This is a genomic window from Streptomyces sp. NPDC037273, from assembly GCF_055603625.1.
This window is the reverse complement of sequence record NZ_JBVJVO010000002.1, coordinates 772,290-828,831: the sequence shown is the minus strand read 5'-3', so window position 1 is coordinate 828,831 and position 56,542 is coordinate 772,290. Positions and strand designations below refer to the sequence as shown.

The 56,542-nt window shown below is 72.6% G+C and carries 53 protein-coding genes (2 of these 53 only partly in view); 42 read left to right on the top strand and 11 right to left on the bottom strand.

The features are described from left to right. Positions 1–208: the end of an ABC transporter ATP-binding protein gene (locus tag ACZ7G1_RS08965; protein ID WP_470880729.1), read on the top strand. 473 nt of this gene lie to the left of the window's left edge; the window shows 208 of its 681 coding nt (coding positions 474–681); its start codon lies off the left edge, out of view; its stop codon occupies positions 206–208. Between the two features lie 69 nt (positions 209–277). Here ACZ7G1_RS08965 and ACZ7G1_RS08960 read toward each other — a convergent pair whose 3' ends face one another. Continuing rightward, entirely contained in the window at positions 278–1,087 is an 810-nt protein-coding gene (locus ACZ7G1_RS08960; RefSeq protein WP_470873375.1) for an IclR family transcriptional regulator, read from the bottom strand. Positions 1,088–1,416: 329 nt separating this feature from the next. On the opposite strand from ACZ7G1_RS08960, the gene allB reads away from it, so the two are divergent. Continuing rightward, positions 1,417–2,751, top strand: coding sequence for an allantoinase AllB (gene allB, locus ACZ7G1_RS08955; protein ID WP_470873377.1), 1,335 nt, complete (start codon positions 1,417–1,419; stop codon positions 2,749–2,751). 1 nt (position 2,752) lies between these two features. Then, positions 2,753–3,883 carry an allantoicase gene (gene alc, locus ACZ7G1_RS08950; RefSeq protein WP_470873379.1) on the top strand — a complete coding sequence of 377 codons (1,131 nt, stop codon included), beginning with the start codon at positions 2,753–2,755 and terminating at the stop codon, positions 3,881–3,883. 149 nt (positions 3,884–4,032) lie between these two features. Here the strand turns inward: alc and ACZ7G1_RS08945 are convergent, their stop codons facing one another. Then, positions 4,033–4,773, bottom strand: coding sequence for an SDR family oxidoreductase (locus ACZ7G1_RS08945; protein ID WP_470873380.1), 741 nt, complete (start codon positions 4,771–4,773; stop codon positions 4,033–4,035). Positions 4,774–4,956: 183 nt separating this feature from the next. On the opposite strand from ACZ7G1_RS08945, the gene ACZ7G1_RS08940 reads away from it, so the two are divergent. Further along, positions 4,957–5,565 (top strand): dihydrofolate reductase family protein, encoded by a 609-nt coding sequence (locus tag ACZ7G1_RS08940; RefSeq protein WP_470873382.1) that lies wholly within the window; start codon positions 4,957–4,959, stop codon positions 5,563–5,565. Between the two features lie 111 nt (positions 5,566–5,676). Then, positions 5,677–6,615: a DMT family transporter gene (locus tag ACZ7G1_RS08935; RefSeq protein ID WP_470873383.1), complete on the top strand. Its 939-nt coding sequence runs from the start codon at positions 5,677–5,679 to the stop codon at positions 6,613–6,615. Positions 6,616–6,681: 66 nt separating this feature from the next. On the opposite strand, the gene ACZ7G1_RS08930 is transcribed toward ACZ7G1_RS08935, so the two are convergent. Further along, a complete protein-coding gene (locus ACZ7G1_RS08930) occupies positions 6,682–6,903 on the bottom strand; it encodes a hypothetical protein (protein ID WP_470873385.1) in 222 nt (73 codons plus the stop codon). 146 nt (positions 6,904–7,049) lie between these two features. Between ACZ7G1_RS08930 and ACZ7G1_RS08925 the strand changes: the two genes are divergently transcribed. The 3 genes from ACZ7G1_RS08925 to ACZ7G1_RS08915 are packed head-to-tail and all read left to right on the top strand — an operon-like array spanning position 7,050 to position 10,122. Further along, entirely contained in the window at positions 7,050–8,261 is a 1,212-nt protein-coding gene (locus tag ACZ7G1_RS08925) for a sensor histidine kinase (RefSeq protein WP_470873386.1), read from the top strand. Further along, complete coding sequence (locus tag ACZ7G1_RS08920) at positions 8,258–8,944, top strand: response regulator transcription factor (protein WP_470873387.1); 687 nt, start codon at positions 8,258–8,260, stop codon at positions 8,942–8,944. Before ACZ7G1_RS08925 ends, ACZ7G1_RS08920 begins: the two co-directional genes overlap by 4 nt. Next, entirely contained in the window at positions 8,944–10,122 is a 1,179-nt protein-coding gene (locus tag ACZ7G1_RS08915) for a cytochrome P450 family protein (RefSeq protein ID WP_470873388.1), read from the top strand. Before ACZ7G1_RS08920 ends, ACZ7G1_RS08915 begins: the two co-directional genes overlap by 1 nt. Positions 10,123–10,138: 16 nt before the next feature. Here the strand turns inward: ACZ7G1_RS08915 and ACZ7G1_RS08910 are convergent, their stop codons facing one another. Then, the gene (locus ACZ7G1_RS08910; RefSeq protein WP_470873390.1) at positions 10,139–11,134 is read right to left on the bottom strand and encodes a Gfo/Idh/MocA family protein; all 996 of its coding nucleotides are present in this window, start codon (positions 11,132–11,134) and stop codon (positions 10,139–10,141) included. 154 nt (positions 11,135–11,288) lie between these two features. On the opposite strand from ACZ7G1_RS08910, the gene ACZ7G1_RS08905 reads away from it, so the two are divergent. The 6 genes from ACZ7G1_RS08905 (at position 11,289) to ACZ7G1_RS08880 (ending at position 16,761) form a co-directional block, all read left to right on the top strand. Then, on the top strand, positions 11,289–12,008 hold the full coding sequence (locus tag ACZ7G1_RS08905) for a GntR family transcriptional regulator (protein ID WP_470873895.1): 720 nt from the start codon (positions 11,289–11,291) through the stop codon (positions 12,006–12,008). 88 nt (positions 12,009–12,096) lie between these two features. Continuing rightward, positions 12,097–13,119 (top strand): sugar ABC transporter substrate-binding protein, encoded by a 1,023-nt coding sequence (locus ACZ7G1_RS08900; RefSeq protein WP_470873392.1) that lies wholly within the window; start codon positions 12,097–12,099, stop codon positions 13,117–13,119. Next, complete coding sequence (locus ACZ7G1_RS08895; protein WP_470873393.1) at positions 13,116–14,171, top strand: ABC transporter permease; 1,056 nt, start codon at positions 13,116–13,118, stop codon at positions 14,169–14,171. The genes ACZ7G1_RS08900 and ACZ7G1_RS08895 overlap by 4 nt, the downstream gene beginning before the upstream one ends. After that, positions 14,168–14,965 carry an ATP-binding cassette domain-containing protein gene (locus tag ACZ7G1_RS08890; RefSeq protein ID WP_470873394.1) on the top strand — a complete coding sequence of 266 codons (798 nt, stop codon included), beginning with the start codon at positions 14,168–14,170 and terminating at the stop codon, positions 14,963–14,965. Before ACZ7G1_RS08895 ends, ACZ7G1_RS08890 begins: the two co-directional genes overlap by 4 nt. Positions 14,966–15,010: 45 nt before the next feature. Beyond that, the gene (locus ACZ7G1_RS08885; protein WP_470873395.1) at positions 15,011–16,186 is read left to right on the top strand and encodes an ROK family glucokinase; all 1,176 of its coding nucleotides are present in this window, start codon (positions 15,011–15,013) and stop codon (positions 16,184–16,186) included. After that, the gene (locus ACZ7G1_RS08880) at positions 16,183–16,761 is read left to right on the top strand and encodes a hypothetical protein (RefSeq protein WP_470873397.1); all 579 of its coding nucleotides are present in this window, start codon (positions 16,183–16,185) and stop codon (positions 16,759–16,761) included. Before ACZ7G1_RS08885 ends, ACZ7G1_RS08880 begins: the two co-directional genes overlap by 4 nt. 24 nt (positions 16,762–16,785) lie before the next feature. Here ACZ7G1_RS08880 and ACZ7G1_RS08875 read toward each other — a convergent pair whose 3' ends face one another. Together ACZ7G1_RS08875 and ACZ7G1_RS08870 are read right to left on the bottom strand one after the other, a co-directional pair. Beyond that, positions 16,786–18,342 (bottom strand): mucoidy inhibitor MuiA family protein, encoded by a 1,557-nt coding sequence (locus ACZ7G1_RS08875; RefSeq protein ID WP_470873398.1) that lies wholly within the window; start codon positions 18,340–18,342, stop codon positions 16,786–16,788. 5 nt (positions 18,343–18,347) lie between these two features. Beyond that, positions 18,348–20,432 (bottom strand): DUF4139 domain-containing protein, encoded by a 2,085-nt coding sequence (locus tag ACZ7G1_RS08870; RefSeq protein WP_470873400.1) that lies wholly within the window; start codon positions 20,430–20,432, stop codon positions 18,348–18,350. Positions 20,433–20,615: 183 nt separating this feature from the next. On the opposite strand from ACZ7G1_RS08870, the gene ACZ7G1_RS08865 reads away from it, so the two are divergent. From ACZ7G1_RS08865 to ACZ7G1_RS08810, 12 genes are all read left to right on the top strand, one after another. Further along, on the top strand, positions 20,616–20,933 hold the full coding sequence (locus ACZ7G1_RS08865) for a trypco2 family protein (protein ID WP_470873401.1): 318 nt from the start codon (positions 20,616–20,618) through the stop codon (positions 20,931–20,933). 1 nt (position 20,934) lies between these two features. Then, complete coding sequence (locus tag ACZ7G1_RS08860; protein ID WP_470873403.1) at positions 20,935–23,100, top strand: VMAP-C domain-containing protein; 2,166 nt, start codon at positions 20,935–20,937, stop codon at positions 23,098–23,100. Then, positions 23,097–24,101: an AAA family ATPase gene (locus ACZ7G1_RS08855; RefSeq protein ID WP_470873404.1), complete on the top strand. Its 1,005-nt coding sequence runs from the start codon at positions 23,097–23,099 to the stop codon at positions 24,099–24,101. The genes ACZ7G1_RS08860 and ACZ7G1_RS08855 overlap by 4 nt, the downstream gene beginning before the upstream one ends. A gap of 4 nt (positions 24,102–24,105) precedes the next feature. Beyond that, on the top strand, positions 24,106–27,273 hold the full coding sequence (locus ACZ7G1_RS08850) for an SAV_2336 N-terminal domain-related protein (RefSeq protein WP_470873406.1): 3,168 nt from the start codon (positions 24,106–24,108) through the stop codon (positions 27,271–27,273). A 63-nt stretch (positions 27,274–27,336) separates the two neighbouring features. Continuing rightward, complete coding sequence (gene pcaDC / locus ACZ7G1_RS08845) at positions 27,337–28,596, top strand: bifunctional 3-oxoadipate enol-lactonase/4-carboxymuconolactone decarboxylase PcaDC (RefSeq protein WP_470873407.1); 1,260 nt, start codon at positions 27,337–27,339, stop codon at positions 28,594–28,596. 9 nt (positions 28,597–28,605) lie between these two features. Further along, positions 28,606–29,238 (top strand): MBL fold metallo-hydrolase, encoded by a 633-nt coding sequence (locus ACZ7G1_RS08840; protein ID WP_470873409.1) that lies wholly within the window; start codon positions 28,606–28,608, stop codon positions 29,236–29,238. A gap of 39 nt (positions 29,239–29,277) precedes the next feature. After that, positions 29,278–30,057: an exodeoxyribonuclease III gene (locus ACZ7G1_RS08835; RefSeq protein WP_470873411.1), complete on the top strand. Its 780-nt coding sequence runs from the start codon at positions 29,278–29,280 to the stop codon at positions 30,055–30,057. Between the two features lie 92 nt (positions 30,058–30,149). Beyond that, on the top strand, positions 30,150–30,593 hold the full coding sequence (locus ACZ7G1_RS08830; protein ID WP_470873413.1) for a DUF6278 family protein: 444 nt from the start codon (positions 30,150–30,152) through the stop codon (positions 30,591–30,593). A gap of 182 nt (positions 30,594–30,775) precedes the next feature. Continuing rightward, the gene (locus tag ACZ7G1_RS08825; RefSeq protein ID WP_470873414.1) at positions 30,776–31,522 is read left to right on the top strand and encodes an amino acid ABC transporter ATP-binding protein; all 747 of its coding nucleotides are present in this window, start codon (positions 30,776–30,778) and stop codon (positions 31,520–31,522) included. Positions 31,523–31,536: 14 nt separating this feature from the next. Further along, entirely contained in the window at positions 31,537–32,451 is a 915-nt protein-coding gene (locus ACZ7G1_RS08820) for a glutamate ABC transporter substrate-binding protein (protein ID WP_470873416.1), read from the top strand. Between the two features lie 17 nt (positions 32,452–32,468). Further along, a complete protein-coding gene (locus ACZ7G1_RS08815) occupies positions 32,469–33,113 on the top strand; it encodes an amino acid ABC transporter permease (RefSeq protein WP_470873417.1) in 645 nt (214 codons plus the stop codon). Continuing rightward, a complete protein-coding gene (locus tag ACZ7G1_RS08810) occupies positions 33,110–33,967 on the top strand; it encodes an amino acid ABC transporter permease (RefSeq protein WP_470873419.1) in 858 nt (285 codons plus the stop codon). Before ACZ7G1_RS08815 ends, ACZ7G1_RS08810 begins: the two co-directional genes overlap by 4 nt. Positions 33,968–34,005: 38 nt before the next feature. Here ACZ7G1_RS08810 and ACZ7G1_RS08805 read toward each other — a convergent pair whose 3' ends face one another. Then, positions 34,006–35,556, bottom strand: a complete 1,551-nt coding sequence (locus ACZ7G1_RS08805; protein WP_470873420.1) for a CocE/NonD family hydrolase — start codon at positions 35,554–35,556, stop codon at positions 34,006–34,008. Between the two features lie 91 nt (positions 35,557–35,647). Further along, positions 35,648–36,880, bottom strand: a complete 1,233-nt coding sequence (locus ACZ7G1_RS08800) for a hypothetical protein (RefSeq protein ID WP_470873422.1) — start codon at positions 36,878–36,880, stop codon at positions 35,648–35,650. A gap of 133 nt (positions 36,881–37,013) precedes the next feature. Between ACZ7G1_RS08800 and ACZ7G1_RS08795 the strand changes: the two genes are divergently transcribed. Continuing rightward, positions 37,014–38,258, top strand: a complete 1,245-nt coding sequence (locus ACZ7G1_RS08795; protein WP_470873897.1) for a cytochrome P450 — start codon at positions 37,014–37,016, stop codon at positions 38,256–38,258. On the opposite strand, the gene ACZ7G1_RS08790 is transcribed toward ACZ7G1_RS08795, so the two are convergent. After that, a complete protein-coding gene (locus ACZ7G1_RS08790; protein WP_470873423.1) occupies positions 38,209–38,943 on the bottom strand; it encodes a hypothetical protein in 735 nt (244 codons plus the stop codon). The two genes, ACZ7G1_RS08795 and ACZ7G1_RS08790, sit on opposite strands and share 50 nt — an antisense overlap. Before the next feature lie 117 nt (positions 38,944–39,060). Here ACZ7G1_RS08790 and ggt point away from each other — a divergent pair, with 117 nt between their 5' ends. Beyond that, positions 39,061–40,869: a gamma-glutamyltransferase gene (gene ggt, locus ACZ7G1_RS08785; protein ID WP_470873425.1), complete on the top strand. Its 1,809-nt coding sequence runs from the start codon at positions 39,061–39,063 to the stop codon at positions 40,867–40,869. Positions 40,870–40,878: 9 nt separating this feature from the next. Here the strand turns inward: ggt and map are convergent, their stop codons facing one another. Beyond that, a complete protein-coding gene (gene map, locus ACZ7G1_RS08780; protein WP_470873427.1) occupies positions 40,879–41,646 on the bottom strand; it encodes a type I methionyl aminopeptidase in 768 nt (255 codons plus the stop codon). Between the two features lie 32 nt (positions 41,647–41,678). Between map and ACZ7G1_RS08775 the strand changes: the two genes are divergently transcribed. Further along, positions 41,679–41,930, top strand: a complete 252-nt coding sequence (locus tag ACZ7G1_RS08775) for a helix-turn-helix domain-containing protein (RefSeq protein WP_470873428.1) — start codon at positions 41,679–41,681, stop codon at positions 41,928–41,930. A 17-nt stretch (positions 41,931–41,947) separates the two neighbouring features. On the opposite strand, the gene ACZ7G1_RS08770 is transcribed toward ACZ7G1_RS08775, so the two are convergent. Beyond that, positions 41,948–42,646: an NAD(P)-dependent oxidoreductase gene (locus tag ACZ7G1_RS08770; RefSeq protein WP_470873430.1), complete on the bottom strand. Its 699-nt coding sequence runs from the start codon at positions 42,644–42,646 to the stop codon at positions 41,948–41,950. A gap of 61 nt (positions 42,647–42,707) precedes the next feature. Between ACZ7G1_RS08770 and ACZ7G1_RS08765 the strand changes: the two genes are divergently transcribed. The 13 genes from ACZ7G1_RS08765 to ACZ7G1_RS08705 all read left to right on the top strand — a co-directional run. Then, complete coding sequence (locus tag ACZ7G1_RS08765; protein WP_470873432.1) at positions 42,708–43,109, top strand: winged helix-turn-helix transcriptional regulator; 402 nt, start codon at positions 42,708–42,710, stop codon at positions 43,107–43,109. Between the two features lie 41 nt (positions 43,110–43,150). Then, the gene (locus tag ACZ7G1_RS08760; RefSeq protein WP_470873434.1) at positions 43,151–44,380 is read left to right on the top strand and encodes an alginate lyase family protein; all 1,230 of its coding nucleotides are present in this window, start codon (positions 43,151–43,153) and stop codon (positions 44,378–44,380) included. 28 nt (positions 44,381–44,408) lie between these two features. After that, positions 44,409–44,789: a PPOX class F420-dependent oxidoreductase gene (locus ACZ7G1_RS08755; RefSeq protein WP_470873435.1), complete on the top strand. Its 381-nt coding sequence runs from the start codon at positions 44,409–44,411 to the stop codon at positions 44,787–44,789. An 89-nt stretch (positions 44,790–44,878) separates the two neighbouring features. Then, positions 44,879–46,306, top strand: coding sequence for a UL36 very large tegument protein (locus ACZ7G1_RS08750; protein WP_470873437.1), 1,428 nt, complete (start codon positions 44,879–44,881; stop codon positions 46,304–46,306). Positions 46,307–46,568: 262 nt separating this feature from the next. Next, complete coding sequence (locus ACZ7G1_RS08745) at positions 46,569–47,411, top strand: nitrilase-related carbon-nitrogen hydrolase (protein WP_470873438.1); 843 nt, start codon at positions 46,569–46,571, stop codon at positions 47,409–47,411. Next, entirely contained in the window at positions 47,408–48,688 is a 1,281-nt protein-coding gene (locus ACZ7G1_RS08740; RefSeq protein ID WP_470873440.1) for an aspartate aminotransferase family protein, read from the top strand. Before ACZ7G1_RS08745 ends, ACZ7G1_RS08740 begins: the two co-directional genes overlap by 4 nt. A 19-nt stretch (positions 48,689–48,707) precedes the next feature. Then, positions 48,708–50,111 carry a dihydropyrimidinase gene (gene hydA / locus ACZ7G1_RS08735; RefSeq protein ID WP_470873441.1) on the top strand — a complete coding sequence of 468 codons (1,404 nt, stop codon included), beginning with the start codon at positions 48,708–48,710 and terminating at the stop codon, positions 50,109–50,111. Between the two features lie 10 nt (positions 50,112–50,121). Next, on the top strand, positions 50,122–51,135 hold the full coding sequence (locus ACZ7G1_RS08730) for a TIGR03842 family LLM class F420-dependent oxidoreductase (protein ID WP_470873443.1): 1,014 nt from the start codon (positions 50,122–50,124) through the stop codon (positions 51,133–51,135). A gap of 82 nt (positions 51,136–51,217) precedes the next feature. Beyond that, positions 51,218–52,105: a LysR family transcriptional regulator gene (locus ACZ7G1_RS08725; RefSeq protein WP_470873899.1), complete on the top strand. Its 888-nt coding sequence runs from the start codon at positions 51,218–51,220 to the stop codon at positions 52,103–52,105. Between the two features lie 268 nt (positions 52,106–52,373). Continuing rightward, positions 52,374–53,033: a hemerythrin domain-containing protein gene (locus ACZ7G1_RS08720; protein ID WP_470873445.1), complete on the top strand. Its 660-nt coding sequence runs from the start codon at positions 52,374–52,376 to the stop codon at positions 53,031–53,033. Positions 53,034–53,107: 74 nt separating this feature from the next. Next, entirely contained in the window at positions 53,108–54,511 is a 1,404-nt protein-coding gene (gene lpdA, locus ACZ7G1_RS08715) for a dihydrolipoyl dehydrogenase (RefSeq protein WP_470873446.1), read from the top strand. A 90-nt stretch (positions 54,512–54,601) separates the two neighbouring features. Next, a complete protein-coding gene (locus ACZ7G1_RS08710) occupies positions 54,602–55,912 on the top strand; it encodes an SgcJ/EcaC family oxidoreductase (protein WP_470873448.1) in 1,311 nt (436 codons plus the stop codon). 95 nt (positions 55,913–56,007) lie between these two features. Continuing rightward, on the top strand, positions 56,008–56,542 hold the start of the coding sequence (locus ACZ7G1_RS08705) for a helix-turn-helix transcriptional regulator (RefSeq protein ID WP_470873450.1). Its footprint extends 2,312 nt past the window's final position; only the first 535 of its 2,847 coding nucleotides appear in the window; its start codon is at positions 56,008–56,010; its stop codon lies beyond the right edge, outside the window.

Here is a 56,542-nt window from a genome sequence, read left to right as displayed (position 1 = left end):
GAACGAGCCGTCCGTGCTCCTCGTCGACGAGCCCACCAGCGCCCTGGACCACGAGCGGGGCGCTGCGGTCATGGACCTCCTCGCCACCCTGACCGCCGAGCGCGGTACGGCGACGGTCCTGGTCACCCACGACCGCACCCACCTGGCCCGCACGGACCACACGGTGACGGTGCGGGACGGGAGGGTGACGGAGGCCGTGACGACCTGACCTCCGGCGTACGCGAGGGCGCCCGGAACCGTGCGGTTCCGGGCGCCCTCGCGGCGTGTGCGGCGGGGTTCAGCCCTGGCCGTTGCCCGAGGTGTTGGCGAGGGCGGCGGAGAGTTCGCGGGCGACTTCCTGGAGGATCGGGACGATCTTCTCGGTCGCGGCCTCGGTGACGCGGCCCGCGGGGCCCGAGATGGAGATGGCCGCGGCGGTGGGGGAGTCCGGCACGGAGACCGCGAGGCAGCGGACTCCTATCTCCTGCTCGTTGTCGTCGACGGCGTAGCCGGTCTCGCGGACGGCGACGAGCGCGTCGAGGAAGCCCTCAGGGGTGGTGATGGTCTTCTCGGTGGCGGCCGGCATGCCGGTACGGGCGAGCAGCGCGCGCACCTCGTCCGCCGGGGTGTGCGCCAGGAGCGCCTTGCCGACGCCGGTCGAGTGCGGCAGCACGCGGCGGCCGACCTCGGTGAACATGCGCATGGAGTGCTTGGACGGCACCTGCGCCACGTACACGATCTCGTCGCCGTCGAGGAGGGCCATGTTCGCCGTCTCGCCGGTCTCCTCGACGAGCCGCGCCAGGTAGGGGCGGGCCCAGGTGCCGAGGAGGCGGGCGGAGGACTCGCCGAGCCGGATGAGGCGGGGGCCGAGCGCGTACCGTCGGTTGGGCTGCTGGCGGACGTAGCCGCAGGCGACCAGGGTGCGCATCAGGCGGTGGATGGTGGGCAGCGGGAGTCCGCTGCTGGCGGAGAGCTCGCTCAGCCCGACCTCGCCCCCGGCGTCGGCCATCCGCTCCAGGAGGTCGAAGGCACGCTCAAGGGACTGGACGCCACCGCTCGCGGCGGAGGGCTTGGCGGCGTCGGTGGTGCTGGCGCTGGACGTCGGCACGTCAACGGTCCTTTCGAGGCAGGCGGGCAAGGCAGCAGCCTACCGGGCCACCGGCCGGGGCACATGGTCACGGGCCGGGCGTACGGGCCGGTCAGGGGGTGTTTGTCCGGTGTCGTCGAGGGCCCGGCGGGTTCCGGGTCCGCCCCGCATGTGCGGAGCTACGTTCTACTGTACGGAATTTCCATTCCACTTCGTGGAAACGTCCAAGACGGGTTCGCCGACGGCCGATGCTGGAAGTGTGCCCTTGACGACATGTCGTCCGGAAGTGAAGACTCCTTCAACAGTTCGTTGAATTTTCTCAGCCCGAAGTGCTTGAAGAAGGGGTACGGGTGGACGTCAACCTGGTCCTGCGCTCGACACGCGTCATCACCCCCGAGGGGACGCGCCCGGCGTCGATCGCCGTCTCCGGAGGGACGATCGCGGCCGTGCTGCCCTACGACGCCGAGGTGCCCGCCGGGGCCCGGCTCGAGGACGTCGGCGACGACGTCGTCCTGCCCGGACTCGTCGACACCCACGTCCACGTGAACGACCCCGGCCGCACCGAGTGGGAAGGCTTCTGGACCGCCACCCGCGCGGCCGCCGCCGGCGGCATCACCACGCTGATCGACATGCCGCTCAACTCGCTGCCCCCGACCACCACCGTGGAGCACCTCCGCGTCAAGCAGGAGGTCGCCCGCAGCAAGGCCCACATCGACGTCGGCTTCTGGGGCGGCGCCCTGCCCGACAACGTCAAGGACCTGCGGCCCCTCCACGACGCCGGCGTCTTCGGCTTCAAGTGCTTCCTGTCGCCCTCCGGCGTCGACGAGTTCCCCCACCTCGACCAGGAGCAGCTGGCCACCTCGCTCGCCGAGATCTCCGGCTTCGACGGCCTGATGATCGTGCACGCCGAGGACCCCCACCACCTCGACGCCGCACCCCAGCGCTCCGGCGGCGCGTACGCCGACTTCCTCGCCTCCCGCCCCCGGGACGCCGAGAACACCGCCATCGAGAACCTGGTCAACCAGGCCCGCAGGCTCAACGCCCGCGTCCACGTCCTGCACCTGTCCTCCTCCGACGCGCTGCCGCTCATCGCCGCCGCCAAGGCCGAGGGCGTCAAGATCACCGTCGAGTCCTGCCCGCACTTCCTCACGCTCACCGCCGAGGAGATCCCGGACGGCGCCACCGAGTTCAAGTGCTGCCCGCCCATCCGCGAGGCCTCGAACCAGGACGCGCTGTGGCAGGGGCTCGCGGACGGCACGATCGACTGCATCGTCTCCGACCACTCCCCGTCCACCGCGGACCTCAAGACCCCCGACTTCGCCTCCTCCTGGGGCGGCATCTCCTCCCTCCAGCTCGGCCTGCCCGCCATCTGGACCGAAGCCCGCCGCCGCGGCTTCGACCTTACCGACGTCGTCCGCTGGATGTCCGAGGCCCCCGCCCGCCTCGCCGGACTGGGCCGCAAGGGCGCCATCGAGGCCGGCCGCGACGCCGACTTCGCCGTCCTCGACCCCGACGCCACCTTCACCGTCGACCCGGCCGAGCTCCACCACCGCAACCGCGTCACCGCCTACGCCGGCAGGACCCTCAGCGGCGTCGTGACCTCCACCTGGCTGCGCGGCGAGCGGATCGCCGACCACGGCACCCTCGCCGAACCCTCCGGCCGCCTCCTCGAAAGGAACAACTGACGTGTCGTCGCTGCGTATATCTCCTCTGGCCAGCTTCACCGGTGACGCCAGCCCCTACGGCGGCGGCGACCCGTACGCCGACTACCGGACGGCCGACTTCCCCTTCACCCAGTACGCCGACCTCGCCGACCGGCGCCTCGGCGCGGGCGTGATCGCCGCCAACGACGAGTTCTTCGCCGAGCGCGAGAACCTCCTCAAGCCCGAGGCCGCCGAGTTCGACCCCGAGCACTTCGGCCACAAGGGCAAGATCATGGACGGCTGGGAGACCCGCCGCCGCCGTGGCGTCTCCGCCCAGCAGCCGCACCCCACCGAGGACGACCACGACTGGGCCCTCGTACGCCTCGGCGCCCCCGGCGTCGTCCGCGGCATCGTCGTCGACACCGCCCACTTCCGCGGCAACTACCCGCAGGCCGTCTCCGTCGAGGCCGCCTCCGTCGCCGGCTCGCCCTCGCCCGACGAGCTCCTCGCCGACGACGTGAAGTGGACGACGCTCGTCCCGCGCACCGCCGTCGGCGGCCACGCCGCCAACGGCTTCGCCGTCGACGTCGAGCAGCGCTTCACGCACCTGCGCGTCAACCAGCACCCCGACGGCGGCATCGCCCGCCTCCGCGTGTACGGCGAGGTCGCCCCCGACCCTGCGTGGCTCGGTGTGCTCGGCACCTTCGACCTCGCGGCCCTGGAGAACGGCGGCCAGGTCGAGGACGCCTCCGACCGCTTCTACTCCCCCGCCACCAACACCATCCAGCCGGGCCGCTCCCGCAAGATGGATGACGGCTGGGAGACCCGCCGCCGCCGCGACAAGGGCAACGACTGGATCCGGTACGCGCTCGTCGCCGAGTCCGAGATCCGCGCCGTCGAGATCGACACCGCCTACCTCAAGGGCAACAGCGCCGGCTGGGCCGCGCTCTCCGTCGCCGCCGAGGGCTCCGAGGACTGGACCGAGATCCTGCCCCGCACCCGCCTCCAGCCCGACACCAACCACCGCTTCGTCCTCGACACCCCGGCCGTCGGCTCCCGCGTCCGCATCGACATCTACCCGGACGGCGGCATCTCCCGCCTCCGCCTCTTCGGCTCCCTCACGGAGGCCGGCACGGCGCGCCTCACCGCCCGCCACCAGGAGCTCGGCGGCTGAGCCACCGACCTCCCCGAGCCGGCGCACCCCCTGTGCCCCGGCTCCCCTGAACTGGGCGGGCACGACACCCCGCCCGGCCCGCGAGGGCGCCACCGGCAAGACAGCACCGGTGGCGCCCTCGCGCACCCTTTTCCGGGATCGTTCGAGCGTTACGCCGCGTGGCCGCCGTCCACCGAGAACTCGGCGCCCGTCACGTAGCGGCCTTCCGGGCCGGCGAGGAAGGCGACCATGGAGGCGACGTCCTCAGGGGTGCCGAAGTGGCCGAGGGCGGTCATGGCGGCCTGGTTCTGGGCGTACGGGCCGTCGGCCGGGTTCATGTCGGTGTCGGTGGGGCCCGGGTGGACGATGTTGGCCGTGATGCCGCGCCCGCCGAGCTCCCTGGCCAGTGCCTTCGTCAGGCCGGTGAGGGCCGCCTTGCTCATCGTGTAGAGCGTTCCGCCGGGGCCGGGGACCCGCTGGGTCATGCAGGTGCCGATCGTGATGATCCGGCCGCCGTCGGGGAGGCGGGTGGCGGCCGCCTGGGTGGCGAGGAAGGCCGAGCGGACGTTGACGGCGAGGACGCGGTCGACGTCGGCGAGGGTGAGGGCCTCCAAGGGGCCCAGGACGCCGACGCCGACGTTGTTGACCAGGACGTCGAGGCGGCCGAGGGCGTCCGCCGCCCAGGCCACCGCGCCCGCCGCGTCGCCGGCGTCGGCCGCGTCGGCGCGCAGCGGCAGGGCCTTGCGGCCGGTCGCCTCGATACGCGCGGCGACCTCCTTGGCGCGGGCCTCGTCCTGGACGTAGGTGAAGGCGACGTCGGCGCCTTCCCGGGCCAGCCGTACCGCCGTGGCGGCGCCGATCCCGCGGCTGCCGCCCGTCACCAGGACCGCCGTGCCGTTCATCGTGGACATCCCGAAACCTCCGTGAGAAGTGCCAATTGGTTGCGGGTTCAATGAAAGTCGGCGGGGCGCCGGGGCGCTGGCACGAATCGGACGCCGAGCCGGGTGATGCCGCGTGCACCGATGAGTTCCGTCGGGCGGTGGAGTCGGAAGGGGTGGGACACGATGGTCCGGAGAAGAGAAAGGGCATCCCTCATGGCCACCCTCAGCCTCACCCAGTTCCTCACCCTCGACGGCGTGATCCAGGCGCCCGGTGGTCCCGAGGAGGACCGCGACGGCGGGTTCGAGCACGGCGGCTGGTCCGTGCCGTACGGCGACGAGGACTTCATGCGGCGGATCACGGAGATCTTCGCCAGGCCGACGGCGTTCCTGTTCGGCCGCCGCACGTACGACATCTTCGCGGGCTACTGGCCCCGGCACACCGACCCGGACGACCCGGTCGCCACCAAGCTCAACGCCCTCCCGAAGTACGTCGCCACGACCACGCTGGACACCGCCGACTGGGCGGGGACCACGCTGCTCAAGGGCGATGTGGTGCGGGAGGTGGCCGCGCTGAAGGAGAGCGTGGACGGCGAGATCCAGATGCACGGGAGCGCCGGTCTCGCCAGGACGTTGCTCGACCACGACCTCATCGACACCCTCCACCTGCACGTCTTCCCCGTGGTCCTGGGGACGGGGCGCCGGCTGTTCGGCGACGGGGTCCGCCCCACCGCCTTCCGGCTCACCGAGGCGAGCGTGACGGGAGCGGGCGTCGCGCTCCACACGTACGAGCTGGCCGGACGCCCGGCCTATGGGAGCTACTGATCCCGGCCGGGGAAAGGTGTAGCCGCCACGGGCCCGTCCGGGTACGGTGATCGCTCCGAGTGTGAGCCGTCGAAGTCTCCACCCCACCCAGACAGTTGGAGACCGGCAGCAATGTCAGCTTCGTCGGCGATCGCCGCACCCGTGTCCCTCGACGGCCCGCGCCGGGCCTGGCTCACCGATCTGCCCGTGCTGCTCGTGGCCGTGGTCTGGGGTGCCAGCTACCTCGCGGCCAAGGGCATCACGACCACCCACACCGTCATCGCGGTGCTCGTGCTGCGGTTCGCCGTGGTCCTGCCGGTCCTCGTGGCCGCCGGGTGGCGCAGGCTGCGGGCGCTGAGCGCGGCCCAGTGGCGGGGCGCGGCGACGCTAGGACTGATCCTCAGCGGGATCTTCCTCCTGGAGACGTACGGGGTCGTCCACACCTCGGCCACCAACGCGGGCCTGATCATCAGCCTCACGATGATCTTCACGCCGCTGGCGGAGGCCGCCGTCACCAGCCGTCGGCCGCCCCGCGCCTTCCTCGCCGCCGCCGCGCTCTCTGTGGCGGGCGTGGTGCTGCTCACCCAGGGCGGTGGGTTCACCGCCCCCTCGCTCGGTGACCTGCTCATGCTGCTCGCCGCCCTCGCCCGTACGGTGCACGTCCTCGCGATGTCCCGGATCAAGGCCGTCGAGTCGGCGGACTCGTTGTCCCTCACGACCGTCCAGCTCGGCTCGGCCGTCGCCGTGTTCGCGGTCATCGCGGCCGTCCCCGGCACGGGGGCCTCGCCCTGGGCCGTGGCGCTCGACTTCGGGCCGCGCGAGTGGGCCGGGCTGCTGTTCCTCTCCGTCTTCTGCACGCTCTTCGCGTTCTTCGTGCAGATGTGGGCGGTCCGCCGCACCTCCCCGTCCCGGGTCAGCCTCCTCCTCGGCACGGAGCCGCTCTGGGCCGCCGCCGCCGGCATCGCCGTCGCGGGCGACCGCCCCGGCGTCCTCGGACTCGCGGGCGCGGTCCTCGTCCTGGCCGGCACCACCTGGGGCCGCCGCGCCGCCGACGCGACGACCGCGAACTGAGGCCGTACGGACGTGAGCCGGGGCCGTGCGGACGCGAGTCGATCCGTACGGCCCCGGCCGCGGCGTTCAGGACTTCGGGACGCGGTCCGACGCGATCATGATGACCAGGCCGAGGACCGCGATCACGATGTTGGCGAACACCTCCCGTCCCTCCAGGAACCACACGTGGTCGGTGAGGAAACGGGTGAGTCCCATCAGCCCGAACCAGCCGTCCGTCAGCTCGCGGATCACCCCGCAGACGCCGAAGACGGTGAGCAGGAAACCGGTGACCTCCAGAAATCGCTTCATGGAACGATCATGAGCGGGGCGGGGGACCGGCCGCGTCCGCCGAGGGTCCACGGCAACCCCTACCGAAGTATCGACCCGCGCGACTTCGGTAGCGTCCGGGCTCCTCGTACCGGCTGAGGGGCGCCAGGTCCGCATACATTGCGGATATGACTCGTACGGACCGGCAGCGCTGGCTGTTCCCCTCCCACCTGGTCGCATCGGGCGGGAGCGGGGCGGCGCGGCCCCGCCGAACCGCCCGCGACTGGGTCGTCGACACCTCGCTGTTCCTCCTCGCCGCGTTCGTCGGGCTGCTCGCCGCCGACGCGAGCGCGCAGTACACCAGCGAGACCGTCACGCTCCTCGACCAGCTCGCCGGCGCCGCCGCCTGCTGCGCCCTCTGGCTGCGCCGCCGGTGGCCCGTGGGGCTGGCCGTCGCGCTCGCCCTGGTGAGCGTCGTGGCCCCGGTCGCGGCCGGCGCCCTCCTGGCGAGCCTGTTCAGCGTCGCCGTACGCCGCCCGTTCCGCGAGGTCGCGTGGATCGGGGGGCTCGCCGTCGCCGCCTCCGTCGTCCAGGTGTTCATCCGCCCCGACCCGACCATCAACGTCGGCGTCGCGCTCGCCCTCGGCTTCGTCCTCATCCTCCTCGTCACCGCCTGGGGCATGCTCGTCCGCTCCCGGCGCCAGCTCGTCGAGGCCCTGCGCGAGCGGGCCCGGCGCGCCGAGGCCGAGGCCGAACTGCGGGCCGCGCAGGCCCAGCGGCTCGCCCGCGAGGCCATCGCCCGCGAGATGCACGACGTGCTCGCCCACCGGCTGACCCTGCTGAGCGTCCACGCGGGCGCCCTGGAGTTCCGGCCCGACGCCCCGCCCGAGCAGATCGCCCGCGCCGCCGGGGTCATCCGGGACAGCGCCCACGAGGCGCTCCAGGACCTCCGCGAGATCATCGGCGTCCTGCGGGCCCCCGGCGAGAACGGGGACGGCGACCGGCCCCAGCCGACCCTGGTCACCCTCGACGCGCTCGCCGCCGAGTCCCGCGAGGCCGGTGCGGACGTCGTCCTCGACATCGGCGTCGACGACCCCGCCGCCGTCCCCGCCTCCACCGGCCGCACGGCCTACCGCATCGCCCAGGAGGGCCTCACCAACGCCCGCAAGCACGCGCCGGGAACCAAGGTCACCGTCACCGTCCGGGGCCGCCGCGGCGAGGGCCTCACCATCGGTGTCCACAACCCGGCCCCCTCGGGCCCCGTCCCGCACGTCCCCGGCTCGGGCCAGGGGCTCATCGGCCTCACCGAACGCGCCACCCTCGCCGGCGGGCGGCTCGACCACGGACCGGACCCCGAGGGCGGGTTCGCCCTGCACGCCTGGCTACCGTGGCCCGCATGACCATCCGGCTGCTCATCGTCGACGACGACCCCCTGGTCCGCGCGGGCCTCACCCTGATGCTCGGCGGCGACGACCTGGAGATCGTCGGCGAGGGCGCCGACGGCGCCGACGTCCCCGAACTCGTCGCCCGGCACGCCCCGGACGTCGTCCTGATGGACATCCGGATGCCCCGGGTGGACGGGCTCACCGCCACCGAGCGCCTGCGCGCCCGGCCCGGCGCCCCCGAGGTCGTCGTCCTGACCACCTTCCACGCCGACGAACAGGTGCTGCGCGCCCTGCGGGCCGGCGCCGCCGGCTTCGTCCTCAAGGACACCGCGCCCGCCGAGATCGTCGCCGCCGTCCGCCGCGTCGCCGCCGGCGACCCGGTTCTCTCCCCGGCCGTCACCCGCCAGCTCATGAGTCACGTCGCCGGCGCCCCCGAACAGTCCAAGAACGTCCTCGCCGCCGAACGCCTCGCCCGGCTCGCCGACCGCGAACGGGAAGTGGCCGTCGCCGTCGGCCACGGCCGCTCCAACGCCGAGATCGCCGCCCAGCTCTACATGGGCGTCCCGACGGTCAAGGCCCACGTCTCCCGCATCCTCGCCAAACTCGACCTCAACAACCGTGTCCAGATCGCGCTCCTGGTCCACGACGCCGGTCTGCTGGACCAGGACGAGAACGGCCAGTCGGATAGTCTGACGTGATGTCCGTCATCGAACTGGGGGAGTACGGCGCGGACTTCACCGCGAACCCGTACCCCTACTACGCGAAGCTCCGTGAAGCCGGCCCCGTGCACGAGGTACGGATGCCGGACGGCTACCAGTTCTGGCTGGTCGTCGGCCACGAGGAGGGGCGCGCGGCCCTGGCCGACCCGCGCCTCGCCAAGTCCCCGTCCGTCATCGGCGTACGGCCGCCGGAGGAGGACATCATCGGCGTCCACCTCCTCGCGGCGGACGCCCCCGACCACACCCGGCTGCGCCGCCTGGTCACGGCCGAGTTCACCGGCCGCAGGGTCGAGAGCCTGCGGCCCCGCATCGAGCGGCTCACCCACGAACTCGCCGACGCGATGGAACCGGCGGGCCGCGCCGACCTCGTCGACGCCTACGCGTTCCCGCTGCCGATCACCGTCATCTGCGAACTCCTCGGGGTGCCCGCCGAGGACCGCGACACCTTCCGGCACTGGTCGCACGAGCTCGTCGTGCCGACCGGCGAGCGGGGCATCCAGGAGGCCCTCGAAGGCTTCGGCGGCTACCTCGACGAGCTCATCGAGGACAAGCGGGCGGCGGGACCCGCCGACGACCTGCTCTCCGGCCTCATCGCCGCCCGCGCCGAGGACGGCGACCGGCTCTCCGGACCCGAACTCCGGGCCATGGCCTATCTGTTGCTCATCGCGGGGCACGAGACCACCGTCAACCTGATCTCCAACACCGTCCGCAACCTGCTCACCCACCCCGAGCAGCTCGCCGCCCTGCGCGCCGACCCGGACCTCCTCGACGGCACCATCGAGGAGTCCCTGCGCTACGACGGACCGGTGGAGACCGGCACCTTCCGCTTCACCCGGGAGCCCGTCACCCTCGCCGGCACGACCATCCCGGCGGGCCAGAGCGTCCTCGTCGGCATCGGCGCCCTCGACCGCGACCCCGCCCGCTTCCCCGACCCCGACCGCTTCGACATCCGCCGCGACACCCGGGGCCACCTCGCCTTCGGCCACGGCATCCACTACTGCCTGGGCGCCCCGCTCGCCCGCCTGGAGGGCCGGATCGCCCTCCGCACCCTCCTCGACCGCTTCCCCCGCCTCGAACTCGACCCCGAGGGCGCGCCCTGGGAATGGCTCCCCGGCCTCCTCATGCGAGGCGTCCGCGGCCTCCCGGTCCGCTGGTGACCCGCCAGGGCCCGCCTCAGGGGACGTCCACCCGGACCGGCCGCCGTTCCCGGCGCGAGCGTTCGCAGGCCTCGGCGACGCGGAGGGCGGCGAGGGCCTCACGGCCGTCGCAGGGGTTGGCGGCCTCGCCGCGCACGAGGCGGAGGAAGGCGTCGAGTTCGGCCTCGTACGCGGGGCCGAACCGGTCGAGGAAACCCGGCCAGGGCTTGCCGGGCGGGGGAGGGCCCTGCGGTTCGAGCGAGGTGAGCGGGGCCCGCTCGTCCAGGCCCACCACGAGCTGCTCCCGGTCGCCGGCCAGCTCCATCCGCACGTCGTACCCGGCGCCGTTGCACCGGGTTCCCGTCACGGTCACGAGGGTGCCGTCGTCCAGGGTGAGGAGGGCGGCGGCGGTGTCCACGTCGTCCGCCTCGCGGAACATCGAGGGCCCGGCGTCCGAGCCCGTCGCGTACACCTCGACGACCTCGCGGCCGGTGACCCAGCGGACGATGTCGAAGTCGTGCACCAGACAGTCCCGGAACAGACCGCCGGAGAGCGGCAGGTACGCGGCGGGCGGCGGCTCCGGGTCGGAGGTCACCGCCCGCACGGTGTGCAGCCGGCCGAGCCGCCCCGACCGCACCGCCTCGCGCGCGGCCCGGTACCCGGCGTCGAAGCGGCGCATGAACCCGAGCTGGAGCTCCGTCCCCGCGGCCGACACCGCCGCCAGCGCCGCCGTCGTGCCCGGCACGTCCAGGGCGATCGGCTTCTCGCAGAACGCCGGGAGACCCGCACCGGCGGCGCGGGCGATCAGCTCCGCGTGCGCCGCCGTCGCCGAGGCGATCACCACCGCGTCCAGCGCGTGCCCGAGGAGCGCGTCCACGTCCGGTGCGGCCTCGGCGCCGAGCGCCCCCGCGACCCCGGCCGCCCGGGTGGCGTCCGCGTCCGCCACGACCAGCGATCCGACCTCGGGATGGCGGGCCAGCACACCCGCGTGAAAGCTCCCGATCCGTCCCGTACCGATGAGTCCGATGCGCATGCCCCCACCGTGGAGGCGGCCCGCACGGGTGTCAAGGATTTGTCAGGACAACAGGACGTCACGACTTCCCGTCATGCGCTTCCTGTCCCCCGCGCCCCGGGGCTACGCTCCCCCCGTGTCCAAGCAGTCCGGTTCCGCCCTGCCCCCGCTCTCCGTGGACCGCAGCAGCCCGGTCCCGCTCTACTTCCAGCTCGCCCGGCAGCTGGAGAGTGCCGTGGAGAACGGGACACTGGCCCCCGGCACCCTGCTCGGCAACGAGATCGACCTCGCCACCCGCCTCGGCCTCTCCCGCCCCACCGTCCGCCAGGCCATCCAGACCCTCGTCGACAAGGGCCTCCTGGTCCGCCGCCGGGGCGTCGGCACCCAGGTCCTGCCCAGCAGGGTCAGGCGCCCGCTCGAACTCAGCAGCCTCTACGACGACCTCGACGCGGCGGGACAGCGCCCCGCGACGCGCGTCCTCGTCAACCGGCTCGAACCCGCCACCGCGTCCGTCGCCGCCGCCCTCGGCGTACCCGAGGGGAGCGAGGTCCACTACCTGGAACGGCTCCGCACCGCGCACGGCGAACCCATGGCGTACCTGCGCAACCACCTGCCCGCCGGGCTCATCGCCCCCGACACCGCGCTCCTGGAGACCACCGGCCTCTACCGCGTGCTCCGCTCCGCCGCGCTCACCCTGCACAGCGCCCGGCAGTCGATCGGCGCCCGCGCCGCGACCGCCGCCGAGGCCGCGCTCCTCGACGAGCCGGTGGGCGCCCCGCTCCTCACCATGGAGCGCACCACGTACGACGACACCGGCCGGGCCGTCGAGTACGGATCCCACCTCTACCGGGCCGCCCGCTACTCCTTCGAGTTCCGTCTGATGGTCCGTCCGTAGCCACTCAAGGGGGCCCCTCACCAGCGCCAGGACCCGCATGACCGATACTGCAATGCACGCAGAAGGACACAAAGGAGGGCACGGCCTCGTGACCAGGTTCCGGACCGGAGGGGTACGCGCCGTCATCGGCGCCGTGCTCGCGCTCACACTCACAGGGGCGCTCGCGGGGTGCAGCAGCACCGGCGGAAAGCGCGCGGAGGACGCCCGCAAGGCCGCCGCCGAGGCGCGGGGCCGGGCGGCCGTCGACACCCCGAAGTGGACCTTCGCCATGGTCACCCACTCGGGAGACGGCGACACCTTCTGGGACATCGTCCAGAACGGCGCCAAGCAGGCCGCGGCCAAGGACAACATCAACTTCCTCTACGCCCACAGCGACGAGGCACAGCAGCAGGCGCAGCTGATCGACTCGTACGTCGCCAAGGGCGTCGACGGGCTCATCGTGACCCTCGCCAAGCCCGACGCCATGAAGGCCGCCGTCGAGAAGGCCGTCAAGGCCGGCATCCCGGTGATCACCGTGAACTCGGGCGCCGAACAGTCCAAGGCCTACGGCGCCCTCACCCACATCGGCCAGGACGAGACCGTCGCCGGCGAGGCCGTCGGCGAGGAACTGGACAAGCGCGGCAAGAAGAAGGCCCTCTGCGTCCTGCACGAACAGGGCAACGTCGGCCACGAGCAGCGCTGCGCCGGCGCCAAGAAGACCTTCGGCGGCGAGCTCGTCAACCTCTACGTCGACGGCACCAACATGCCCGACGTCAAGGCGTCCATCGAGGCCAAGCTCCAGTCCGACAAGGCCATCGACGCCGTCGTCACCCTCGGCGCCCCCTTCGCCGACGCCGCCGGACAGGCCGCGAAGAGCGCGGGCAGCAAGGCCGAGATCGACACCTTCGACCTGAACGCCAAGGTCGCCACCGCCCTCCAGGCCGGCACCCTCGGCTTCGCCGTCGACCAGCAGCCCTACCTCCAGGGCTACGAGGCCGTCGACCTGCTCTGGCTCTACCGCTACAACGCCGACGTCCTCGGCGGCGGCAAGCCGGTCCTCACCGGCCCCCAGATCATCACCAAGGACGACGCCGCCGCGCTCGTCGGCTACGCGGAGCGGGGCACCCGATGAGCTCCACCGCCCCGCCGTCGGACGGTGTCGACCACGTCGACGAGCGACTCCTGCGGACCACCCCGCTGAAGAAGCTGCTCGCCCGGCCCGAGCTCGGCTCGGTCGTCGGAGCCGTCGCCGTCTTCGTCTTCTTCTCCGTCGTCGCCGACAGCTTCCTGCGCGCCTCCAGCCTCGGGACCGTGCTCTACGCGGCCTCCACCATCGGCATCATGGCCGTGCCGGTCGCCCTGCTGATGATCGGCGGCGAGTTCGACCTCTCCGCCGGTGTGATGGTGACCAGCTCGGCGCTGATCTCCTCGATGTTCAGCTACCAGATGACCGCGAACGTCTGGGTCGGCGTCGGCGTCTCGCTGCTCGTCACCCTGGCCATCGGCGTCTTCAACGGCTTCATGCTGACCCGCACCAAACTGCCCAGCTTCATCATCACGCTCGGCACCTTCCTCATGCTGACCGGCCTGAACCTGGGCCTCACCAAGCTGATCAGCGGCACCGTCTCCACCAAGACCATCGCCGACATGGAGGGCTTCGACTCCGCGCGCAAGCTCTTCGCCTCGCAGCTGACCATCGGCGGCGTCGAGTTCAAGGTCACCATCCTCTGGTGGTTCGGCCTCGTCGCCCTCGCCACCTGGATCCTGCTCCGCACCCGCTTCGGCAACTGGATCTTCGCCGTCGGCGGCGGCGCCGACGCGGCCCGCGCGGTCGGCGTCCCCGTCTACCGCACGAAGATCGGCCTCTACATGGGCGTGGCCTTCTGCGCCTGGATCTCCGGCCAGCACCTGCTGTTCTCCTTCGACGTCGTCCAGTCGGGCGAAGGCGTCGGGAACGAACTCATCTACATCATCGCGGCCGTCATCGGCGGCTGTCTGATCACCGGCGGATACGGCTCCGCCATCGGCTCCGCGGTCGGCGCCCTCATCTTCGGCATGACCAGCAAGGGCATCGTGTACGCCGAGTGGAACCCGGACTGGTTCAAGTTCTTCCTCGGCGCGATGCTGCTGCTCGCGACGCTCCTGAACGCCTGGATCCGCAAGCGCGTGGAGGCCACCAAGTGACGACCGAGACCGCCGCCCCGCTGGTCGAGCTGACCGACGTCAGCAAGTACTACGGCAACATCCGCGCCCTCGAAGGGGTCTCCCTCGAGGTCCGCGCGGGCGAGATCACCTGTGTCCTCGGCGACAACGGCGCCGGCAAGTCCACCCTCATCAAGATCGTCGCCGGGCTGCACCGGCACGACGCCGGCACCTTCCGCATCGAGGGCGAGGAGGTCACCCTCGCCAACCCGCGCGACGCCCTCGACCGGGGCATCGCCACCGTCTACCAGGACCTCGCCGTGGTCCCCCTCATGCCGGTCTGGCGGAACTTCTTCCTCGGCTCCGAGCCCACCAAGGGCTCCGGCCCCTTCAAGCGGCTCGACGTCGGCCTGATGCGCACCACCACCCGCGAGGCGCTGCTCCGCATGGGCATCGACCTCCGCGATGTCGACCAGCCCATCGGCACCCTCTCCGGCGGCGAGCGCCAGTGCGTGGCCATCGCCCGCGCCGTCCACTTCGGCGCCAAGGTCCTCGTCCTCGACGAGCCGACCGCCGCGCTCGGCGTCAAGCAGTCCGGCGTCGTCCTGAAGTACGTGGCCGCCGCCCGTGACCAGGGCCTCGGCGTCGTGCTCATCACCCACAACCCGCACCACGCCTACCTCGTCGGCGACCGCTTCGTCCTCCTCAAGCGCGGTGTCATGGCCGGCAGCCACACCAAGGACTCCATCACGCTGGACGAGCTCACCCGCCAGATGGCCGGCGGCACCGAGCTGGAGGACCTCCGCCACGAACTGGAGCGGCCCTCGGCGACATAACGACAGCACGGCCCCCTCACCCCCCACCTGGCAGAATCGGAACCGATGAGTACCTACCGCGACCTCACCCACCGGGGATCGGCCAGAGGCACCGTCCTGCGGACCGTCGGCACCCGGGAGCGGCGCTCCCACCTGACCGCGCCCCGCGTGCCGACCGTCGGCATCGACATCGGCGGTACGAAGGTGATGGCCGGTGTCGTCGACGCCGACGGCAACATCCTGGAGAAGATCCGCACCGAGACCCCCGACAAGTCCAAGAGCCCCAAGGTCGTCGAGGACACCATCGTCGAACTGGTCCTCGACCTCTCCGACCGGCACGACGTGCACGCCGTCGGCATCGGCGCGGCCGGCTGGGTCGACGCCGACCGGGCCAGGGTCCTCTTCGCCCCGCACCTCGCCTGGCGCAACGAGCCCCTCCGCGACTCCCTCCAGGGCCGCCTCGCCGTCCCCGTCATGGTCGACAACGACGCCAACACCGCCGCCTGGGCCGAGTGGCGCTTCGGTGCCGGACGCGGCGAGGACCACCTCGTCATGATCACCCTCGGTACCGGCATCGGCGGCGCGATCCTGGAGGACGGCCAGGTCAAGCGCGGCAAGTACGGCGTCGCCGGCGAGTTCGGCCACATGCAGGTCGTCCCCGGCGGCCACCGCTGCCCCTGCGGCAACCGCGGCTGCTGGGAGCAGTACAGCTCGGGCAACGCGCTGGTCCGCGAGGCCCGCGAGCTGGCCGCCGCCGACTCCCCGGTCGCCTACGAGATCATCGAGCGGGTCAAGGGCAACGTCCCCGACATCACCGGACCCCTCATCACCGAGCTGGCCCGCGAGGGCGACGCCATGTGCGTCGAGCTGCTCCAGGACATCGGCCAGTGGCTCGGCGTCGGCATCGCCAACCTCGCCGCCGCGCTCGACCCCTCCTGCTTCGTCATCGGCGGTGGCGTCTCCGCCGCCGACGACCTCCTGATCGGCCCCGCCAGGGACGCTTTCCGCCGCCACCTCACCGGCCGCGGCTACCGCCCCGAGGCCCGCATCACCCGCGCCCAGCTCGGCCCCGAGGCCGGCATGGTCGGCGCCGCCGACCTCGCCCGGCTCGTCGCCCGCCGCTTCCGCCGCGCCAACCGGCGCCGGGTGGAGCGGTACGAACGGTACGAGCGCTACGCCCAGGCCCTGCGCAACGGGACCTCGGGCCGGGCCCCCCGTACCCCCGAGGACCCCCCTTCATGACCGTGCCCCACCAGTCCACCCCGCCGCGCGACCCCCGGGCGAAGCTGCCCGAGGACCGCCGGCACATGATCCGGCGCCGCTGGCTGACGGCCGTCATCATCGTGCTGCTCGTCGGCATCCCCGCCGGCTACCTGGTCATCTCGGCCGGCCAGAGCCGCGACAGCGGCCGCGACAAGGAACGCGAGTCGTCCGCGGCCGGCCTCCAGGCGAACTGGCCCTCGCAGATGAAGCGCCGGGTCTTCGAGGTCCCGATCCCCGCCGGCTCCTGGGACGTCGCCTACTACGAGACCAGCAACTGGAAGACGAGCCGGCTCTACGTCCAGTTCACCACCACCGCCACCGGCCTCGACACCTTCCTCGCCGAGTCCGGCACCAGCCGCGCCCGCCTCGTCCCCGGCGGCGTCACCGTCGGCGAACGCGACGCCGAGATCGCGGGCTGGACCTTCGACCCCACCGCGACCTGGGCCGGCACCACCGTCGACCGCGAGGAACCGCGCCCCGACACCGATATCACGGTCGACCTGACCGACCCGGCCTTCCCCCGGGTCTACGCGGTCTCGACGACCAGCCCCTGACCCCGGACGGGGCCGGTCGGGGGCTCAGATTCCGGTGACCTTGCCGCTCGCCGACAGCTCGTAGACCAGGGTGACCGTGCGGCGTCCGCCCGGCGCGAGCGGCAGGTCCCAGCGGACGATGCCCTCCGCGTCGACCGCGTCCGGCGCGGGGGAGCAGGCGTCCTTGTGGAGGCGTACCTCCACCGCCGAGACCTCGGAGACGGGGATGCGTTCCCGCAGGGTGACCGTCCGCTCGCCGAGCTCACCCGGGGCCGAGAACCGGGAGACGTGCAGACGTACCGTGCGGGTGACGACGGTCCGCTGGGTGAGGCCGGTCGTGTCGCGGGACTCCTCGGCGCGCCGGACCACCCGGAAGTCGTCCCGGCTGCCGAAGGCCAGCTCGGCGGGGGCGCCGGCGGCCGTGAAGTCCAGGGTGCCGCGGCCGGTGAAACCGCTGCCGTCGACCAGGTCCACCGGCCCGGCGAGAAGCACGTGGCCGGCCAGGTTGTCGAACCCCACCACCTGCGTGACCAGCGGCGAAAGCTCGGGCGACGAGGCGTGCTCGACCCGGGCGTCCGTGGTGAACGCGGACAGCGGCACCCGGTGGGCGCGGCCGTCCCCGGGCACCGAGACCGGCGAGGGGGCGCTCAGCACCCGTGCCTCGCCGCCGTCGTCCACGCCCGGCAGGCCGAGGACGGCGGTGGGGCCGAGGTCGCCGATCTCCTCCTCGCGCAGCTCGACGTCGACGGTACGGCGCTCCGCCGCCGAACGGTCCTTCAGCGTCAGCCGGTCCTCGGTGAGCCGGGGCGGATCGGTGGCCAGCGCCGACCGGGCCGTCGACAGCGTCAGCCGTACGCCCGACCAGTCCTCGCCGGTGCGCTGCCAGACCATCGCGTCGGTCTCGACGGTCAGCGCGCCGCCGTCCAGCACGGCCCGGTACGCCGGCCGCCACAGGGCGCACGGGGTGAGGTGGCTCAGGCGCAGCTCGGCCGGCCCGGCCGCGGTGGCCTCGACGGTCAGCTCGACATGGCCGACGAGTTCGGCGGGCTCGTCCTCGGAGACGTACAGGACCCGCTGGGTCTCCATGAGTTCGGAGTCGAGCGCGGCGAGGCGGGCCCGGACGGCGCGGAGCCGTTCGGCGTACGTGTCGCGCTCGCCGTCCACCCGGTCGAGCTCGGCCGCCCAGCGGGGCCGTTCGCTCTCCCCGGAACCGGCGCCCTCGCCGACCTCCCGCAGCAGATCGGCGGCGAGCCGGCCGAGCAGTGCCAGCCGCGCCCGCAGCCGGTCGCCCTGCCGCTCCAGGGACGACTGCTCCGCTTCGAGGGCGTCCACCCGGCGGCGCAGGGCGGAGTCCCCGGCACGCGCGGGCAGCGGTGCGCGGGGCGTCCAGGAGCGGACGATCCGCACGTCGAGCACGCTCACCGGATGCCCGGCGGTCACCTCGGCGTGGAGCGTGCGGTCGACGGCCAGCGCGCTGACGGGGCCGAGGCGCAGCCGCCGGACGCCGGACTCCAGGTCGAGCGCGGCGGTGCGCTCGACATGGGCGCGGTCCTCCAGGCACGTCACGGCCGTGACGGGGAGGGCGATCGGGGTCGTGGTCATGGCGGTCAGCTCCTGCGGTTTCCGCCGACCAGGGCCTTGCCGGTCGGGATGCGGATCTCGTAGCCGCCGTCGAGGGCGGCGGTGGTGCCTGCGGGCAGGTCGAGGCGCCAGAGACGGGTGCCCGGCGCGTGGCGGTCCGCGCCCTCGCCCTCCCCGGGCGTCGTCCAGTCCGCCCGTTCCTCGATCCGGACGTCGCTCTCGGTGGTGACGGGCACCCGCTCGCGGACCTCGACGGTGACGGGCCGGGCGAGCCGGTTGGCGAGCTCCACGTGGACGCGGTGGTCGAGCACGGTCACGTTGTTGCGCAGACCGGCGGTCGACTCCCGCAGGGTGGTGCGGCGGGTGACCCGGATGCCCTCGGCGGGCCCGAGCCCGACCCGGCGGACCCCGCCGGGGGCGAGCGTGGGCAGCGCGGCGGTCAGCAGGAAGTCGTCGTCGACGGTGACCTCCACCGGGCCCGCGAGCAGCGCCTGGTCGGTGGCGTTGGACAGGACAAGCGTCGCGTACACGGTCGGCTCGACGGACGGCACGCACAGGTACTCGGTGCGCAGACCGACCGCGACCTCGCCGACGGTGACGGTGTGCCAGGTGCCGTCCGACGGGATGTCGGCGCGGGCGGCGGCGTCGAAACGGTGGTCGAAGGAGCCCGCCGACTCGCGGGGCCGTACGGCCTGCCCGGGCAGCGGCAGCTCGCCCACCGCCTCGGCGCGGCGCCGGTACTCGGTCGCCACCGGATCGAACGGGGCCTCGGGGAACAGCCGGCCCCTGCGGTCCCCCCGCTCCTCGGGACCCCGGAGCACCAGCGCCGCGTAGTCGAGCTCGGCACCGCTCGGCTGCGGCGGACCCGGCACCGGCGGCGGGGGCGGCGCCTGGGGCACGGCCGCACCGGGCGCGGGCGGCGCGAAGGCCGCCGGGGGCGCGAGCGGCGCGGGGGCTCCCGCGAAGGCCGGGGGAGCGCCGTACGCACTGCCGGGCGCGGCGGGCGCCGGGGCTCCCGCGTACGGCGGCGGAGCACCGTACGCGCCGCCGGGCGCGGCGGGTGCCGGAGGCGGCGCCGACCGCCGGGCTCGGACCTTCGGCGCCGGCGCGGCCACCGGCACGTCGTCGTCGGCGGCGGCCGCACCGGCCGCGACGGCTCCCGGCCCGGAGGCCGTGAACGGGCGCGGGCCCGCCGCGTCGTAACCGGAGAACAGGTCCGCGAGCCCGGCCGGGGGCTCGCGCCAGCCGGACGGCGCGGGCGCGTCCTGGCGGCGGCCGAGCCGGATCGACCGGAGCTTCGGCAGATCGGCGCGGCGCCGCAGATCGGCGGTGGAGAAGGCGATACGGACGCCGGTCCAGTCCTCGTCGGTCCGCTGGGCGACCGAGGCGCGCAGCAGCAGCCGCCCGCTGCCGTCGCCCTGCCGGTACGAGAGCCGGTACGTCGGCACCCACACGGCGCCCGGCACCCCGTACTCCAGCTCCACCTCGACCTCGGTCTCCGTGTCACCGGTGCCGTCGAGGGTCAGGGCCGCGCAGACCAGGGTCCCCACGTGCGCCGACGGCGCGTCGGTGGACGCGCGGTCGAGACGGTCGGCGGCGACCGCGAAGGCGTGCTCGGCCTCGCGCAGCGCCTGCTCGAGATCGGCGAGGCGTGCGTGCAGTCCGGTCAGCCGCTCGTCCACGAAGTCGGCGAGTTCCAGCCACGTGTCGACCGGCGTACGGCGGTACGGCTCGTCCTTCCTCCGCCCCGGCGCCACCGGCTGAAGCGCCTCGATCTCCTTGATCAGCCCCAGCTGCCGGTCCCGCCGGGCCTCCGCCGCCTCGAACGCGTCCCGCAGCCGCTCGACCTCACGCCGCTCCCCTTCGGGCACCTCCGCCGCGGCCGGCTCCGCCTCGACCACCACCCGCGCCTCGGCCACCCGCACCCCGGGCGCGCCGAGCACCCGGGCCCGCAGCGATCCAGGATCGAGCGACCGCGGCAGGCCGGTCACCCGCACCCGGCCGCCCGGCGCCACCGTCCCCCGCGCCAGCCGGCGGCACACCGCGCCCCGCGCGTACACCACCACCGAATCCAGAGCCGAACCCCACCGCTGCTCCGACCCGTCCGTCATCTGCACCGCCCCACCGTCGCGTTCACGCCGGTCGCAGCCTACGCCGGGGGTACGGGGGCGGTGGCCGAATTCTTCCCTGGCCGATTCCCCGCGGGCGGGTCCGAGGCGTCCCGCGTTCGCTGTAACGTACCGCTGACCTACTGTTCTTCGGATTTTCCGAGGGTCGAACCGGGGGAGCCTGAGATGTCGACGATGGGACTGGCCGCGGCCATCGACGAACTGCGGCAGGAGCTGTACCTGGCCCAGCAGAACGGCGTCGACGAGCAGTTCGCCTTCGGCGTCGAGGAGGCCGAGCTCGAACTCCACCTCGAACTGCGCCAGTCCGCGAAGGGCGACGGCAAACTCTCCTTCGGCGTCGTCACCGTCGGCGGAGGCGGCGAGCGCGCCACCGTCCGCACCCACAAGCTGAAGATCAAGCTGTCCGTCTCCGACAAGGCCGCCGGCGGCACCCGCCCCGAGGTCAACGACGACACGACCGGCTCCTGGGACGACGAGGAGTGACGTGGATCCGGCCAGACTGGCACTGATCCGCGGCGGCACGAAGGACGAGACCCGCAGCACCGGATCCGGCTATCTGATCGGCCCCCGCCTGGTGCTGACCGCCCGCCACGTCCTGGTGGACGAGAAGACCGGCGCGCCCTGGCCGACGATCCGCGTGCGGATCGGCCACTTCGACTACGGGAAGACCCCCTTCGCCGCGGCCGAAGTCCTGTGGACCCCACCGGACGGCCTCGACGTCGCCCTGCTGCGCGTCGACACCGCCGCCGAACCTCCCGGCGGCGTGCGCTGGGGCCGGCCCGCCGGACGCGCGCCGCTCGCGTACGAAGGCCTCGGCTACCCGAAGGCCGCGGCCGCCGACACCCGCGAAGTCGAACCCCTGCGGGGGCTCCTCTCGCCCCTCGCCGGCTCCGGCCGGCACTACGTCCTCGACCAGAGACACGCGCCCGACGCCCGTACGGACGGCACGAACGCCTGGGGCGGGGCGTCCGGCGCCGCGGTCTTCTGCGACGACGCCCTCGTCGGCGTGGTCGTCAAGGAACCCGCCGCCTACGGCGCCAGGCGGCTGCACGCCGTACCCGCGCACGCCTTCGTCGACGACCCCGGCTTCCTGCGCCACCTCGACGCACACGCCTGCCCCTTCGCCGGGCTCACCGCCATCGGCGTACCGGCACCGAAGGCCCCGCCCGGAGCCGAACGCACCCTCGCCGAACGCGAACTGGAGAAACTCCTCCAGCCGCTCTTCGCCGACCCCGCGGGACGCACCGCCTACGCGCGGGAGCTCGCCGCCGGCCTCGGCTACGACACCGGCGACTACGCCCCCACCGCCGCCGACCTCGTCGCCCTCCTCCTCGCGCACCCCCGCGCGCACGCCGCGCTCGGCGAGGCGCTCGCCCCGCGCGCCACCGAACCGCTCTTCCGCACCCGGCTCACCGCCTTCCTCACCCGGGCCAGGGTCCTCGGCTGCGGCCCGCTGCTCTCGCCGGACGAGTTCGACGAACTCCTCCAGCAGCTGCGCGAGATCCGCGACGAGCATTCGGCACTCCTCCACCAGGCCGCCGGCGACGCCCTGCCGTACGCCGTCCTGCCCGACGGCCTCGCCCGCCCCCGCATCGAGGAAGCCGAACTCGCCGGGACGATCGAGGCCCTGGAGGAACTCCCCGACGGCGAGAGCGTCCCCGACGGCAGCCCGCCCGTCCCGGCCCTGCTCCGCCTCGTCGAGTACGTGGCGGCCGCGGCGGACGGCGAACGCGGCGACGGGCTCCGCGCCTGGTCGAAGCGGACCGCCGACCGGATCGGCATCCACGGCGACGCCCTCGCGGAACGGCGCATGGACGCCTCGCGGTGGGCCGAGCGCCGCCGGAACTCCCTCGTCTCCCGCGTCGTCATGGAACTGGAGCACGACCCGGCCGCCGACGGCGACCGGTACCGGTGCCGCATCCTGCTCGTCCGCACCGACGGCACCCACCGGATCCTCAAGGACCCCGCCTCCGAGCCGAGGACCCCGCAGGACGCGGCCCGCGCGCTCGCCGAGGCCGTCAGCGCCGCACGGCAGGAACCCGGCCAGTGCGACCACGTGCCCTGGGTGACCGTCGTCGTCGACCCGCACGGCCTCCACCTCGCCGTCGACGAGTGGGAGTCCGGAACACTCGACGACATCCTCCCGCCCTCGCCGATCGGCGCGGACTACCAGGTCTCCCTCAGCTGCCCGGAACTGGACCGGACCGTCCCCAACCGGGTCCGGGACCAGGAACGCCGCTGGAAGAAGGGCCGCACGGCCGTCGCCGTCACGGACCCGGCCTGCGGCGACTCCCGCAAACTCATGCACCTGCTCAAGACCGACCACCTCGACACCGCCCGGGTCGTCCTGCACGGCCCCGCCGACCAGCGCAAGGCCTGGCTCAAACTCTGCCTCGCCCTCGGCGTCCCCGTCGTCCTGTGGGACCGCGACGCCACCGGATACGAGGACGCCGACCGGCTCGGCGAACTCGCCCCCGCCGGCGAGCTGGACGGACTCGCCGAACGGGTCCGCGTCTTCCGCAGCCGCACCGCCGCCCACCCCGAGGAACGGCGCGCCCGCCCCTCACTCGTCTGGGAACCCGAGGGCTCCTACCCGAGGACCGACCAGCTCCATTTCAGGGACCCCCGGAGAGGAACCCACGCGTCATGACCAGCCACGAGCACCCCACCGGAGCGAGCTCGCCCGAGCGGGCCCCCGACGCGGACGCCTGGCGCCTCTTCCGCGGCACCGGCGAACGCCGCGACGTCGACTTCCCCGACGCACCCCCATGGCGCCGCTTCGACCGGCCGAAACCCGCCACGGGCGGCAAGGACCCGTACCCCCGTCCGTACCTCATCGGCCCCGACGAGGCCGACGTGGTCAACGCGGCGCTGCACCTGCGCCGCCCGCTCCTCGTCACCGGCCAGCCCGGCACCGGAAAGTCCTCGCTGGCCCACGCCATCGCCCACGAACTCGGCCTCGACCGCGTCCTCCAGTGGCCCGTGAACAGCCGCTCCACCCTCCAGGACGCCCTCTACCAGTACGACGCCGTCGGCCGGCTCCGCGAGGCCACCCTGCCGCGCGAGCCCGGCGACGCCGAGCCCGACATCGGCCAGTACATCCAGCTCGGCCCCCTCGGCAACGCCCTCGTCCACCGGGAACGCCCCCGCGTCCTCCTCATCGACGAACTCGACAAGGGCGACGTCGACCTCCCCAACGACCTCCTCACCGTCTTCGAGGAAGGCGAGTTCGTCATCCCCGAACTCGCCCGGCTCCCCAAGAACCACGCCGCCGTCCACGTCCAGACCGACGACCCCGACAAGCCCGCCCCCGTCGAACGGGGCCACGTCCGCTGCGCCGAGTTCCCCGTCGTCATCATCACCAGCAACGGCGAACGCGAATTCCCGCCCGCCTTCCTCCGCCGCTGCATCCGCCTCGACCTCCCCGAACCCGACGAACGACGGCTGCGCGAGATCGTCGCCGCCCACCTCGGCGACGACACCCTGACCCAGGTCGACGACCTCCTGGAGACCTTCCTCGAACGCCGCGCCGCCGGCGAACTCGCCACCGACCAGCTCCTCAACGCCGTCTTCCTCCGCAAGGGCGGCATCAACCTCGACGCGGGCCCCCTCCTCAAGGCCGTCCTGCACAAGCTCGGCGGAGCCGTCTGACACCGTGACCTCCCGCATCTCCCACGTCACCCGGCTCCTCGCCGAGAGCGGAGCCGAACTCTCCCGCGAGGAGCTCCTCGACGCCCTCTGGCTGGCCGGAAAGCTCCCCCAGGGCGCCGGCCCCCTGGCACGGGCCGCGGAGCGCGGCGAGACCACCCACCCCGACGCGGCGACGCCGGCCCACCCCGACCGGCCGGGCACCGCCGACGCGGACTCCCCGTCCGCCGAACCCCGCACGCGCCCCCGGCCCGACCACCCGCTCCTCGCGGCCGCCCGTGGCGACCGCGCCGCCGGGGAGGACACCACGGCCCCGACCCCGGCCCACCCGGTCGGCGTCCCCGACCACCACTCCCTCGGCCCCGGCCGCCTCCGCCTGGAGAAATCCCTCCGCCCCCTCAGACAACGCTTCCCCGACCCGCGCCGGCACGCCGTCGACATCGCCCGCACCGTCACCGCCATCGCCGAGACCGGCGTCCCCGAGACCGTCACCCACCCCCTCCGCACCCGCTGGCTCACCCTCGCCCTCGTCGTCGACGACGGCATCTCGATGGTCCTCTGGCAGCGCCTCGCCTCCGACATCCGCGCCCTCATGGAACGCGCCGGCTCCTTCCGTGACGTCCGCGTCTACGGACTCGACACCCGCGGCGGCGCCCCGGCCCTGCGCAGCAGCCCCTACAGCCACCGCAGCCGCCCCGAGTCCCCGAAGTCCCTCTGCGACCCCTCCGGCAACACCCTCGTCCTCGTCCTCAGCGACGGCGTCGGCGAAGCCTGGCGCGACGGCGGCATGCACCGCGTCATGCGCTCCTGGGCCCGCTCCGGCCCCACCGCCGTCCTCCACGCCCTCCCGCCCCGCCTCTGGCCGAGCACCGGCATCAAGGCCCGCACCTGGCGGGTCACCACCCCCGGCCGCGGCGGCCCCACCCAGGCCTGGCACGTCACCGACCCCGACCTCCCCCCGGAACTCGTCCGCTTCGACTCCGTCCCCGTCCCCGTCCTCGAACCCACCCCCGCCGCCATCGGCGACTGGGCCCGCCTCGTCGCCGCCCCCGGCGCCACCGCCCTCCTGCCCCTCTGGGACGCGGACACCGACCCGGCCGCCACCGTGCCCCGGCAGCCCGACGACGCCGTCCCGGAGACCGGCGCCGAATCCGTCCTCCGCTTCCGCGCCGCCGCCTCCACCGAGGCCTACCGCCTCGCCGCCCACATGGCCGCCGTCGCCCCCGTCACACCCCCCGTCATGCGCCTCGTCCAAGCCGCCCTCGGCCCCCCGACCGACCCCGGCCACCTCACCGAGGTCTTCCTCGGCGGCCTCATGCACGAGGTCGCCCCCGCCTCACCCCGCCCCCTGCCCCACCTCCGCCTCTTCGACTTCACCCCCGACGCCCGCCGCGTCCTCCTCACCGCCGTCCCTCCCCGCGAACTCCTCCACACCGCCACCACCCTCACCCACCGCCTCGAATCCGCCCTCGGCCGCGCCCCCGTCTTCCCCGCCTGGGTCGGCCACCCCGACGGCACCACCCTCATCGACCACCCCGACCGCTCCTTCGGCTGGATCGAAACCCGGCTGCTGACCCGGCTGGGGCTGCTGCCGGCGCCGGAGAGCGGGGATGGGGACGGGGACGGTTACGAGGAGCACGGGCACGAGGAAGAGCACGGGCACGAGGACGTAGCCGAGACCCTCGGCTCCCGCGCCGAGCACGCCATCGCCATGAGGGAATCGGGACGGCACGACGAGGCCATCGCCCTGCTGGAGGAGGTGGTCGACGATGCCCAGCGGGTTCTGGGCGCCGACGACCCCTGGATGCTGACCGCCCGTGCCGATCTCGCCTACTCGCTGCGGCAGGCGGGGCGGATCGACGAGGCCATCACCCTGGAGGAACGGGTCCTGGCCGACCGCGAGCGGGTCCTCGGACCGGAGCACCGCGACACGCTGACGGCCGCCGCCGCCCTCGCCTACTCCTTCTACCGGGCGGGCCGGACCGGCGAGGCCGTCGTCCTGGAGGAGCGGGTCCTGTCCGGCCGCGAGCGCGTCCTGGGGGCGGATCACCACTCCACCCTGACGGCCCGGATCACCCTTGCCTTCTCCTACTGGAGGATGGGCCGGCTCGACGAGTCGATCGCACTGAGGGAGCGCGTCGTCGCCGACTCCGAGCGGGTGCTGGGCTCCGATGATCCCGCCACCCTCACGGCGCTCGCCGACCTCGGCCGATCGCTCAGGCGGGTGGACCGGATCGACGAGGCGATCGCGCTGGAGGAGCGGGTCGTGTCCATCCGCGAGCTGGTCCTCGGCCCGGAGCATCCGGACACGGTGACCGCCCGGGCCGATCTCGCCTTCTCCTACGGGGAGGTGCAGCGGTTCGACGAGGCGATCGCGCTGGAGGAGCGGGTGCTTTCCGACCGTCTGCGGGTGCTGGGCCCGGAGCACCGGGACACTCTCGGCGCCCGTGCCAACCTCGCCTTCTCCTACCAGAGGGCGGGGCGGCTCGACGAGGCCGTCGTCCTGCACGAGGAGACCCTGGCCGTGCGGGAACGGGTGCTGGGACCGGAGCATCCCGACACCATCAGTTCCCGCGCCGAACTGGCCTTCACCCACTACCTGTCGGGGCGGACCGACGAGGCCATCGCGCTGGAGGAGCCGGTCCTGGCCGACCGCGAGCGGATTCTGGGTCCGGAGCATCCCGACACCATCACGGCCCGCGCCAACCTCGCCGCCTCCTACCGGCAGGCGGGGCGGCTCGACGAGTCCATCGCCCTGAACGAGGAGGTGGTCGCGGCTCGCCGGCGTACCTTGGGCACCGAGGACGCCCGGACGGTCCACGCCCGCGCCTCCCTCGCCATCTCGTACTACCAGGCGGGCCGGTTCGACGAGGCCATCGAACTGGAGGAGCCGGTCCTGGCCTTCCGCGAGCGGGACCTGGGCCCCGACCATCCGGACACGATCACCGCCCGCATCAACCTCGCCTACTCCTACCGGCAGGCGGGACGGCTCGCCGAGGCCATCGCCCTCCAGGAGCGGGTGTACGAGGACACCACGCGGCTCCGGGGGTACGACCATCCCGAGGCCCGTTCCGCCGCCGAGAGCCTGGCGTACTCCTACGAGGCGCTCAGGAAGAACCAGGGCGCCGGTGTCCTGATCGACGAGGACGACCTGGAAGACCTGGGCGACTACTAGGCCCGCGGTCCTCCTCCGCCCCCCGGCCGACCCCGCCGCGGTGAGGGATGAGAGGGTCTTGCGGTGAGTGAGACAGCGACGAACACCCTGCAGTACCGCAGCGACGGCCCGGAGGACGCGCCCGTTCTCGTGCTCGGGCCCTCCCTCGGCACGACTTTTCACATGTGGGACCGGCAGATACCGGAGCTGACCCGGGAGTGGAGGGTGGTGCGGTTCGACCTGCCGGGGCACGGGGGTGCGCCGGCGGTGCCGTTCAGTTCGGTGGCGGAGCTGGGGGACCGGCTGCTCGCGACGCTGGACGAGCTGGGGGTGCACCGGTTCGGGTACGCGGGGTGCTCGCTGGGCGGGGCCGTGGGTCTCGACCTGGCGCTGCGCGCGCCGCACCGGGTGGCGTCGCTGGCGCTGGTGGCGACCTCGCCGCGGTTCGGGAGCGCGGACGAGTTCCGGCAGCGGGGGGTGATCGTACGGGCGAACGGTCTGGAGCCGATGGCGCGGACGGCGCCCGAGCAGTGGTTCACGCCGGTGTTCGCGGGGGCTCAGCCGGCGATCGTGGACTGGGCCGTGCAGATGGTGCGGACGACGGATCCGGCCTGTTACATCGCCGCCTGCGAGGCGCTCGCGGTGTTCGACGTGCGGGAGGCGCTGGGCAGCATCGGGGTGCCGGCGCTCGTGGTGGTCGGGGCCGAGGACCAGGTCACCGGGCCCGCCGATGCGCGGATGCTGGTCGCGGGGATCGCGGACGCCCGTCTCGCGGTCGTTCCGGGCGCTTCGCACCTGACGCCGGTGGAGCAGCCGGCGGCCCTGACCGACCTGCTGACCGAGCACTTCGCCGGGACGGCGCAGGAGGCGAGCGGGACGCTGACCGTGCCGCCGATGCCGGCGGTTCCGGTGCCGCCGGTGGAGGCCGTGGGGGCCGCGCCGGTGGGCGAGGCCGCCGAGGACGTGCGGCCTGACCCGTACGAGAAGGGCCTCGGGCTGCGCCGCGAGGTCCTCGGCGACGCGCATGTGGACCAGGCGCTGGCGGCCGACCCGGACGGCGCGTTCCAGGGTCTGGTGACGCGGTACGCGTGGGGCGAGGTGTGGAGCCGCGAGGGGCTCGACCGGCGGATGCGGAGTGCGGTGACGCTGACGGCGCTGATCGCGGGCGGGCACCGGGAGGCGCTCGCCGACCACACGCGGGCCGCGCTGCGCAACGGCCTGTCGGCGGAGGAGATCCGCGAGATCGTGCTGCACGCGGGCGTGTACTGCGGGCTGCCGGCGGCGGAGACGGGGCTGCGGGTGGTGGCCCGCGTCATCGAGGAGGAGACGACGCCCCCGGCGTAATCTGACGGCGTGAAGCTGACGAAGAAGTCCCACGCGTGCGTACGGCTGGAGAAGGACGGGCGGACGCTCGTCCTGGACCCCGGCATGTTCACCGAGGAGGACGCGGTCCGCGGGGCGGACGCGCTGCTCGTCACCCACGAGCATCCGGACCACTTCGACGAGGGCCGGCTGCGCGCCGCCCTGGAGGCGAACGAGGCCGCCGAGATCTGGACGCTGCGCAGCGTCGCGGAGCAGCTTTCGGCGGCCTTCCCCGGGCGCGTGCACACCGTCGGGCACGGTGACACGTTCACGGCGGCCGGTTTCGACGTCCAGGTGCACGGCGAGCTGCACGCGGTGATCCACCCGGACATCCCGCGCATCACGAACGTGGGCTTCCTCGTCGACGGCTCGGTCTTCCACCCCGGCGACGCGCTGACCGTGCCCGGTCGGCCCGTGGACACGCTGCTGCTGCCCGTGATGGCCCCGTGGAACAAGATCTCCGAGGTCATCGACTACGTCCGCGAGGTCAAGCCGCGCCGGGCGTACGACATCCACGACGCCCTGCTCACGGATCTCGCGCGGCCGATCTACGACCGCCAGATCGGCGCGCTCGGCGGCACCGACCACTCCCGCCTCGCTTCGGGCGCCTCCGCCGAGGTGTGAGCGGGGCGACTGTCGTACCCCGCCAGTAGGCTTGCGGGCATGCGCATCGCCACCTGGAACGTCAATTCGATCACCGCCCGGCTGCCCCGGCTCCTGGCCTGGCTGGAGAGCACCGGCACGGACGTGCTGTGCATCCAGGAGACCAAGTGCACGGCCGAGCAGTTCCCCACCGAGGAGCTGCGTGCCCTGGGGTACGAGTCGGTGGTCAACGCCACCGGCCGGTGGAACGGCGTGGCCCTGGTCTCCCGGGTCGGGCTGGCCGACGTGGTCACGGGCCTGCCCGGCGGCCCGGAGTACGACGGGGCGGAGGAGCCCCGCGCGATCTCCGCGACCTGCGGCCCGGTCCGCGTCTGGTCGGTGTACGTGCCGAACGGCCGCGAGGTGGCCCACGAGCACTACGCGTACAAGCTGCGCTGGCTGGAGGCGCTGAAGGCGGCCGTCGCGGAGGACGCGGCGGGGGAGCGGCCGTTCGCGGTCCTCGGCGACTACAACATCGCGCCGACCGATGACGACGTGTGGGACAGGGCGGTCTTCGAGGGCGCCACGCACGTGACGGAGCCGGAGCGGGCCGCGCTCGCGGGTCTGCGGGAGACCGGTCTGACCGATGTGGTCCCGCGCCCGCTCAAGTACGACCACCCCTTCACGTACTGGGACTACCGCCAGCTCTGCTTCCCGAAGAACAAGGGCATGCGGATCGACCTGGTCTACGGCAACAAGCCGTTCGCCGAGGCCGTCTCCGACAGCTATGTGGACCGCGAGGAGCGCAAGGGCAAGGGCGCCTCGGACCACGCGCCGGTGGTCGTGGACCTCGACGTCTGAGCGAGGTCCGAGCCGGTGGTCCGTCCCGGCGGCGGAGATCGTTTCCGCGCGCCGGGTGGTCGACCGGGAGGTGACGGTGCGAGGCTGTTCGGATGAACATCCCGTTTCTGGACAACTGGCGCAAGCGGCATGAGCCCGAGCCGGCCGAAGCTCCCCTGGCCGCGGCCTTCGACCGCGACCCGGAGGGGGTGGCCGAGCTGCTCTCCGAGTGCGAGCTGCTCCGCTCCAGGGTCGCGGCGGCCGGGGTGGTCCTGGACGACACCCCGCGCTCCCTCCAGGAGCTCGACCAGCTGCCGCCGCGCTGGCGGAACGATTCGGAAGAGCTCCCGTGGTTCGGCAACGACGCCGGGCTCTACCTCGGGACCGTCATCGTCCGGAACGTCCCGGAGGCGCGGTGGCAGGTGTGGCCCGGCGGCGGCCCGGTCGTGCGGCTCGCCTCCGGCCGGGAGATCCAGGTCGTCGAGGCCGGGCTCGACTGGGCGATGACCGGGTCCCCCGAGCTCTCCCAGGTGTACGCCGAGGCCGCCGAGTACTGAGCGCGAGGCCCGCGGGAGACGGGCCCCGAAGCCCCGGGGGCGGGGCCGCAGGCCCGTCCCGCGCCACCCCTTTGCAGTAAATACGGCTTATTCCGTTTTCATGCGTGTCGGCCGTGAAGTCCCTTTTCCCGTGGATAGTTTGCGCTGACCGCGACACCGCTGAGAATGGGGCAGGGCAGCGTATGGCCGTCGTCGATCCGCTGATCGAACTGCGTGGCGTCAACAAGCACTACGGCACGCTGCACGTCCTCCAGTCCGTCGACCTCACCGTCGGGCGCGGGGAGGTGGTCGTCGTCATCGGCCCGTCCGGCTCCGGCAAGTCCACCCTGTGCCGGGCGATGAACCGGCTGGAGAGCGTCGAGTCGGGCGAGATCCTCATCGACGGGCAGCCCCTCCCCGAGGAGGGCAAGTCGCTCGCCCGGCTGCGCGCCGAGGTCGGGATGGTCTTCCAGTCGTTCAACCTCTTCGCGCACAAGACCGTCCTCGCCAACGTCTCCCTCGCGCAGATCAAGGTCCGCAAGCGCAAGAAGGAGGAGGCCGACCGGCGTTCGCGCGAACTCCTCGACCGGGTCGGGCTCGCCGCGCACGCCGACAAGTACCCGGCGCAGCTCTCCGGAGGCCAGCAGCAGCGGGTGGCCATCGCCCGCGCCCTCGCCATGGACCCCAAGGCCCTCCTCTTCGACGAGCCGACCTCGGCCCTCGACCCCGAGATGATCAACGAGGTCCTCGAAGTGATGCGGCAACTGGCCCGGGAGGGCATGACGATGGTGGTCGTCACCCACGAGATGGGCTTCGCCCGCTCCGCCGCCAACCGGGTCGTGTTCATGGCCGACGGGAAGATCGTCGAGGACCGCACGCCGGAGGACTTCTTCACCTCCCCGCGCAGCGAGCGCGCCAAGGACTTCCTCTCCAAGATCCTCAAGCACTGACCGGAGTGGGAACCATGCAGCGTACGCACCGGACCCTGGCCGCGCTCGCCCTGCTGCTCGCCGCGTCCGCCCTCGGCGGCTGCGGCAAGGAGGGCAGCCCGCCCGTCAAGGGCCCGCAGCCCGACCAACTCCCGGTCTACCAGGTCCAGTCGGGCTTCACCCTGCCCGACTCGGCGACCTGGAACCGGGCGAAGAAGCGCGGCCGGCTCGTCGTCGGCGCCAAGGAGGACCAGCCCTACATGGGCGAGAAGGACCCGGCCACCGGGCGGTACTCCGGCTTCGACATCGAGATCGCCAAGATGATGGCGGCCTCCCTCGGCTTCGAACCGGACGGCGTCGACTTCCGCACGATCGCCTCGGCCAACCGCGAAACGGCCCTGCAGAACGGGCAGATCGACTACTACGTCGGCACGTACACCATCAACGACAACCGCAAGAAGCTCGTCGGCTTCGCCGGGCCCTACTACCAGGCCGGCCAGTCGCTCCTGGTCCGCACCGACGAGGACGACATCGACGGGCCGCAGGACCTGGCCGGCAAGCGCGTCTGCTCGGCCGCCGGCTCGACCCCGTACCAGCGGATCGCGAAGGACTACCCGAAGGCCGAACTCGTCGCCTACGACACCTACTCGGTCTGCGTCGACAACCTGCTGACCTACCAGGTCGACGCGGTCACCACGGACGACACGATCCTCATGGGGTACGCCGCCAAGGTCCCCGACGAACTCAAGGTCGTCGGCGAGCCGTTCTCCAAGGAGCCCTACGGCATCGGCGTCCCGCACGGCGACAGCGCCCTGCGCTTCGCCCTCGACGACGCCATCGCCGCGCACGAGAAGAGCGGCGACTGGAAGAAGGCGTACGACGCCACCCTCGGGCTCTCCGGGGTGCCCGCCCCGACGCCGCCCGCCATCGACCGCTACCCGGCCAACTGAGGACGATCCCCGCTGACATGGACGTACTGACAGACAACTTCTCGCTCTACGGCGAGGGTTTCCTCGGCACCGTCGAACTCACCGTCTACGCCTCGGCGCTCGCCCTCGTCCTGGGCTTCGTCATGGCCTCGTTCCGGGTCGCGCCGGTGGGCTCCTTCCGGGTCTTCGGCACGGTCTGGGTCACCGTCCTGCGCAACACCCCGCTGACCCTGCTGTTCTTCGCCGTGATGCTCGGCCTGCCCCGCTTCGGACTGGTACTGCCCTTCAAGGTCTTCGCCGTCCTCGCGCTCGGCTGCTACACCTCGGCCTTCATCTGCGAGGCGCTGCGCTCCGGCATCAACACCGTGCCGCGCGGCCAGGGCGAGGCGGCCCGCAGTCTGGGCATGAGCTTCACCCAGTCCCTCTCCACGGTCGTCCTGCCGCAGGCCTTCCGCACGGTCATCCCGCCCATCGGCTCCAACCTGATCGCCCTGGCCAAGAACTCGGCCATCGCGGGGGCCTTCAGCGTCACCGAACTCCTGGGCACCTACAAGACGTTGAGCGAGCTCGGCTACAACATCGTGTGGACCTTCGTGTGGATCGCCGTCGGATACCTGATCATCACCCTCACCATCAGCGCTCTCTTCCACGTGATGGAGAAGCGCTGGGGAGTCGCCCGATGACCGAGTCCACCGCCCTCTACGACATCCCGGGCCCGCAGGCCCGGCGGCGCCATCTGTTCTACGGCCTCGCGTCCACCGTCGTGATCCTCGCGCTGGCCGGCTGGATCCTCTATCTCCTCTTCGACACCGACCAGTTCACGGCCACCAAGTGGGCGCCCTTCGAGTACAAGGGCATCCAGGAACTCCTGCTCAAGGGCCTCGGCAACACCCTGAAGGCCTTCGCCTACGCCTCGGTGCTCTCGCTCGCGCTCGGCGCGGTCCTCGCCACCGGCCGGCTCTCCGAACACCGGGTGCTGCGCTGGCTCTCGACGCTGATCGTCGAGTTCTTCCGGGCCATGCCCGTGCTCGTGATGATCTTCTTCATCTTCGTGGCGCTCAAGGTGCAGCCGCTGCCCGCGCTCGTCGCGGGACTGACCCTCTACAACGGCTCCGTGCTCGCCGAGGTGTTCCGCACCGGCATCCACGCCGTGGCGCGCGGCCAGGGCGAGGCGGCGTACGCGCTCGGCATGCGCAAGACCCAGGTCATGACCTACGTCCTGGTGCCGCAGGCGGTGCGGGCGATGCTGCCGGCGATCATCAGCCAGCTGGTCGTCGCCCTCAAGGACACCTCGCTCGGATTCCTCATCACCTACGAGGAGTTCCTGCACGCGGGCAAACTGATCGCGTCCAACCTCGACTACGACCTGCCGTTCATCCCCGTCGTGCTCGTCATCTCACCGATCTACATCGGGATGTGCATGCTGCTCTCCTGGTTCGCCACCTGGGTGGCCCGCAGAGAGCGCGGCAGTCCCAAGACGAAGGCCGTCGACGTCGCTCCGGCCGAACCGGGAACGCTGCTGCCGGGAGCGCAGTAGCTGGTGAGAAGCCCTGCCCGCCCGGCAGCAGCCGGTGATCACTCCTCCCGCAGCGGAACCGACACGTACGACGGGTCGGCCGACGGGGAGGAGAAGGTCAGCTGCGCGCCGGTCGGGTTGTGCTCGATGTACAGCGGGTCGACGGTGTCGACGACCAGCGCGAGCCGGTGGCCGGCCGGCACGTCGTACGCCGTGGAGAACAGCTCCAGATCCACGCCGAACGACTGCCCAGGGGTCCGGTCGTGGAAGGTGTACGGGGCGTTGCTGACGAGCTTGCCGACCCCGAGCGGGCCGACGTCGTAGAGGTACGCGACGAAGGTGCCGCTCTCCTTGGTGGGGGTGACGGTGGTGTGCACCTTCACCGTGCCGCGGACGCGCTGCGGGGAGTCGTACCGCTCGGACTGCCAGACGCCGGCGAAGGCGCGGGGGAGCAGCGGGACGGAGACGACGGGCGGGGTGCGGAGGAACTGGTCGAGGGCGTTGGTGAGCAGTGTGATGCCGCCGTTGGCGCCGGAGTCGACGTTCGCCCAGACGTGCTCGGTGTCGGAGAGGGCGAACTTCCGCTGGTTCGCGTTGACGGACTTCCAGTCGGGGTAGCCCTCGTAGCCGCCGGTGGACCGGGACTTGAGCTGGACGGGCCGCTCGCGGTCGATGCCGTTGTCGGCGCCCTTGAGGTAGCGGTCGAACCAGCGGTGGGCGCTGGTCCAGGTGTCGTTGGGGAGGCCGAAGAGGCCGGTGGCCTCGGCGGTGGCGTGGTCGCCGGGGCGGAACTCCAGGCGCTTGGGGCCCTTGAGCTTCTCGTAGAAGCTCGCGTACTGGTTGGGCGGGAAGATGGTGTCGCCCCAGGCGTTGCCCAGCATGATGGCGGCGCCGTTGGCGTTGATCCGGTCCAGGTAGGTCGCGGGGGAGCGGGTGCGGCCCCAGGCGATCATCTCGTCCTCCTTGTCGAGGTTCGACGAGAGGAAGTCGCCCAGGATCTGCTGGAGTTCGGGACCGGGGCGGCCGGTGAGGTAGCCGGCGCCGCCGAGCAGCCCGGCGGCTTGGAGGTGCTGGGTCCGCCCGCTGTAGATGGACTCGATGAGGTCGGCCCAGCCGCTGAGCGCGGCGACGGCCTTCACGCGGGGGTCGTGCGCGGCGGCGAGCAGGCTGATGCCGGCGCCGTAGGAGACGCCCGCCATGCCGACGCGGTCCGGGTCGGCCGGGGTGTTGGCGAGGGCCCAGTCGATGACCTTGGAGGCGTCGGCGACGTCCTTCGGTCCCGCGGTCTCGATCTCCCCGCCGGACTGCCAGAACCCGCGCGAGTTGTAACTCACCACGACATAGCCGGAGTCGGCGAGCTGCTGCGCCTGCGCGAGGTACTCGATCTGCGGCATGCCCCAGCTGGTGGGCAGCACGATCACGGGGTAGCGGGCCGATGTGCCGCCGGCCGGCGTCACGACGTTCGCCTTGAGGACGGTGCCGCCCTCGCCCGCGATGTCGACGAACCGGACGGAGCCTGCGGTGTCGGCGGCCTGCGCGGCGGGCGCGAGCCCGAGCGCCGTCCCGGCCACGAGGGCGGCCGAGACGGCGAGGACCAGGGATGTGCGCACGGGTCACTCCTCACTGGGGGCACTGATGGGGGGTAGTGAAAGTGACCCGACGGTAACCGGGGTGACTTACTCGTGGTAACTGGTCGGTAAGTTACGTGCGGGTAACGATTGGGGGCTCGGCATCGAGGGAGTACGCCTCCGCGAAGTCCGCGTGCGCCTCCCCGTACCGCTTCACGGCGAGCAGGAACATGGACCGGTCGAGGAGGGCCCGGGCGACGGCCGAAGCGCCCCCGGGGAGGCGCCGGGCCAGCGCGACGCCCTCGTCGAAGTGCGGCAGGAGCGTCTCCACGGCCCGGCGGCCGCAGGTCTCCCAGCGGAGACCCCGCCGGACGGTGAGGCGGCGCTGCGCGGCGACCAGGCCCGGCAGGTCGTCCGAGGCGCGCAGGGCGGCGACGTGCTGTTCGAACGTGGGGATCGAGGAGAAGTACTCCTCCCGCATGTCGGCGGACCACCCGTGGTGCAGATGGACCCCGAACGCCGGCTGCGGTGCCTCCGGAGTGGCCGCGGGCTCGGCGGACCGGCCCGAGAGGAGGAGGAAGGTGACCCAGGTGGCCTGGATGTTGCTCCAGCTCACCGGCTCCCCGTCCGCCGCGAGACGGGCGAGCAGATCCAGCACCTCCTCTCGTACGGCGGCCTCCTCGGACCGGCGGCCGGCCGCCCGCAGCATCCGGGCGCAGTGGTCCAGCTTCCACACCAGGGCGGCCAGCGGGGAGCGGTCCTTCGCGGCCGTGCGCCGCGCGTCCGCCACGACCCGCTCGAACACCTCCAGGGCCTCCCCGTGCCGCCCGGCCGCGTCGAGTTCGGCCGCCCACTCGATCAGCGTCCAGTCCGTCGCGTCGGCGCTTCCGGGCACGATGTGCCGGGCGTACAGGTCCGCCGCCTCCTCGTGGCGCCCCTCCTCGGCCAGCACGACCGCGAGCCGGCTGTGCCGGCCGGCCGCCGACAGCTCCTCGCACACCGCCCGGCCCTCGGCCCGCCGCCCGGCGGCGAACAGCGCGCGCTCGTACCCGCTCAACGCGCTGTACAGCTCGTCCTTCCGGTCCGGCACCTCCGCGGTGTACCGGCGCAGCGCGTCCACCGCCTCCGCGTACAGAACCACGTGCGCCCTCGGGTCCCTGAGCTCCCAGCAGCGGGTGACCAGCGCGTGCGCCAGCTTGGGCAGATAAACCCGCGGGCTCACCTGAGCCAGGGTCCGGTACGCCTCGATCTCCACCCGCTTGCCCGGCCGGTCCGAGCCGAGCAGCAGGACCCGCGCCCGCAGCACCGCGTCCTCGTCGTACTTCCCCGCGTTCCCCATGTGCCCCCTGTTCTCCGTGTGATGCACGACGGAGATTCTGGGAGTCGACGGACACCCCGGACAAGGCTCCCGAACTGTGCGTTCCGTCCTACGAAAAAGCGCTCTGACCTGTCATGATGGTGACGTCTTCACTCCGAAGGGAGGGCCGGTGGGGAGCACGATGGTCCCGCCCGACGTCTTCGACCCGCGGATCTACGCGACGGGCATCCCGCACGACCGCTTCCGCCTCCTCCGCGACCGCGCCCCCGTCGCCCGCCAGGAAGAGCCCGAGATCCTCGGCTGGCCCGCCGGCTCCGGCTTCTGGGCCGTCACCCGGCACGCCGACGTCGTGCGGGTGCTCAAGGACTCGGAGACGTACTCCTCACACCTCGGCGCCACCCAGATCCGCGACCCCGACCCCGCCGACCTGCCCTTCATCCGCCGCATGATGCTCAATCAGGACCCCCCGGAGCACGGGCGGCTGAGGCGGCTCGTCAGCCGGGCCTTCACCCCGGGGCGGATCGAGCGGTTCGCCGTGACCGCACGCGAGCGGGCCCGGACACTGCTCGCGGACGCCGTCGCGGCCGGGGGCGAGGTGGACCTCGTCCGGACCGTCACGGACGACTACGCGCTGCTCAACCTCACCGACCTGCTCGGGGTGCCGGCGAGCGACCGGGGTCTCCTCCACACCTGGACCGAGCGGGTCATCGCCTACCAGGATCCCGACGAGCCGCCCGTCCTCGACGCCGGGGGCCGGCCGGTCAACCCCCGCTCGCCCGCGATGCTCGCCGAGATGTTCGGGTACGCCCAGGAGCTCGCCGCCTACAAGCGCGAACACCCCGCCGACGACATCATGACCTCGCTCGCCGGCTCCGAACTCGCCGACGCGGAACTGGAGATGTTCTTCTTCCTGCTGACCGTCGCCGGAAACGACACGGTCCGCTCCGCGGCCCCCGGCGGATTGCTCGCGCTCGCCGAAAACCCCGACGAGCAAAGGAGGTTGTGGGACGGAGAGGCGGCCATGGAGACGGCGGTCGACGAACTCCTGCGCGTCCAACCGCCCGTGCTCTCCTTCCGCCGCACGGCCGCCCGGGACACCGAGCTGGCCGGGCAGAAGATCCGCGAGGGCGACAAGGTCGTCGTCTTCCACGCCTCCGCCAACCACGACGAGCGCGTCTTCGCCGACCCGCACCGCCTCGACCTGGCCCGGACCCCGAACCCGCACGTCTCCTTCGGTGACGGCCCGCACGTCTGCCTCGGCGCCCACTTCGCCCGGCTTCAGCTCCGCGTGCTGTACGAGGAGACGCGCGCGGCCTGCGGAGGCCTGACGCTCGCAGGGCCGCCCCGCCGCCTCGTCTCCAACTTCATCAACGGGATCAAATCGCTGCCGGTGCGGCTGTCGGAGCCGTCCGCGCGGCCCGCGTGACGTCCGCGACGAGCTCCACCACATCAGGGCCGTACGCAGAGGAGTTGACCACCTTCAGGAGCAGCGCGAAGGAGCCGTCCGACCCGTACTTCCGGGCCAGCTCCTTGTGGTGACGGGCCAGATGACGCGCCGCGGCCTGATTCGCGACAGCGGCCTGGCCGCAGAGCAGGAACACCGGGCGGGCGCCCTCGCCCCGGGTGAGGCGGGCGAGGACGACGTGCTCGCTCACCCCCCACTCCGCGCGGTAGGACTCGCCCGCCACGGTGAGCATCCCGCGGTCCTCGCGCGGTTCCTGCTCGACGCTCATCGTGAGTCCCGGCAGCAGGTTCGGCAGATGGGCCGCCATGCGCCGGTTGGAGTAGGGGCCGCCGATGCAGAACTCCGCTATCTCGCCGAGGCCCTGGCGTGCCGTGTCGTGCTGCACGACACGGGGCAGCGCCCCGCAGTCCTTGATCAGCGCCGATAGTTCGAGCAGCGCCGAGACGTCGTTGGCGTGCACGCCGCGCTCGCTGCCGGCCAGGCGGTTCACCACGAGCAGGCACTCCGCGCCCGACGGGAGGCCGAAGAAGGCCTGCTTGCGGCGGAGGCGGCGGCGCCAGAGGTACGTGCGGGCCAGCCAGCCCAAGGAGGCGCTGATCCCGGTCGCCAGGACCCCGAGCACGATGTTCCGCACGTCTTCGTTCATGGGCGCGCATGCTATCGGCGTACCGGCCCCTTGTTCGAGCCTGGTGTTCGAGGCGGTCCTGACGGAAAGGGCGGAGGGAAGTTACGCTGCGCGGACGGTTGTTGACTGGAGGTAGGAATGCGTCGCTCCGCCGCTGGGAAGGTCTCCGTTCTCGCCGTCGCGGCGACGGTGCTCTCGATGGGTGCCGCCGCCCCGGCCCAGTCCCCGCCGGCGGCCCCGCCGCCACCCGTGAAGGAACCCGTCGCCGCCGGGTACGGCGGCGCCGTCGCCAGTGTCGACGCCGACGCCTCGGCGGCCGGCGTCGAGGTGCTCCGCAAGGGCGGCAACGCGGTGGACGCGGCCGTCGCCGTCGCGGCCGCCCTCGGCGTCACCGAGCCCTACTCGGCGGGCATCGGCGGTGGCGGCTACTTCGTGTACTACGACGCGAAGAGCCGTACCGTGCACACGATCGACGGACGCGAGACCGCGCCCCGGTCCGCCGGCGCCGACCTCTTCACGGAGAACGGCAAGCCGATCCCGTTCGAGGAGGGCCAGACCAGCGGACTCGGCGTCGGCGCCCCCGGGACCCCGGCCACCTGGCAGACCGCGCTCGACGCCTGGGGCAGCAGGCGGCTCGGCACCCTCCTGAAGCCCGCCGAACGCCTCGCCCGCGACGGCTTCACCGTCGACCCCACCTTCCGCGCCCAGACCGCCGCCAACGAGGCCCGGTTCCGCGACTTCCCCGCCACCTCCGAACTCTTCCTGCCCGGCGGGCAGTTGCCGGTCGTCGGCGCCACCTTCAAGAACCCCGACCTGGCCCGTACCTACGAGAAGCTCGGCCGCGAGGGCGTCGGCGCCCTCTACCGGGGCCCGCTCGCCCGGGACATCGTGAACACCGTCCGCACGCCCCCGGTCCGCGAAGGCGCCACCCGCAAGGTCCGCCCCGGCGACCTGACGGAGCGTGACCTCGCCGCGTACCGGACCGAGTTCCGCGCGCCCACCAAGGTCTCGTACCGGGGGCTCGACGTGTACGGCATGGCCCCCTCGTCCTCCGGCGGTACGAGCGTCGGCGAGGCCCTCAACATCCTGGAGGGCACGGACCTCTCCGCCGCCTCCCCGGCCGGATACCTGCACCGGTACATCGAGGCCAGCCGGATCGCCTTCGCCGACCGGGGCCGCTGGGTCGGCGACCCCGCCTTCGAGTCCGTGCCGACCCGGGGGCTCCTCTCCCAGCGGTACGCCGACTCCCGGGCCTGCCTGATCCGTGACGACGCCGCCCTGACCAGCCCGCTCCCGCCCGGCGACCCCGCGAACCCGGCGCCGTGCGCGAGCGGCGGGACGGCGGCCCCGACCACGTACGAGGGCGAGAACACGACGCACCTGACGGTGGCCGACAAGTGGGGCAACACCGTCGCCTACACGCTGACCATCGAGTCCACCGGCGGCAGCGGGATCACCGTGCCCGGCCGGGGCTTCCTGCTCAACAACGAGCTGACCGACTTCTCCTTCGCCCCGGCGAACCCGGCCGTCCACGACCCCAACCTGCCCGGTCCCGGCAAACGGCCGCGCTCCTCGATCTCGCCGACGATCGTCCTCGACGGGCACGACCGGCCCGTCCTCGCCCTCGGCTCCCCGGGCGGCGCCACCATCATCACCACCGTCCTGCAGACCCTCACCGGCGTCGTCGACCGGGGCCTCCCGCTCGTCGACGCCATCGCCGCGCCGCGCGCCAGCCAGCGCAACCAGACCACCACCGAGCTCGAACCCACCCTGTGGAACAGCCCGTTGAGGGCGGATCTCGAGGCCATCGGGCACGGTTTCCGGCAGAACCCGGAGATCGGCGCGGCGACCGGCGTCCAGCGGCTTCCCGACGGCCGCTGGCTGGCCGCGGCGGAGACGGTCCGCCGGGGCGGCGGCTCGGCGATGGTGGTCAGGCCCGCGCCCTGACGGGAGCGGCTACAGCGCGGTGAGGACGCGCGGGCCGTCGTCGGTGATCGCGACCGTGTGCTCGGCGTGGGAGGCGCGGGAGCCGTCCGAGGTGCGGACGGTCCAGCCGTCCCGCGCCGTGTAGTGGTCGTCGGTGCCGCCGCCGATGAGCATCGGCTCGATCGCGAGCACCATGCCGTGCCGGAGCTTCATGCCGCGGCCCGGGCGTCCCTCGTTGGGGACGCCCGGGTCCTCGTGCATGCTCCGGCCGACGCCGTGCCCGCCGAAACCGTCGGGGATGCCGTACCCCGCCTCGCGGCAGACCCGGCCGATGGCGTGCGCGATGTCGCCGATGCGGTTTCCGACGACGGCCGCGGCGATGCCGGCCTCCAGGGCCGCCTCGGCGGCGCCGATGAGCCGGGTGTCCTCCGGCCGGGCCCGGCCGACCGTGAAGCTGACAGCCGCGTCGCCCACCCAGCCGCCGAGGGTCGCCCCGCAGTCCGCGGAGACCAGGTCGCCGTCGGCGAGCCGGGTGTCGCCCGGGATGCCGTGCACGATCGCGTCGTTCACCGAGAGGCAGACGACCGCGGGGAACGGCACCGGCGCCCACTCCGGGTGGTAGTCGAGGAAGGGCGAACCGGCCCCCGCCTCCGCCAGGACCTCCCGGGCGGCCCGGTCGAGCTCGGTCAGCGCGACGCCGGGCGCCGCCTTCTCCCGTACGGCCGCGAGGGCGCGCGCCACGACGCGGCCGGCCTCGCGCATGGCCGCCAGGGATTCGGTCGTCTTGATCTCCACCATGCCAATTACTATACCGGTATTAGAATGGCGGCATGGTGCGCACACCCCTGACCCCCGAAGAGCGCGAGCGCGGCGAGCGGCTCGGCCTCCTGCTCCGCTCCGCGCGCGGCGAACGGTCCATGGTCGAGATCGCCGCGGCCGCCGGGCTCTCCGCCGAGACCCTCCGCAAGATCGAGACGGGCCGGGCCCCGACGCCGGCGTTCTTCACCGTCGCCGCCCTCGCCGGGGTCCTCGACCTCTCCATGGACGAACTCGTGACGCTCTGCACCCCCGCACCCGTCTGACCCGCCGCGGCGACCCGTCAGACGGAGACGGCCAGCTGGACCCGGCTGTGCCGAGGGCGCTCGATCTCGTCCAGGACGGCGAGCGCCAGATCGGCGTGCCCGATGCGGCCCGGCCCCTCGACCACCCGGCCCACCTCGGTCCGGTACCCGCCCGTCCGCTCGGCCTCCGCGTTCAGATCCATCGGCGGGACCACCATCAGCCAGTCGAGCCCGGAACCGACCTCCGTCAGCAGCTCGAACTCGGCCACGTGCCCCTGCGAGAACGCCCGCCACTCCGCCGGGAAGTCCGGCGCGTCCATCGCCCGCACACCCGGCGAGGTCTCCAGGGTCGTGGCGATGCCGAGCGTCACGAGCCGGCCGACGCCCGCCTCGGCGAGCCCGCCGGTCAGCGCCCCGGCCGCCGCCGTGAAGAAGTCCACCGAGGGGACGTCGAGCCGGACCGCCGCGTTCACCGCCGCGTCGTGGCCGGCCGCGAGCGCCGCCACCGACGCCCGGTCCGTCGCGTCACCCCGTACCAGCGAGACCCGCTCGCCCGCCAGATCGCGGTACGCCTCCGGGTCGCGCACCACCGCGGTCACCCGGTGGCCCCGGGCCACCGCCTCCGCGACGGCCGCCCGGCCGACGCGCCCGCCCGCGCCGAAGACGATGATGTTCAGGTCGATGCCGTCGTTCCCGCTGACGTTCCCGCTGACGTTCTTGCCCGTGTCGTTGTTCATGACCGGACCGTAGAACGGGGTCCCCTGGTTACTTCAACGGTACTGGGCTAGCGTCGGCCGCATGATCGATCCGACCCCGCCGCAGCCCCTGGACCCCGGCCTCTTCCACGACCCCGACTGCGGCGGGAGCCCGGCACAGCCCATCCGCGTCGGCGGCAAGTGGACGGCGATGGTGCTGCGCTGCCTCCAGGACGGCACGCCCCGCCGCTTCACCGAACTCCGCGTCCCGCTGCACTGGATCACCCCCAAAGTGCTCACCGAGACCCTCCGGGCCATGGAGCGCGACGGATACCTCACCCGTACCGTCCACGACGAGAACCCGCCCCGCGTCGAGTACGCCCTGACCGCGCTCGGCCGCTCGCTCATCGGGCCGCTCGACACGGCCTGCGACTGGGCCCGCGCGCACGCGCCCGAGATCACCGAGGCCCGTACCGCGTACGAGACGGCAAGCCCGGTGGCGTAACCCCGGATGCGCGGCGCGGCGGGCCGGGCGAGCGTGGACCCGTGCATCCTCGTCAGCGTTCGCGCCCCCAGGTCCTGCTCGCCGCCCTGCTCGGCCCGCTGCTGCTGCTCGGCACGGCCTGCGGGACCGACGAGGCGCCCACCCGGGCGGTCGAAGCGCCCCGGTCCGTCGCGCCCGACAAGTTCCGCCACCCGGGGGTCCTGGTCGGCGGCGCGCAGCTCGCGGCGGTGCGGCGCCACGTCGCCGCGGGGGAGGAGCCCTGGGCCTCCGCGTACGAGGAGATGGGCGAGAGCGAGTACGCCTCCCTCGACTACGTGCCGCACCCCGCCAAGGTCGTCGCCTGCGCCTCCAACGCCGGAACGAACGCCTGCGTCGCCGAACGCGAGGACGCCATCGCCGCCTACACCCACGCCCTCATGTGGTCGGTGTCCGGCGAGGCGGACCACGCCGCCAAGGCCGTCCAGATCATGGACGCCTGGTCGAAGACCGTCAAGGAACACACCCAGGACGACGCCGACCTCCAGACCGCCTGGTCCGGCTCCTCCTGGGCCCGCGCCGCCGAGATCGTGCACGCCGGCTACCCGGCCTGGCGCGGCCCCGAGGTGCAGCGGTTCAAGTGGATGCTGCGCAAGGCCTACCTCCCGGCCGTCACCGCCAAGGTGCCCGACTACAACGGCAACTGGGAACTGGCGATGACCGACGCCGCCATCGGCATGGCCGTCTTCCTGGAGGACCGCACGGTCTTCGAGGACGCCGTACGCCGCTACCGCGCGCGCGTGCCCGCCTACTTCTACCTCTCCTCCGACGGCGCCCTGCCCAAGCCCCCGCCCGGCGGCACCATCGACACCGCCGACGAGCTCGCCACCTACTGGTTCGGCCAGCGCACCTACGCCGACGGACTCGGCCAGGAGACCTGCCGCAACTTCATGCACATCGGCTACTCCCTGGCCGCCACCGCCCACATCGCCGAGACCGCCTGGCACCAGGGCCTCGACCTCTACCGCGAGGAGGCCGACCGGCTGAGCGCGGCCCTGGAGTTCCACGCCCGCTACCAGCTCGGCGCCACCGCCCCCAAGTGGCTCTGCGGCGGCAAGGTCGAGCGGACCATGGGACCCGACGTCGAGGTCGCCCTCAACCACCTCGAAGGCCGCATGGGCATGAAGCTCCCGCAGACCCAGAAGCTCGCCCTCAGCCAGCGCCCCGGCGGCACCGACGACCTCTTCGTCGCCTGGGAGACCCTCACCCACGCCTCCAACCCCACCCCGGCCTGACCGACAGGACACCGCCTAGGCTTCCGGCATGATCTCCGAAGAGCTGCGGCGCGGCCGCTACGTCAGCCTGACCACCTTCCGCAAGGACGGCACCCCGGTCGCCACCCCCGTCTGGTACGCCGTCGACGGCGCCGAGCTGTACGCCTGGACCCGCACCGACTCCTGGAAGGTCAAGCGGCTGCGCAAGGACCCCCGCGTCGAGGTCGCCGTCTGCGACGTGCGCGGCAACGTCCCCGAGGGGGCCGAACGGGTCAGCGGCGTGGGACGCCTCGTGCAGGGCGACGAGCTGCGCCGCATCCGGGGGCTGCTCTCGCGCAAGTACACCTGGCAGTTCTGGCTCACCGACGTCCCGGCCATGATCGCCCGGCGCGGAAAGCGCCCGCACACCGGCATCGTCGTGACGTTCTGAAAACGGTCCGTAGTCGTCCCGTAACACGACTGCGGTCCAATACCCGCGGACCGGAAGGTTCCAGTCGACTGCGGGACGGTGCGTGACACATGACGGTGTATCAACTCCCGGCGGACATCGCCACGTTCACGGCATGGCTGGCGGAGCTCACGCGCCGCATCCCACCGGGCGCCGGCTGGTACGGCGTCTTCGCCGAACGCGACCCCGACGGGCTGCGCGCCTGCTTCGACGGGGCCGAGCTGCTGCCCTGGGACGTCGTCGCCTCCCTCCTCCAGGACGCCGGCGAGCCCGCCGACGGCCCCCGCGCCGACCACGCCCGCGCCCTCCACGCCGCTGCCGCCGCCGCCCACGACCGCCGGCCCGGCGCCGCCGACACCCTCGCCGCCCGCCGCGACCTCATGGAACACGAACGCCGCCAGGCCGCCTCCCGCGCCCGCGACCTCACCACCCGCCTCCGCGCCGCACCGGACCCGGAGACCACCGCCCGCCTGGAGCACGACCTCGCCTGGACCCGCGACGACCTCGCCAGGGCCGCCGCCCGCGTGGCGGAGCTGACGGCGCGGCTCGCCCGGCTGGGGGGAGCCGCCCCTGCTCCGGAGGCCGCCGGGCAGGCCCCGCCGCCGGTGGGCGACGGGAACGCCAGACAGGCCCCGCCGCCCGTGCGCGACGGGAATGCCACACAGGCCCCGCCGCCCGTGCGCGACGGAAACGCCAGACAGGCCTCGCCGCCCGTGCGCGACGGGAACGCCAGACAGGCCTCGCCGCCCGTGCGCGACGGAAACGCCCCGAAGGCCAAGCGGCGCCCGCGCGGCGCGCGGTACGCCTGGCTGGAGGAGAGCGCGGAGGCGCCGGCGGCGACGGTGGCGCCGGTGCTCCCGGTCGGGGGAGCCGCGCTGCGAGGAGCCCGGTTCGGGGGCGCGGCCGGGAGCGACGGGCGGCGGACCGGCGCGCCCGCCGCCACGGCGGCCCCGCTGCCCGACGCCCAGGAGGACGCACGGGCCGCGGCCAACGCGGTGTACGCGCTGCGCAGGCTCCGTGCGCAGGGGCGGAGCGGCGAGGCGCACGCGCTCCTGTGCGAGGCGCTCGGCGGGCCGCCCACCCGGCTGCCCGCGCTCGCGGCGGAACTGGGCCGGGCCGGGCTCGGCGCCGACTGGGCCACCCTGCTCTGGGAGGCGGCCTCGCTGCCGCCCGACCGGCTCGCGGCCGTCGCCGGAGCGCTGGCCGACGCGGGCAGGGCGGCCGACTGCGAGCAGCTGCTGCGGCAGGGCGTGGCCCGCCCCGTCGAGGAGCTGGCGGGCGCCTGCGCCGCGCTGCACGCCGAGGACCACCACCGGGAGGCCCACGCCCTGCTCACCGCCTTCGTCCGGGTCCGCGCCCCCGAGGACGCCGCCCGTCTCGCGGGCGCCGACCCGCGCGGCCTCGTCCCCCAACTCCTCGACGCCGCCCGCGCGGTGTCCGCCTCCCGCGAGCGCGACCTCCTGCACGCCCTGCGCGTGGCGGGCCTGGCGGGGGCCTGAGGTCCGCCCCCGGGGCCGTACGAGCAGAGGCGCGGCGCGCCCGGAGCGCCGCGGCGGCCGTGCGGCCCTTTTCGTGCGTTCGGTACGGGTACGCACGTGTCGGTACGTGTCCGACGTGGACCACTCGGGTATGAAACATGATCGACCCGGCCGCTTCACGGCGGCGGTCTTGCTCCGGGGTGTGACGGGGCTTACGTTCTCCTCCTACGCATCGCGTCTACGTGCGTAGAGGCTCTCTGACGCCGTGCCGAAGGAGCAGCTCATGACCGACGTCGTACGCGCCGCGCTCGTCCAGGCGACCTGGACGGGCGACACCGAATCCATGATCGCGAAACACGAGGAGCACGCCAGGGAGGCCGCCCGGCAGGGCGCGAAGGTGATCGGGTTCCAGGAGGTGTTCAACGCCCCCTACTTCTGCCAGGTCCAGGAGCCCGAGCACTACCGCTGGGCCGAGCCCGTCCCCGACGGCCCCACCGTCTCCCGGATGCGGGAGCTCGCCCGCGAGACCGGGATGGTGATCGTGGTGCCCGTCTTCGAGGTCGAGAGCGAGGGCTTCTACTACAACACCGCCGCCGTCATCGACGCCGACGGCAGCTACCTCGGCAAGTACCGCAAGCACCACATCCCGCAGGTCAAGGGCTTCTGGGAGAAGTACTACTTCCGCCCGGGCAACGCCGGCTGGCCGGTCTTCGACACCGCCGTCGGACGGGTCGGCGTCTACATCTGCTACGACCGGCACTTCCCCGAGGGCTGGCGCCAACTCGGACTCAACGGAGCACAGTTGGTCTACAACCCCTCGGCCACCCACCGCGGCCTCTCCTCCTACCTCTGGCAGCTGGAACAGCCCGCCGCCGCCGTCGCCAACGAGTACTTCGTCGCCGCGATCAACCGCGTCGGCGTCGAGGAGTACGGCGACAACGACTTCTACGGCACCAGCTACTTCGTGGACCCGCGCGGCCGGTTCGTCGGCGACGTCGCCTCCGACAAGGAGGAGGAACTCGTCGTCCGCGACCTGGACTTCGGCCTCATCGAAGAGGTCCGGCAGCAATGGGCGTTCTACCGGGACCGCCGCCCCGACGCGTACGACGGGCTGGTGAAGCCGTGAGCAGCCTCTTCGACCGGCACAAGGCCGTCATCCCCGACTGGGTCGCCCTCTACTACCGCGACCCCATCGAGATCACCCACGGCGAGGGCCGCCACGTCTGGGACGCCGACGGACGCAGGTACCTCGACTTCTTCGGCGGCATCCTCACCACCATGACCGCACACGCCCTGCCCGAGGTCACCAAGGCCGTCAGCGAGCAGGCCGGGCGCATCATCCACTCCTCGACCCTCTACCTCAACCGCCCCATGGTGGAGCTCGCCGAACGGATCGCCGGCCTCTCCGGCATCCCCGACGCCCGCGTCTTCTTCACCACCTCCGGCACCGAGGCCAACGACACGGCGCTCCTGCTCGCCACCGCGTACCGCCGGTCGAACCAGATCCTGGCCATGCGCAACAGCTACCACGGCCGCTCCTTCTCCACCGTCGGCATCACCGGCAACCGCGCCTGGTCGCCCACCGGCCTCTCCCCGCTGCAGACCCTGTACGTGCACGGCGGCGTCCGCACCCGCGGCCCGTACGCCCAGTACACCGACGAGCGGTTCATCGAGGCCTGCGTCGCCGACCTCGAAGACCTCCTCGGCCACACCCGGGACGTCGCCGCGCTCATCGCCGAACCCATCCAGGGCGTCGGCGGCTTCACCTCCCCGCCCGACGGCCTGTACGCCGCCTTCCGCCGCGTCCTCGACCGGCACGGCATCCTCTGGATCGCCGACGAGGTGCAGACCGGCTGGGGCCGCACCGGCGAGCACTTCTGGGGCTGGCAGGCGCACGGCCAGGCAGGGCCGCCCGACATCCTCACCTTCGCCAAGGGCATCGGCAACGGCATGTCCGTCGGCGGCGTCGTCGCCCGCGCCGAGATCATGAACTGTCTCGACGCCAACTCCATCTCGACCTTCGGCGGCTCGCCCGTCACCATGGCCGCCGGGCTCGCCAACCTCGCCTACCTCCTGGAACACGACCTCCAGGGCAACGCCCGGCGCGTCGGCGGCCTCCTCATCGAACGCGTCCGCGCCGCCTGCGCCGGCGTCCCCGCCGTCCGCGAGGTCCGCGGCCGCGGCCTCATGATCGGCATCGAACTCACCGAGCCCGGCACCGAACAGGCCAACCCGGACGCCGCCGCCGCGGTCCTCGAAGCCGCCCGCGAAGGCGGCCTCCTCATCGGCAAGGGCGGCGGACACAACACCAGCACCCTGCGCATCGCCCCGCCGCTCTCGCTCACCGTCTCCGAGGCCGAGGAAGGCGCGGCCATCCTCGAACAGGCCCTACGCACCCTCTAGTTGGCAGGGGAGAAGTCCCGTGAGCACCCGTACCCTCATCCGGGGCGGTCTCGTCGTGACCGCCGCCGACGAAGTCCACGCCGACGTGCTGATCGAGGACGGCCGCGTCGCCGCCCTCGCCGCCCACGGCTCGGACGCGGCGGCGGTCTGGACCGCCGACCGGACCATCGACGCCACCGACCGCTACGTCCTGCCCGGTGGCGTCGACGCCCACACCCACATGGAACTGCCCTTCGGCGGCACCTCCGCCTCCGACACCTTCGAGACCGGCACCCGCGCCGCCGCCTGGGGCGGCACCACCACCATCGTCGACTTCGCCGTCCAGACCGTCGGCCACAGCCTCCGCGAAGGCCTCGACACCTGGTACGCCAAAGCCGACGGCAACTGCGCCATCGACTACGCCTTCCACATGATCCTCTCCGACGTCAACGAGCACACGCTCAAGGAGATGGACAAACTCGTCCAGGAAGGCGTCACCTCCTTCAAGCTGTTCATGGCCTACCCCGGCGTCTTCTACAGCGACGACGGCCGGATCCTGCGCGCCATGCAGCGCTCCGCCGGCAACGGCGGACTGATCATGATGCACGCCGAGAACGGCATCGCCATCGACGTCCTCGTCGAACAGGCCCTGGCCCGCGGCGAGGCGGACCCCCGCTACCACGGCGAGGTCCGCAAGGCACTCCTCGAAGCCGAGGCCACCCACCGCGCGATCCAGCTGTCCCGGGTCGCCGGCTCGCCGCTCTACGTCGTCCACGTCTCCGCCCAGGAGGCCGTCGCCGAGATCGCCGCCGCCCGCGACAAGGGCCTCCCGGTCTTCGGCGAGACCTGTCCGCAGTACCTCTTCCTCTCCACCGACAACCTCGCGGAACCGGGCTTCGAAGGCGCCAAGTACGTGTGCAGCACGCCCCTGAGGCCCAAGGAGCACCAGGCCGCGCTCTGGCGCGGGCTGCGCACCAACGACCTCCAGGTGGTCTCCACCGACCACTGCCCCTTCTGCTTCACCGGGCAGAAGGACCTCGGCCGCGGCGACTTCTCGAAGATCCCCAACGGCCTGCCCGGCGTGGAGAACCGCATGGACCTCCTCCACCAGGCCGTCGTCGAAGGCCACATCTCCCGCCGCCGCTGGATCGAGATCGCCTGCGCCACCCCGGCCCGGATGTTCGGCCTCTACCCGCAGAAGGGGACGATCGCGCCCGGCTCCGACGCCGACGTCGTCATCTACGACCCGAACGCCCGCCAGACCCTCTCCGCGGCCACCCACCACATGAACGTCGACTACTCGGCGTACGAGGGCAAGGCGATCAGCGGACAGGTCGAGACGGTCCTCTCGCGCGGCGAACTCGTCATCGACCAGCGGAAGTTCACCGGCCGCGCCGGACACGGCGTCTTCACCCCCCGCTCCACCTGTCAGTACCTGAACTAGGAGAACGACGTTGGACTTCGGACTCGTCCTGCAGACCGACCCGCCCGCCTCGGAGGTCGTCGGGCTGATGCGCCGGGCGGAACGCAACGGCTTCCGCTACGGCTGGACCTTCGACTCCGCCGTGCTCTGGCAGGAACCCTTCGTCATCTACAGCCAGATCCTCGAGCACACGACGAAGCTCCACGTCGGCCCGATGGTGACGAATCCGGGGACGAGGACGTGGGAGGTCACCGCCTCCACCTTCGCCACCCTCAACGACATGTACGGCAACCGGACCGTCTGCGGCATCGGCCGCGGCGACTCCGCCATGCGCGTCGCCGGCCGCAAGCCCAACACGCTCGCCCGCCTCGGCGAGGCCATCGAGGTCATCCGCGACCTCGCCGAGGGCCGCGAGGCGCAGGTCGACGGCAACGCGATCCGCATCCCCTGGATCAAGAACGGCAAGCTGCCGGTCTGGATGGCCGCGTACGGCCCCAGGGCCCTCGCCCTCGCCGGCCAGAAGGCCGACGGCTTCATCCTCCAGCTCGCCGACCCCTTCCTCACCGAATGGATGGTCAAGGCGGTTCGGGAGGCGGCGCGGGAGGCCGGCCGCGACCCCGACGCCCTCACCATCTGTGTCGCCGCCCCGGCGTACGTCACGGCGGACGACTCCCCGGAGGCGTTGGCCCACGCCCGCGACCAGTGCCGCTGGTTCGGCGGCATGGTCGGCAACCACGTCGCCGACCTGGTCTCCAAGTACGGCGAGCACTCCGGCATGGTGCCGGAGGAGCTCACCGCGTACATCAAGGACCGGCAGGGCTACGACTACTCCCACCACGGCCGCGCCGACAACCCCGACACCGTCTTCGTCCCCGACGAGATCGTCGACCGCTTCTGTCTCCTCGGCCCCGCCGCCGCCCACATCGAGAAGCTGCGGCACCTCAGGGACCTGGGCGTCGACCAGTTCGCCGTCTACGACATGCACGACAACCGCGAAGGCACCATCGACGCCTACGGCAGCGACATCATTCCCGCGCTGCGCTGACGAAGCCATTCGGTGACCGCCCTATACTTCCGTGGCTCGACAGCTTCTGCGTTGTCGAGCCGCAGAGGGGTACGGGGGCGTGATGGAGCTGCGGGACATCGAGATCTTTCTGGTTCTGGCCGAGGAGTTGCACTTCGGCCGGACCGCCGAGCGGCTTCTGGTCTCCCAGGCACGGGTCAGCCAGGCCATCAAGAAGCAGGAACGGCGTATCGGCGCCGCGCTGTTCGAGCGCACCAGCCGCACCGTGCGCCTGACCAACGTCGGACGCCAGCTGCGCGACGACCTGCAGCCGGTCTACGCGGGGCTGCACGAGTCCCTGGAACGCGCCCGGCTGGCCGCTCGCGGTGTCACCGGCAGGCTCCGCGTCGGCATGATGCCGTTCAACGTCGTCGACCTGCACCCCTATTGGAAGGCCTTCCGTTCGCGGTATGCGCACTGGGAGCTGGAGATACGCCAGCTGGCGCTCGACGATCCGTTCGGCCGGCTCCGTGACGACGACATCGACGTCCTCGTCACCTGGCTGCCCGTGGAGGAACCGGATCTCACCGTCGGCCCGGTCCTGTTCACGGACCCCCGAGTCCTCGCCGTGGCCGCCGACCATGAGCTCTCCAGGCGAACGTCGGTGCGGCTGGAGATGTTCGCCGACTTCCAGCACGCCGTCGCACCTGGCATGCCGGATTACTGGGAGGACAGCTACCTGCCCTTCCGTACCTCCCAGGGCCGGCAGATCGAGCGTGGGCGTCAGGTGACCAACCCGGAGGATCTGATCAACAAGGTCGGCATGGGCGAGATCATCCACGGCTTTCCCAGTCACGTCACCCGGCACTGGGGCATGCCGAACATCCGCTGGCTCCCCGTCACGGACCTGCCGGCCCTGTCCTTCGCTCTGGTCTGGCGCACCGAGGCGGAGAACGAGCTGATCGGCGCTCTCGCCGGCACGGTCCGCGAGTTGGGCGCGAAGGGGTTCTGACGCGCCACCACGTCTCGGAGCCGTGGATGCTCGACGTCGCATCGGCTGACGCGTCCATCACCGCTCCCGCGCTCCGATAACCGTCGGGTTATCAATCGACGAACACATCCTGTGTTGATCCGGACACGGCTCTCACGGGAGGCTCGGGGTACCGGAGCAGGCCGCTCGTCCCCCTTCCCACGATGTCCCGCTCCGTCAGGCGTGGCTTCCCGCTGACGGTTCCTGAAGGAACCGGTCATGGCTCATCGGAACCAGGAGTCAGACAGACGTGAGAGACAGGTTCGACATGACGGTGACGTACGCGATGCACGACGCATTGAGAAGAGAGTTGCACTGCCTAGCCCGAGTCACCGCCCATGTCGATCCCGATCCCCGCAAGGTCCTGCGCACTGCCGCGGGCTGGCACCTGTTCCGGACGGCATTGCGGGCGCACCAGACCGCCGAGGACGACGTGCTGTGGCCCTCCCTGCGTCGGGCTCTGTGCGGTCGGCCCCTCTTCTTGGCGCGACTGGAGGCGATCGAGGCCGAGCACGCCGCGCTCGCCGGACTGCTTGAGGTGATCGACCAGTCGCTGGCCGGCCCCGATATCGGCCTCGATCTCTTCGGGGAGCTCACCGGCTCGCTGGTCACCGGTCTGCGCGGACATCTCTGCCACGAGGAGGAGACCGTGCTCCCGGTGGTCCAGGTCACCCTGAGCGGGGAGCAGTGGGAGCGTTTCGAGCGCGTCCACGCCCAGCTGATCGAGGCTGACGCGGCACGCATCCTGCCCTGGCTCCTGGAAGGCGCCGCTGAACGGACCGTGGCCGCCGTTCTGGCGCGGCTCCTGCCCGAGTCCGCACACGATGCGTACACGAATCAATGGCAGCCCGCCTACGCGGTGCTCGACCGGTGGGGTATCGGGGGCACTCCGGCCGGTGTACGGCCCTGACGGACCTTCCGGCCGGCGCACCGGCATGGACCGCCGCCCGGCCTCGAAGTCGAGTTCAAAATCAAGGAGTTCCCATGTGTAGACGCTTCGACGTCGTCGTACTCGGAGCCGGCCCCGGCGGCTACGTCGCCGCCATCCGCGCCGCCCAGCTGGGCAAGCGGGTCGCGGTCGTCGAGGAGAAGTACTGGGGCGGTGTCTGCCTGAACGTCGGCTGCATCCCCACCAAGGCGCTGCTGCGCAACGCCGAACTCGCCCACATCTTCAACCACGAGGCCAAGACCTTCGGCATCAAGGTCGACGGCACCGTCTCCTTCGACTACGGCGAGGCCTTCCGCCGCAGCCGCACGGTCGCGGACGGCCGGGTCAAGGGCGTCCACTTCCTCATGAAGAAGAACGGCATCACGGAGTTCCAGGGACGGGGCACGTTCCTCGACGCGAACACCCTTCAGATCACGGAGGCGGACGGCACCATCCGCACCGTGTCCTTCGACAACTGCGTCATCGCCACCGGCGCCACCCCCCGACTGCTCCCCGGCACCGCCCTGAGCGACCGCGTCGTCTCGTACGAGCAGCAGATCCTGGCGGAGGACGCGCCGAAGTCGATCGTCATCGCCGGCGCCGGTGCGATCGGCATCGAGTTCGCCTACGTGCTGAACAACTACGGCACCAAGGTCACGATCGTCGAGTTCCTCGACCGCATCGCCCCGCTGGAGGACGAAGAGGTCTCGAAGGAGCTGGCGAAGCAGTACCGCAAGCTCGGCATCGACGTCCTCACCTCGACCCGCGTGGAGGCCATCGACGAGTCCGGCCCGCAGGTCCGCGTCACGGTCACCGGCAAGGACGGCGTGCAGAAGGTCCTGGAGGCCGACAAGGTCCTGCAGGCCATCGGTTTCGCCCCGAACGTCACCGGCTACGGCCTTGAGGCCACCGGCGTCGCGCTCACCGAGCGCGGTGCGATCGACGTCGACGGCCGCTGCCGCACCTCGGTGCCGCACATCTACGCCATCGGCGACGTCACCGCGAAGCTGATGCTCGCGCACACCGCCGAGGCCATGGGCGTCATCGCGGCCGAGACCATCGGGGACGCCGAGACGATGGAGCTCGACTACCCCATGATCCCGCGCGCGACGTACTGCCAGCCGCAGATCGCCAGCTTCGGCTGGACCGAGGCGCAGGCCCGCGAGAAGGGCTTCGACGTCAAGGTCGCCAAGTTCCCGTTCGTCGCGAACGGCAAGGCGCACGGTCTGGGCGACGCCACCGGCTTCGTCAAGATCATCGCCGACGGCACCCACGGCGAGATCATCGGCGCCCACCTGATCGGCCCGGACGTCACCGAGCTGCTGCCCGAGCTGACCCTGGCCCAGCAGTGGGACCTCACCGTCCACGAGGTCGCCCGGAACGTCCACGCCCACCCGACGCTGGGCGAGGCCGTGAAGGAAGCGATCCACGGCATCGCCGGACACATGATCAACCTCTGAGTCGAACCCCCGCGCGCACCGCGCGGATTCGAAGCGCGTCACCATCCAACAAGCGAGACGTAACGTCTCGCTCTTCGAGGCAGGAGTGTCATGAAGGTTCTGCTCACCGGTGCCACCGGCTACATAGGCTCCGTCGTCACCGACCATCTCGCCGCCGCCGGCCACCGGATCGTCGCGCTCACCCGGGGTGCCGAGCCGCAGCCAGGCCGGGCCTGGCACGCCCAGCTGGTCGGCGACACCACCGACCCGGCCTCGCTCGCCGATGCGGTGACCCCCGACATCGAGGCCGTGATCCACCTGGCCCCGCCGAGCGGCGACGCCGCCACCGACACCGCCGTCATCGAGGCGCTCGCCACTCCGCTGCGTGGCACCGGCCGCCCCTTCGTCTACACGAGCGGCGTCTGGGTCCTCGGTGCCACCGGCGACGCCCAGGAGGTCGGCGAGGAGACACCGGTCAACCCGGTCGACCTCGTCGGCTACCGCCCGCGGATCGAGCGGCGGGTGCTGGCCGAGGCCGCCGAAGGCGTGCGCGCGGTCGTCGTCCGGCCCGGCATCGTGTACGGCCGCGGCGGCGGCATCCCCGCCATCCTGGTCGACCGGGCCCGCCTGCGGGGGGTGCCCGAGTACTACGGCGAGGAGGGCGTGCGCTGGCCGACCGTGCATGTGGACGACCTGGCCGAGCTGTTCGTGGCCGCCGTCGAGCGGGCCGAGGCCGGCACCGTCTGGCACGGCGTCGGCGAGTCGGCCATCCCGGTCCGTGACCTCGCCCGCGCCGCCGGCCGCGCGGCCGGCGTGCTCGCCGCCCCGCGGGCGGTGCCGGTGGAACAGGCCGCCGAGCTCTTCGGCCCGCTCTTCGCGGACGCGCTCGCCCTCGACCAGAGCGTCAGCGGCGCCGCCGCCCGCGGCGCCCTCGGCTGGCAGCCGGGGCGACCGGGCGTGGTGGCCGAGCTGGTGTCGGGCTCGTACCGACCCGTCGAGGTGTTCGGCGCCCCCGAAGGGCTGGAGACCGCCACCGAGGTGACCGCCATACGCCGTCTCGTGGCGGAGGTCGAGCACGCGCAGCAGAACGAGCTGGTCGACCGGTTCCTGAGCGTCTTCCGCCGGGAGGACCCGGTGTGGACCACCGGCCATGGCAAGCGGCTCTCGGGCTTCGAGGAGATCGCGGCCTTCACCCGGAAGGTGCTCCCCGGTGCGATGGCCGAGTTCACCGCCGTCTACGACGTCGAGCGCGTGCTGTTCCTGCGCCCGGACGTCGCCGCGGTGAACGTCCGCCAGCAGCCGGTCCGACGCGACGGCACCCGGATCGCCGACCGGCCCGAGGGCCGCCCGTTCTACATCCTGGTCAAGGAGAACGGCGCCTGGCGTGTCGGCGCCGCCCAGAACACCGTCGCGGTCGACTGACGGGCACTGGGCATCGCGGATCGCCGCGGGACCCACGACATCGTCAGTCACGCTCACCTTGAGGGTGAGGCGTCCGGAAGAGGGGAGGAGCGTCGATGGCCGACGCGGTCCAGGCAGGTGCCGTCGGCTGGGGGCCGGCCGGTCTCAGCGGTCGGGACCACGAACGAGAGGTCCTCGACGGGCTCTTGACGGGAGCCCGGGAGAGTCGGGGCGGGGCCGTGGTGCTTCTCGGGGAGGCCGGGTCGGGCAAGACCGCACTGCTCGACCGGTGTGCCTCGGCGGCCGCGGACGGGGCCCGGCTCTTGCGGTGCACGGGTGTCCAGTCGGAGGCGGAGCTGCCGTACGCCGGTCTGCAGGTGCTCCTCAGGGGCACCCTGGACCGGGTCGGAGGCCTGTCGGAGCGTCAGTCGCAGGCGCTGCGCGGGGCGATGACGCCGGATGACGCGCCCGCCGGGGACCGTTTCCTGGTCGGGGCGGCGACGCTGGGCCTGCTCGACGAGCTGGCCGAGGAACGTCCGGTCGTGGTCCTGGTCGACGACGCGCACTGGCTGGACCTGGAGACCGTGGACACGCTGCTGTTCGCGGGCCGCCGGCTCGGCAGGGGGCGGGTGGCCATGGTGTTCGCCGCGC

What these genes read in the sequence shown, in the direction of transcription:
- ACZ7G1_RS08945 (WP_470873380.1), bottom strand. Translation starts at nt 4,773, where the DNA reads ATGTCCACGATGAACGGCACGGCGGTCCTGGTGACGGGCGGCAGCCGC.
- ACZ7G1_RS08940 (WP_470873382.1), top strand. Translation starts at nt 4,957, where the DNA reads ATGGCCACCCTCAGCCTCACCCAGTTCCTCACCCTCGACGGCGTGATC.
- ACZ7G1_RS08935 (WP_470873383.1), top strand. Translation starts at nt 5,677, where the DNA reads ATGTCAGCTTCGTCGGCGATCGCCGCACCCGTGTCCCTCGACGGCCCG.
- ACZ7G1_RS08930 (WP_470873385.1), bottom strand. Translation starts at nt 6,903, where the DNA reads ATGAAGCGATTTCTGGAGGTCACCGGTTTCCTGCTCACCGTCTTCGGC.
- ACZ7G1_RS08925 (WP_470873386.1), top strand. Translation starts at nt 7,050, where the DNA reads ATGACTCGTACGGACCGGCAGCGCTGGCTGTTCCCCTCCCACCTGGTC.
- ACZ7G1_RS08920 (WP_470873387.1), top strand. Translation starts at nt 8,258, where the DNA reads ATGACCATCCGGCTGCTCATCGTCGACGACGACCCCCTGGTCCGCGCG.
- ACZ7G1_RS08915 (WP_470873388.1), top strand. Translation starts at nt 8,944, where the DNA reads ATGTCCGTCATCGAACTGGGGGAGTACGGCGCGGACTTCACCGCGAAC.
- ACZ7G1_RS08910 (WP_470873390.1), bottom strand. Translation starts at nt 11,134, where the DNA reads ATGCGCATCGGACTCATCGGTACGGGACGGATCGGGAGCTTTCACGCG.
- ACZ7G1_RS08895 (WP_470873393.1), top strand. Translation starts at nt 13,116, where the DNA reads ATGAGCTCCACCGCCCCGCCGTCGGACGGTGTCGACCACGTCGACGAG.
- ACZ7G1_RS08885 (WP_470873395.1), top strand. Translation starts at nt 15,011, where the DNA reads ATGAGTACCTACCGCGACCTCACCCACCGGGGATCGGCCAGAGGCACC.
- ACZ7G1_RS08880 (WP_470873397.1), top strand. Translation starts at nt 16,183, where the DNA reads ATGACCGTGCCCCACCAGTCCACCCCGCCGCGCGACCCCCGGGCGAAG.
- ACZ7G1_RS08875 (WP_470873398.1), bottom strand. Translation starts at nt 18,342, where the DNA reads ATGACCACGACCCCGATCGCCCTCCCCGTCACGGCCGTGACGTGCCTG.
- ACZ7G1_RS08870 (WP_470873400.1), bottom strand. Translation starts at nt 20,432, where the DNA reads ATGACGGACGGGTCGGAGCAGCGGTGGGGTTCGGCTCTGGATTCGGTG.
- ACZ7G1_RS08865 (WP_470873401.1), top strand. Translation starts at nt 20,616, where the DNA reads ATGTCGACGATGGGACTGGCCGCGGCCATCGACGAACTGCGGCAGGAG.
- ACZ7G1_RS08855 (WP_470873404.1), top strand. Translation starts at nt 23,097, where the DNA reads ATGACCAGCCACGAGCACCCCACCGGAGCGAGCTCGCCCGAGCGGGCC.
- ACZ7G1_RS08835 (WP_470873411.1), top strand. Translation starts at nt 29,278, where the DNA reads ATGCGCATCGCCACCTGGAACGTCAATTCGATCACCGCCCGGCTGCCC.
- ACZ7G1_RS08830 (WP_470873413.1), top strand. Translation starts at nt 30,150, where the DNA reads ATGAACATCCCGTTTCTGGACAACTGGCGCAAGCGGCATGAGCCCGAG.
- ACZ7G1_RS08825 (WP_470873414.1), top strand. Translation starts at nt 30,776, where the DNA reads ATGGCCGTCGTCGATCCGCTGATCGAACTGCGTGGCGTCAACAAGCAC.
- ACZ7G1_RS08820 (WP_470873416.1), top strand. Translation starts at nt 31,537, where the DNA reads ATGCAGCGTACGCACCGGACCCTGGCCGCGCTCGCCCTGCTGCTCGCC.
- ACZ7G1_RS08815 (WP_470873417.1), top strand. Translation starts at nt 32,469, where the DNA reads ATGGACGTACTGACAGACAACTTCTCGCTCTACGGCGAGGGTTTCCTC.
- ACZ7G1_RS08810 (WP_470873419.1), top strand. Translation starts at nt 33,110, where the DNA reads ATGACCGAGTCCACCGCCCTCTACGACATCCCGGGCCCGCAGGCCCGG.
- ACZ7G1_RS08795 (WP_470873897.1), top strand. Translation starts at nt 37,014, where the DNA reads ATGGTCCCGCCCGACGTCTTCGACCCGCGGATCTACGCGACGGGCATC.
- ACZ7G1_RS08790 (WP_470873423.1), bottom strand. Translation starts at nt 38,943, where the DNA reads ATGAACGAAGACGTGCGGAACATCGTGCTCGGGGTCCTGGCGACCGGG.
- ggt (WP_470873425.1), top strand. Translation starts at nt 39,061, where the DNA reads ATGCGTCGCTCCGCCGCTGGGAAGGTCTCCGTTCTCGCCGTCGCGGCG.
- map (WP_470873427.1), bottom strand. Translation starts at nt 41,646, where the DNA reads ATGGTGGAGATCAAGACGACCGAATCCCTGGCGGCCATGCGCGAGGCC.
- ACZ7G1_RS08775 (WP_470873428.1), top strand. Translation starts at nt 41,679, where the DNA reads ATGGTGCGCACACCCCTGACCCCCGAAGAGCGCGAGCGCGGCGAGCGG.
- ACZ7G1_RS08770 (WP_470873430.1), bottom strand. Translation starts at nt 42,646, where the DNA reads ATGAACAACGACACGGGCAAGAACGTCAGCGGGAACGTCAGCGGGAAC.
- ACZ7G1_RS08765 (WP_470873432.1), top strand. Translation starts at nt 42,708, where the DNA reads ATGATCGATCCGACCCCGCCGCAGCCCCTGGACCCCGGCCTCTTCCAC.
- ACZ7G1_RS08755 (WP_470873435.1), top strand. Translation starts at nt 44,409, where the DNA reads ATGATCTCCGAAGAGCTGCGGCGCGGCCGCTACGTCAGCCTGACCACC.
- ACZ7G1_RS08750 (WP_470873437.1), top strand. Translation starts at nt 44,879, where the DNA reads ATGACGGTGTATCAACTCCCGGCGGACATCGCCACGTTCACGGCATGG.
- ACZ7G1_RS08745 (WP_470873438.1), top strand. Translation starts at nt 46,569, where the DNA reads ATGACCGACGTCGTACGCGCCGCGCTCGTCCAGGCGACCTGGACGGGC.
- ACZ7G1_RS08725 (WP_470873899.1), top strand. Translation starts at nt 51,218, where the DNA reads ATGGAGCTGCGGGACATCGAGATCTTTCTGGTTCTGGCCGAGGAGTTG.
- lpdA (WP_470873446.1), top strand. Translation starts at nt 53,108, where the DNA reads ATGTGTAGACGCTTCGACGTCGTCGTACTCGGAGCCGGCCCCGGCGGC.
- ACZ7G1_RS08710 (WP_470873448.1), top strand. Translation starts at nt 54,602, where the DNA reads ATGAAGGTTCTGCTCACCGGTGCCACCGGCTACATAGGCTCCGTCGTC.